Raw genomic sequence first — 57,671 nt, forward strand, 5'->3', positions numbered from 1 at the left:
AAATAGCGGTGTGATTATTAATATCTAGTTATGGGATCTGGCGCACGTTTGTGGATTCTCTCAATGGTGGTGTGAAATAACGTAATTGAGGAAAGTAAAACAGCGATTCTATATTGAGGTCAGAGATATTACCCGCCGCATCCCTGAATATGGAGTTCATTATGCAGACCTATTTCGATCAACTCGATCGCGTTCGTTATGAAGGCCCGAAAACCACTAACCCGCTGGCATTCCGTCACTACAACCCGGATGAACTGGTGTTGGGCAAACGTATGGAAGAGCATCTGCGGTTTGCCGCCTGCTACTGGCATACGTTCTGCTGGAACGGGGCCGATATGTTTGGTGTGGGCTCTTTTAACCGTCCGTGGCAGCAGCCGGGCGATGCGCTGGAAATGGCCAAACGTAAAGCCGATGTCGCCTTTGAGTTTTTCCACAAGCTGAACGTCCCCTATTACTGCTTCCACGATGTTGACGTCTCTCCGGAAGGCGCCTCGCTGAAAGAGTACCTGGAGAATTTCTCCCGGATGGTGGATGTGCTGGCGGCGAAGCAGGAACAAAGCGGCGTGAAGCTGCTGTGGGGTACAGCAAACTGCTTCACCAATCCGCGTTACGGTGCCGGGGCAGCGACTAATCCGGATCCGGAAGTCTTCAGCTGGGCGGCGACCCAGGTCGTGACCGCTATGGATGCGACCCACAAACTGGGCGGGGAAAACTATGTCCTGTGGGGCGGTCGTGAAGGTTACGAAACCCTGCTGAATACCGACCTGCGTCAGGAACGTGAGCAAATTGGTCGTTTCATGCAGCTGGTGGTTGAACACAAACATAAAATCGGTTTCCAGGGCACGCTGCTGATTGAACCTAAACCGCAGGAGCCAACCAAGCATCAGTACGATTACGATGCCTCTACCGTCTACGGCTTCCTCAAGCAGTTCGGCCTCGAAAAAGAGATCAAACTGAATATCGAAGCCAACCACGCGACCCTGGCCGGCCACTCGTTCCACCACGAAATTGCCACCGCCATTGCGCTGGGGCTGTTCGGGTCCGTCGATGCCAACCGCGGCGACCCGCAGCTGGGCTGGGACACCGACCAGTTCCCGAACAGCGTGGAAGAGAATGCGCTGGTGATGTATGAAATCCTAAAAGCGGGTGGCTTTACCACCGGCGGGCTGAACTTTGATGCCAAAGTGCGTCGCCAGAGCACCGACAAATACGATCTGTTCTATGGTCATATTGGGGCGATGGATACCATGGCACTGTCGCTGAAAGTGGCGGCACGTATGATTGAAGAGGGCGAGCTGGATAAGCGCGTCGCGAAACGCTACGCCGGCTGGAACGGCGATCTGGGCCAGCAAATCCTGTCCGGGAAAATGACTCTGACGGAGATCGCCCAGTACGCGGCACAGCATAATCTGGCGCCGCAGCACCAGAGCGGCCATCAGGAACAGCTGGAGAATCTGGTTAACTATTATCTCTTTGATAAGTAATGATGACGCCCGGCACTGCCGGGCGTTGCAATAGCATGCATTCTCGCGCCACGCTTAGCCGTGGCGCGCGGTTAAGGAGAGTCCGTATGTACATCGGGATTGATTTAGGCACTTCGGGCGTGAAGGCCATTCTGCTCAATGAGCAGGGTGAGCTCCTGGCGTCGCACACCGCGCCCCTCAACGTATCGCGCCCACACCCGCTGTGGTCTGAACAAGACCCCGAGCACTGGTGGCAGGCGACAGACCGCGCCATGCAGGCGTTGGGTGCACAGCACGCGCTGCGCGACGTCAAAGCCATCGGTATCGCCGGGCAGATGCACGGCGCCACGTTGCTGGATAAACAACAGCGGGTCCTGCGTCCGGCGATTTTGTGGAATGACGGCCGTAGCGGAGACGAGTGTGCCGAGCTGGAACAGGCCGTGAGGCGCTCGCGACAGATTACCGGCAACCTGATGATGCCGGGCTTCACCGCGCCGAAATTACTCTGGGTTCAGCACCATGAGCCTGAGATCTTCCGCCAGGTCGATAAAGTCCTGCTGCCGAAAGATTATCTCCGTCTGCGGATGACCGGTGATTATGCCAGCGATATGTCAGATGCCGCCGGCACCCTGTGGATGGATGTCGAAAAACGCGACTGGAACGATGAGATGCTCGCCGCCTGCGGCCTGAGCCGCGATAACATGCCCGCGCTGTTTGAGGGCTGTGAGGTGACGGGAACGCTGCGTGCCGGGGTCGCTCAGGCCTGGAATATGCCGCAGGCGCTGGTGGTGGCTGGTGGCGGTGATAACGCTGCCGGCGCGGTCGGCGTGGGGATGGCGGATGCGGGCCAGGCCATGCTCTCTCTGGGAACTTCCGGGGTCTATTTTGCGGTCAGCAACGGTTTCCTCAGCAAGCCGGAAAGTGCGGTACACAGTTTTTGCCACGCCCTGCCGGGTCGCTGGCATTTGATGTCGGTGATGCTGAGCGCCGCTTCCTGCCTGGATTGGGCTGCAAAACTGACCGGCCTTGGCACCGTGCCTGCGCTGATCGCCGCGGCGGAATCGGCGAATGAGCATAGCGATGCGGTCTGGTTTTTACCCTATCTCTCCGGCGAACGTACCCCGCACAACAACCCGCACGCCAAAGGTGTTTTTTTCGGCCTGACCCATCAGCACGGTCCGGCGGAGCTGGCGCGCGCGGTGCTGGAAGGCGTGGGTTATGCCCTGGCGGACGGCATGGACGTGGTGCATGCCTGCGGCGTGAAACCGGAAAGTATCACTCTGATCGGCGGCGGGGCGCGCAGTCCATGGTGGCGGCAGATGTTGGCGGATATCAGCGGTCAGCAGCTTGATTTCCGCACCGGCGGTGACGTCGGGCCAGCCCTTGGGGCCGCTCGCCTGGCGCAGCTGGCGCTGCATAAAGGCGTGGCGTTCTCCGATCTGCTGCCGCAATTGCCGCTGGAACAGGCGCACCGACCCGACGCCGAACGTTTTGCCCGCTATGCGCCGCGCCGGGAAACCTTCCGGCAGATTTATCAGCAGCTGCTGCCGCTGATGTCGTCATAAATCCGGGGGGATTAGCTGACCAGACGTCGGGTATCCAGACGCTGTAGCAGTATCGACAGCAGCAGGCTGCCTGACAACGCCGCACCAAATACCCACAATATATCCAGCAGCGGCCAGCGGGTCAGCACCAGGCCGCTGGCCCGCAGTGCATGAATGAGCAGGGCATGAAAGCCGTAGATCCCCAGCGAATGACGGGCAATCAGCATCAGGAAGGGGATCTGGCGCTGATTCAGCGTGTTTTTCACCAGCGTGAACAGGGCTATCGCGCAGATAAATACCGCCGGTCCGCAGTATAAATACCAGGTATCGCCGAAGTCGCCCCGCCAGGCCAGCTCGTGCAGCGTCCCGCGTGAAATCACCCAGATCGCCGTGGCAACAAGCCCGGCGCACAGCAGCGTGAGCCATTTTTTCTCCGTCTCCATCATGCCTATCGCCCGGCCCAGCACGCCATACAGGACGTAGTAAAACGTATCGCCGTTGATGTAGAGGTTGAGCGGCAGCCATTCGATGCCGCCGGCTTTGAGCGACACCATGTTGGGGTTCGCCAGCAGGCCGATGACCAGCATCAGGACCAGCAGCATTTTGGGCGCTACCTGTTTCACCTGCAGCAGCGGAGAGAGCAGGTAAATGACGATGATGGCGAAGAAAAACCACAGGTGATAGAACACCGGCTTTTGCAGCAGATTCTTCAGCGACAGCAGCACGTTGATGTGGGTGAACAAGGTGATGTAGAGCAGCGACAGCGCGCTATAGAACAGCACACACAGGACGATACGCAGGAAATGCCGCGGCTGGGCGCTACGTTCGCCGAAAAACAGATAGCCTGACATCATGAAAAACAGCGGGACGCTGGCCCGGGACGCGGAGTTAAGCAGGTTGGCAATATCCCAGTCCAGCAGGTTAATCGTGTGGGGATGGGTGATGTACCAGGTGGTGCTGTGAATCATCACCACCATCAGGCATGCGATACCGCGCAAATGTGTAATCCAGCGTATTTTTTCCTGCATCAGTGCCTCAGTTGCTCCTGCTTAAAGAGAGTCTGACTTCCCTTATCGGAGGGTGTCGCAATGGAATATTCCGAGTTTCCCGCAATACTCTTGTCGGGATGTGGAGAGATTCGCACAATGGTCCGGTGATTTCACGTAGCCTGCAAGATAACAATTTGCTAACAAAACGGTTGGGAAAAATGGTGATGAAATATTTATTTTCTGGTCTGTTAGTGCTCCTGCTCGCGGGCTGCAGCCAGTCGCCAGCTCAGCCGGTGCAAAAAGCGCAGCGTGCGCGTATTACGCCGCAAATTACCCTTAATATGGAGCAACTGTGCAAGGATCAGGCGGCGAAACGCTATAGTACCGGAACCCGATTGGTGGACGTCAGCCGTTTCGAACAGTTTCAGGGGAGCTATGAGCTCTCTGGCCTGACCTCGAAGAATGAGCACTTTATCTGTTCTTTTGACCCAGACGGGCAGTTTTTACATCTTTCTATGCGATGAATCGGGCTCTGATGCCCCATGATGGCGCTAATTTCCGCAATTTTGTTTAAACAACACCGTTTCGTACTGTATATCTCGCATCCAGCGGGTATACTGATCCCTTCCTTTAAATCCACACGTATCCAGCACGAAATAATATGCAAAAGTTTGATACCAGGACCTTCCAGGGCCTGATCCTGACCTTACAGGATTACTGGGCTCGTCAGGGCTGCACCATTGTTCAACCACTGGACATGGAAGTCGGCGCCGGCACCTCTCACCCGATGACCTGCCTGCGTGCGCTGGGGCCAGAGCCGATGGCGACCGCCTATGTGCAGCCTTCCCGCCGTCCGACCGACGGTCGCTATGGCGAAAACCCGAACCGCTTACAGCACTATTACCAGTTCCAGGTGGTCATTAAGCCATCGCCGGACAACATTCAGGAGCTGTACCTTGGGTCTCTGAAAGAGCTGGGTATGGATCCGACCATTCACGATATTCGCTTCGTGGAAGACAACTGGGAAAACCCGACGCTGGGTGCCTGGGGTCTGGGCTGGGAAGTGTGGCTGAACGGCATGGAAGTGACGCAGTTCACTTACTTCCAGCAGGTGGGTGGCCTGGAATGCAAACCGGTTACCGGTGAGATCACCTACGGTCTGGAACGTCTGGCAATGTACATTCAGGGCGTAGACAGCGTTTACGACCTGGTCTGGAGCGACGGCCCGCTGGGTAAAACCACCTACGGCGACGTGTTCCATCAGAACGAAGTCGAGCAATCGACCTACAACTTTGAATACGCGGATGTCGACTTCCTGTTCTCCTGCTTCGAGCAGTATGAGAAAGAAGCACAGCAGCTGCTGGCGCTGGAAAACCCGCTGCCGCTGCCTGCCTACGAGCGTATTCTGAAGGCCGCCCATAGCTTCAACCTGCTGGATGCACGTAAAGCCATTTCCGTCACCGAGCGTCAGCGCTATATCCTGCGCATTCGCACCCTGACCAAAGCAGTGGCGGAAGCCTACTACGCTTCCCGTGAAGCCCTCGGCTTCCCGATGTGCAACAAAAACAAATAAGAGGCGGCCATGTCTGATAAAACTTTCCTGGTGGAAATCGGCACCGAAGAGCTGCCACCAAAAGCCCTGCGTAGCCTGGCTGAATCCTTTGCTGCGAATGTTACCGCGGAACTGGATGCTGCTGGCCTCGCCCACGGCGCCGTTGAATGGTTTGCTGCACCGCGTCGTCTGGCGCTGAAAGTCGCTAACCTGGCGGCATCTCAGCCGGATCGCGAAGTCGAAAAACGCGGCCCGGCGGTCTCTGCGGCGTTTGATGCAGAAGGCAAACCGAGCAAGGCGGCCGAAGGCTGGGCGCGTGGCTGCGGAATCACCGTCGACCAGGCCGAGCGTCTGGCTACCGATAAAGGTGAATGGCTGCTGTATCGTGCGCATGTGACGGGCGAAAGCGCCGAAGCGCTGCTGCCAAACATGGTAGCAACCTCTCTCGCGAAACTGCCGATCCCGAAACTGATGCGTTGGGGCGATTCTGACGTCCACTTCGTCCGTCCGGTCCACACCGTGACGCTGCTGCTGGGTGATAAAGTGATCCCGGCAACGATTCTGGGTATCGCTTCCGACCGCGTGATTCGTGGTCACCGCTTTATGGGCGAACCGGAATTCACCATCGACAATGCCGATCAGTATCCGCAGATTCTGCTGGAGCGCGGCAAAGTGGTGGCGGATTACGCAACGCGTAAAGCGATGATTAAAGCCGATGCAGAAGCTGCGGCGCAGAAGATTGGCGGTAAAGCCGATCTCAGTGAAAGCCTGCTGGAAGAGGTCACCTCGCTGGTCGAGTGGCCGGTAGTCCTGACAGCGAAATTCGAAGAAAAATTCCTCGCGGTACCGTCTGAAGCGCTGGTTTACACCATGAAAGGTGACCAGAAGTACTTCCCGGTGTATTCCGCGGACGGCAAACTGCTGCCGAACTTTATCTTCGTGGCTAACATCGAATCTAAAGACCCGCAGCAGATCATCTCCGGTAACGAGAAGGTGGTTCGTCCGCGCCTGGCGGATGCGGAGTTCTTCTTCAATACCGACCGTAAAAAGCGTCTGGAAGATCATCTGCCGCGTCTGCAGACCGTGCTGTTCCAGCAGCAGCTGGGCACGCTGCGCGACAAAACCGACCGTATTCAGGCCCTGGCTGGCTGGATTGCCGGTCAGATCGGCGCCGACGTTAACCACGCGACCCGTGCGGGCCTGCTGTCGAAGTGCGACCTGATGACCAATATGGTCTTCGAGTTCACCGATACTCAGGGCGTCATGGGGATGCACTACGCGCGCCATGATGGCGAAGCCGAAGACGTTGCCGTCGCGCTGAACGAGCAGTATCAGCCGCGCTTTGCCGGTGATGACCTGCCGTCCAACCCGGTAGCCTGTGCCGTGGCGATTGCCGATAAGATGGACACCCTGGCGGGTATCTTTGGCATCGGTCAGCATCCGAAAGGTGATAAAGACCCGTTTGCGCTGCGTCGTGCCGCGCTGGGCGTGCTGCGCATCATCGTCGAGAAGAACCTGAATCTGGATCTGCAGACGCTGACTGAAGAAGCGGTGCATCTGTACGGCGACAAGCTGACCAACGCGAAGGTTGTCGATGACGTTATCGACTTCATGCTCGGTCGTTTCCGCGCCTGGTATCAGGACGAAGGCTACACCGTTGACACCATTCAGGCGGTACTGGCGCGTCGTCCGACCCGTCCGGCAGATTTCGATGCCCGCATGAAGGCGGTATCGCACTTCCGTACTCTGGAAGCGTCATCTACACTGGCCGCGGCCAACAAGCGTGTTTCCAACATCCTGGCGAAGTCCGATGAAGTTCTGAACGACATCGTTCACGCCTCGGTGCTGAAGGAAGATGCTGAGATGAACCTCGCCAGAAACCTGGTCGTACTGCGCGATAAGCTGCAGCCGTACTTTGCCGAAGGTCGTTATCAGGAAGCGCTAATCGAGCTGGCCGCCCTGCGTGAGCCGGTGGATGAGTTCTTTGAGAACGTGATGGTGAATGCCGAAGATAAAGACGTGCGTATCAACCGTCTGACGCTGCTGTCGAAGCTGCGCGAGCTGTTCCTGCAGGTTGCGGATATCTCTCTGCTGCAGTAACGGTTCGTCTGCAAAACAAAAAACCTGCCCGATGGCAGGTTTTTTTATGCGCTAAGCGATGGATTAGCTCATCTACGGGCCGTTCGGCCCTTCTGATTTACTGCAGAGTCCCTGCAGTCAGGTTCTCTTTATCAAACGCGTGGCTGACGTTGATACGATTCTGATGCACTGAGGTATCAATGTTCGAACCGGCTTCCGGCTGTGCAGGCTGACGCTCTGCGGCCATCGTGCCAGAGGAGAGTGAAGCAGCCAGCAACAGGGCGGTGATCACGCTGATATTTTTCATTCTGTATTCCTTCTTCATCGTGTTGTCGTTGTCGCCTGTCTGGTTCACGTCCGGCGGCCCGGCAAAAACGGGGACGACTTATTTGGTCAGTTCGGCAGTCATATGCACACGGTTGTTAAACTGGGCGCTGGTGATTTTGTATGACGCACCCTGTTCGGCTGCCTGAGCGGCAATTTTCGCTTCTGCGCGGTCCAGCGTGGAGGCGGTGGTGCTGATACTCTGGGCAAACGCACCGAAAGACATCAGGGAGAGAGCGGAAACTACAGCTAAAGTTTTGATAGATTTCATGGTCATATTCCTTAAGTGGTTTTGTGTGGTAGAGCGCGTTGTTGCTCTGATGTGATAAATAATAGGACTATTGACGACTGATTAAAATCAGAACAATTTGCTCATATCTGTCAAAAAATTAGAATGAAAATTGAGCGGTGAAAATTAAGCGATATCGATAGTGTTCTGCATCTGCTAGCGGGGAGAGTCGATTAGCCTGATAGCGGTTGTTGGAAAATTAACCTTGTCATAAGGGCGGGGGTATGGCTATTCTATGCCCCGACGAATCCCTCGTCTCACTGAGAGCACACTGAAATGGACAAACACGCCTGCTGAATTCGGATCCTTGCTAGCGCACTGCGTCAGCAGGGGATGTAATGATTTCATTCAGGAGTGCTTATGGCCCATTGCGCCCAATCCCCCTCTTTTATTTTGCATCAGGTCACCTGTCAGTTTGCGACGGGAGAAATGCTTTTTGGTCCGCTGAATATCGCGCTGGAGAGTTCACTCTGCGGTCTGGTCGGGCGAAATGGCGTCGGGAAAACCCGGCTGCTGCGCCTGCTGGCGGGCATAGATTCTCCCTCTGGTGGACATATCGAACGCGGTACCTCACTGGCCTATGTTGCCCAGCAGCCGGCTATCACTTCCCGCACATCGCTGGCTGCCCTGTTGGGCTATGAGCCCATATTTTCTGCTTTGCGGCGGCTTGAGTGCGGTGAAGGGCTGCCTGATGACGTCGATAGCCTGGAAGGTTTCTGGGATCTGCGCGATCGCCTGAGTACGGCGTTTGAATATGCTGATCTTCCAGCGTTTTCCCCCGATCGACTCGCATCGTCACTGAGTGGCGGGGAGCGGGTGAAAGCGTTGCTGTGCGGGGCCTTTCTGTCAGGCGCGGACTATTTATTGCTGGACGAGCCAACTAACCATCTGGACAGACAAGGACGAGATTGGTTGTATCAACAGCTTGAACGCTGGCCCGGAGGGGCGCTGATAGCGAGTCACGATCGTGCGCTGTTGGCTAACATGCCGCGCATACTTGAACTCACGCCCGGCGCGCTGCGCAGCTACGGAGGCAACTACGCCGATTATCAGCAGCAGCGTGATGTGGAGCAACAAGCGGCACGTTCGGCGTTGGAACATGCTGCAACCGAGCGCCGTCGTACGCGTATACGGATGCAAAAGGAACATGATGCCAGCCAGCGACGCTCTGCTCAGACACTGCGAGTGGTTGATACGCTGAATATCGCCTCCTTTGAGCGGGTGAAATACAAAGGGGCGGCGAAGGAGCGTCCAGGTACAGTGCATCGCCAGCACCGGGAACAAAATAGCGCACTAAACGCTGCGGTTGTTCAGGCGCGTGAGCGGGTTGAAGAAGAGGCGGCGGTGATGTTTACCCTGCCGGGAAGTCAGATTTCCGCCGGCAAACAGGTATTAGCCCTCGACGCTTTACAGCTGGCATTTTCTGACACTCTGCCTCTTGACTGGCGGCTTGACGGACCGCTGCGCGTGGCCCTAACGGTTGCGGGAAAACCACGCTTCTGAAAACGCTGATGGGTCTGGTGGCACCTTTATCCGGCGACTGTCGGGTATCGGTGCATGCGGCCTGGTTGGATCAGAACTTGTCGCAGCTGGATTTGTCGCTGTCGGTCATGGCGCACCTTAATCTTGATGATACGCCGCTGGAGGCGGGCGCATTACGCAGCCGCCTTGCCCAACTGCAACTGGGGGCGGATAAAATTAATCTGCCGCTGTCGGCATTGAGCGGTGGCGAGCGATTAAAAGCCGCGCTGGCCTGTGTGCTGTGGCGGCGTGAAGCGGCGCAGCTTCTGTTGTTAGATGAGCCAACTAACCATCTTGATTTAGTGTCCACCCGGGCTATTGAGTCGGCATTAGCGACGTTTCCTGGGGCGATGATTGTCGTGTCGCATGACGATGATTTTCTCCAGGGATTGCGGCTGACCCACTCGCTGGAGTGGCGCATGGAAGGCTGGCATTTTTCAGCGCTGTGAAGACAAAAAAACCGCCCTCTGTGAAGACGGCGGTTGTTGATCTACAGATAAAAAAAATCCCCGCCGTGAGGCAGGGATCTTGAATTCTGAGCTTAATTTAAGCTTACAGGCTGGTTACGTTACCAGCTGCCGGGCCTTTAGCGCCGCTTTCGATGGTGAAGGAAACTTTCTGACCTTCATCCAGAGATTTGTAGCCATCGTTCATGATAGCGGAGAAGTGTACGAACACGTCTTTAGAACCGTCATCAGGAGTGATGAAGCCGAAGCCTTTGTCAGCGTTGAACCATTTTACGATACCAGTCATTTTACCGGACATAGCGAAATACCTTTAAATAATAAATGAACCTTTCGGCGATAAGGTCTGGACTACAGATTTGAAGCTATAAAGGGAAAGTTCACTACCGGGGTATCTATGATAACCGCTCAAGGACTACTCTATACCAATGCTCTGTGGTCTGTACATCAAACCTGCGAGCATTAACTCATTTTTGCGTAGCGATAGCAAACCTTTTTTTCACACAAATAAAAACGGTCCCGTATCAGGACCGTAGTCAGACCCTCACTTCATTATAGAACTTTAGTCGAGAAGTTGCCTTGAAAGCTGAGGGTTTGCCTGAATCAGGCGCATTAATTTGAGCTCGGTGGAAGAGGGTTTCACCCGTCTTGATTCCCACTCCTGTACCATCGCCACGCTGACGCCCATGGCATTGGCAAAATCATCAATTTGCAGGCCGCTGCCTTGACGAAGCCGCTCAAACTCGCTGAATGCGGTCTGCTTCCTGGGCTGGGCGTTAGTCGGAGAAATATCTTTAAAAACAATTTGTTCCAGGCTGCTAAGCAGTTCAAACACGGGATCTTTATATTCCATTGAGAACTCCTTTTATCACACAGCAAAAGGGTAGATTTATTTAGCCTATTAAGAATAGTCAGAAAAAAGGCAAATAATGATCACGTGGGTGATTATGTGCATGCAGGCTATCGTTTGAGCGGCGATACGCAGAGGAAAACGGCAGGTAAGGTGATGATTAATCATCAGTCGATCGGCAATGGAAAATTTTTGTAAACGCTGATGAAAACGGTCAGGCCAGCGGCTTCCCGCTGGCCTGAGGATCAGGCTTTTTGCATGCTTTTTGCCTGGGTCTGAGGCGATGTCTGTTGCTGCTTGCTCATCTTATATTTCACCAGCAGCGCACCGGCAGATAAGAACGCCGGAATCGACAGCAGGGTGAAAATGGTCTCGAAGGAGAGCTGAGCTTGCATCAGGAACGCACCGCTGAAGGCGCCAAGGATGCCGCCAAATCGGCCGATGCCCAGCATCCAGGCCACGCCGGTCGCCCGACCTTGGGTCGGATAAAATCCGGCGGCCAGGGCGGGCATCGAGGATTGCGCGCCGTTCATGATGCTGCCGGCAATAAACACCATCACCCCCATCAAGACCAGGCTGCTGGTGGAGAAGCCCACGAGGCAGACGAAAATACCGGTCAACAGCCAACCCACAGCCACCACTTTATTGGGGTTGATCTTGTCCATCAGCGCGCCGAGGATCAGCACCCCGATACCGCCGCCCAGCGGGAACAACGCGGTGATGATGGATGCCTGGCTCATCGATGCGCCGGTTTCGCGAATCAGCAGCGGCAGCCAGCTGGTCAGTAAATAGAAGATGAGCAGCCCCATAAAGTAGGTCATGCACAGCATCACGGTACCGACGATGTAGCGCGGCGAGAAAATCACCGCCAGCGCCGATTTCTCTTTCACCTGATCGGCTTCATGCAGCGTAAAGTCAACCTGCTCCGGCAGCGGCGCGATACGCCGGAGAATCGCCGCAATACGCGGTGCTGGCTGGCGTTTGACGACCATATAGCGCGCCGACTCTGGTAACAAGAACACCAGCGCCACCGCCAGCAGCAGCGGCATGACGCCGCCGAGGATCAGCACGCTTTGCCAGCCGTAATGGGGGATCATCCAGGCCGAGAGAAAGCCGCCCAGCGATGAGCCCATCGGGAAGCCGACGAACATCAGGTTCACCAGCAACGCGCGACGGCGTTCAGGAGCATATTCGCTCATCAGCGTGGCCGCGTTAGGCATCGCGGCGCCAAGTCCCAGGCCGGTCAAAAAGCGCAGCAGCGCCAGCTGGTTGAGGCTGGCGGCGAAGGCGGTCAACAGACTAAAGCTGCCGAAAACCACAATCGACATGAGCAGGACTTTCTTGCGACCAATGCGGTCAGCCAGCGGGCCGGCGGTCAGCGCACCAACTGCCAGACCGACCAGCGCGGCGCTCATCACCGGGCCTAAGGCGGATTTCTCCACGCCCCATTCCTGCACCAGGTCAGAGGCAATAAAGCCGATAATAGCGGTATCGAACCCGTCCAGCGCGACGGTGATAAAGCATAAGGCCAGAATCATCCACTGATATCTGGTAAACGGATGTTCATTAATAAAAGCCTGAATATCGATGGTTGTCTTATTCATACGGCATTCCTGGCAGCCAGAGCGGGGCAGGGTGATGACTCACTCCCTCGCTGTCGTTGAGATAATTTGTGCGATAATCGAACGAGTTGCCGTTAATCGCTCGTTTATCAAATCACCGAACGTCTACCCAGGCAACGCAGGCACGCCAGGAAGCGTGCGATTATCGTTCGCTTTCGCCGTTGGGTAGAAAGCGTGTTTTTTAAATATTAATTAAATCATGACGTTGCTGTTTTTTAACGACCGATGAATGATGGCGGTAATTGTGATGGGCTTAACACACGGCAGCCTCTGGCGATAAAACGCCGGGAACCGTGCTTTTCCTGCGGAGATTGTCAGGAAAGAGTATCCTGCCGGGCCGACCTGGACTATCCTTGTCAGCGTCTGGCACGTGTGTGTCTGTGTGCGCTTTTTTTGGCTGAAAGGAGTAAAAAAATGGCGACAGGAAAGTCCTGCTCTCGCTGGTTTGCGGCTATTGCGGCCTTATTGATGGTGGTTAGCCTGAGTGGGTGTTTTGATAAAGAAGGCGATCAGCGCAAAGCGTTTATCGATTTCCTGCAAAATACGGCAATGCGTAGCGGTGAACGTCTGCCGACGCTGACTGCCGATCAGAAAAAACAGTTCGGTCCTTTTGTCTCCGATTACGCGGTGATTTACGGCTATTCGCAGCAGGTAAGTCAGGCGATGGATGCAGGTCTGCGTCCGGTCGTAGATAGCGTGGGCGCGATTCGCGTTCCCCAGGATTATGTAACTCAGCGTGAACCGCTGCGCCAGGCAAACGGTGCGCTGGGCGTGCTGAGCCAGCAGCTGGAAAACGCAAAAATGCAGGCCGATGGCGCACATAGCGCGCTGAAGCAGGGTGACGATCTGAAGCCGGTCTTTGACCAGGTTTACAATAAAGTCGTGACCACCCCGGCCAATGCATTGCAGCCGCTGATCCCTGCCGCGCAGGTCTTCACGCAGCAGCTGGTACAGGTGGGTGATTTTATCGCTCAGCAAAATACTCAGGTGAGCTTCGTGGCGAACGGGATCCAGTTCCCGACGTCGCAGCAGGCCAGCCAGTACAACACCCTGATTGGCCCGCTGGCTGCCCAGCATCAGGCTTTCAACCAGGCGTGGACGGCGGCAGTTAACGCAACGCGTTAATCGCCACCCCGGGTCTGGCTCTGACGCCGACCCGGAAGACTGCCCGGCCGTATGCTGCCGGGTAGTATTAGCTTATCCCTTCACTTCACCTGCGGGTTAACGCAGTTTTTATCCACCTGACCATTCAGCGCATCAATCAGATTATCCACCGCACAGGCCGCCATATTGTAGCGGGTCTCATGGGTGGCGGAACCGATATGCGGCAGCGCGACGACATTCGGCAGACTCAGTAACGGAGAGTCTTTCGCCAGCGGTTCCTGCTCGAAAACGTCAAGCCCCGCCGCGTGGATTTCGCCCTGCTGTAATGCGGCGATCAGCGCCTGTTCATCAACGACCGGACCGCGTCCGGCATTGATAAAGATGGCGGAGGACTTCATTAGGGCAAATTTGTCGGCGTTGAACAGATGATGCGTTTCCGCGGTCAACGGCAGGATCAGACAGACCACATCGGCTTCCTGCAGCAGCGTATCCAGATCGCAGTAACGCGCGTTGAAGCGCTCCTCCGCCTGCGGATGTCGGCTGCGGGCATTGTACAGAATCGGCATGCCGAAACCGGCGTGCGCCCGCTGTGCCAGGGCCATCCCAATGCGGCCCATACCGACGATCCCCAGCGTCTTGTGGTGCACATCGGTGCCGAACCAGTCCGGACCAATGCTTTTGGTCCATTCCCCGGCTTTCACGCGATTCGCCACTTCGACGACGCGACGCGACGTGCTTAACACCAGCGCCATCACCGTATCGGCCACCGTTTCGGTGAGTACGGTCGGCGTATGCATCAAGAGCACCTTACGCGCGTTCAGCGCCTCAACATCGAAGTTGTCGTAGCCGACGGAGATGGTTGAGGTAGCACGAAGCCTGGGCATTTTCTCCAGTAACGCGGCATCAACTTTTTCGCTCGATCCCAGCAGCCCTACCGCGTTGGCAAAGGCATCGGCGTGCTGCTGGATAGTGTCGTGGCTCAGATTCTTAACCTGAGTCACGGTAAAGTGTTTTTCCAGACGTTGTAGCAGGTCGTCGGGAAGCGTTTTGTAGAGAATAACGGACGGCTTCATGCGGATCTCCCTGGTGATAAAGGTCAGGCGTGTCGAGCGCCAAGCGGAAGTTTTTGATGATTAGCAGGCTTAACAATTAAAGTAAGCCATACCGAGACGAAAAGCGCCACCCCCATGAAAATGTATGAGGCGGACGGGCTGCCGGTGCTGCCGTTCAGGTAACCCACGAACCACGAGCCAAAGAACGAGCCTAACGCACCCATGCTGTTAATCAGCGCCATCGCGCCGCCGGCGACGTTACGTGGCAGCATTTCCGGGATAATGGCGAAGAACGGGCCATAAGGGGCATACATCGCCGCACCGGCAATCACCAGCAGGGTATATGAAGCCCAGAAATGGTTGGCGCCGACCGCCCAGGAACCCATAAAGGCCAGCCCGCCAATCAGCAGCAGCGGCCAGACGAACAGTTTACGGTTTTGCATTTTATCGGACGCCCATGACACTACGATCATCGCGACAGTTGCGGCCAGATACGGTACGGAAGAGAGCCAGCCCACTTCCACCATGCCCATATTGACGCCACCGCTGCGGATAATCGACGGCAGCCACAGGACGAAACCGTACACCCCGATGCTCCATGCAAAATACTGCATGCACAGCAGAATAACGTTACGTGAACGGAAGGCTTCGCCGTAGTTACGCACGGCTTTGATACCCTGCTGTTCGCTTTCCAGCTGCGCCTGCAGCGCCGCTTTTTCGCTTTCAGCAAGCCAGTTGACCTGTGACGGTTTGTCTTTTACCAGCACCCACCAGCAGAAGGCCCAAAGCACCGCCGGAACGCCTTCAATAATGAACATTTCACGCCAGCCGAAGGACTGAATCAGGTAGCCGGATACCACCGACATCCACAGTACCGTGACCGGGTTACCCAGAATTAAGAAGGTATTGGCCCGCGAGCGTTCAGATTTGGTAAACCAGTTACTGATGTAAATCAGCATGGCCGGCATCACTGCCGCTTCGACGATGCCCAGAATAAAGCGGATGGCCGCCAGCGCCGGAATATTGTGTACCATGCCGGTCAGCGAGGCGCAGGCACCCCACAGAATCAGACAGATAAAAATCAGTTTGCGCACGCTGCGGCGCTCGGCGTAAATCGCCCCCGGGATCTGGAAGAAGAAATAGCCGAGGAAGAAAAGCGCGCCCAGGAGCGAGGACACCCCTTTGGTAATGCCTAAATCTTCAGTAATACCCGCTGCCGAAGCAAAACTGAAGTTTGCGCGATCGAGGTACGCCAGGCTGTACGTGATAAACACGATAGGCATGATGTACCACCAACGTTTTGCTGCATTGGTTGAGCTGTTCATAGGCTTGCCTCTAAAGAGTTGAGGTTTATGATGCCGCCGCTGTATGTAGGGTACAGAAGAGGCTGTTATGGTTCGCCAGCCCGGGTTATTCGCCCAGCGCCTCGCGAGTCGGTAATCCTTCGCTATCGCCCTGGACCTGAATTGCCAGCGCGCCGATGCGGTTCCCGCGTTGCACTGCATGATGCAGCGCGTGACCTTCCAGCAGGGCGCTGATCACCCCGACGGCAAAACCGTCGCCAGCGCCCACGGTATCAACCACGTTGTCGACGGTGACGGCGGCGACCGCCCCTTGCTCACCCGCGGCGGTTTTAAACCAGGCGCCGTCGGAGCCGGTTTTAATAATCACCGCCTGCACGCCGCGCGTCAGATAGAAATCTGCGATACCTTCCGGGGTCTGCTGGCCGGTGAGGATCATCCCTTCCTTCAGGCCCGGCAGAACCCAATCGGCCTGGAAGGCCAGCTGGTTGAGCTTCTCGACCATGTCGGCCTCACTCTTCCACAGCACCGGGCGCAGGTTAGGATCGAAAGAGATCGTTTTCCCCTGGGCTTTCATGGTGCTGGCCGCATGATCCAGCAGGGCATATGAGCTTTCTGACAGCGCCGCCGCCACGCCGCTGAGGTGTAGATGGCGGGCGCTGGCGAAGTAATCGGCGTGGAAATCATCCGTCGAGAGGTGGCTGGCGGCGGAGCCTTTACGGAAGTACTCCACAATGGGATCGGTTCCATTTTCGACTTTTGATTTCAGCTGGAAGCCGGTTGCGTAACGGCTGTCTTCGCTAACGCCGCGCGCATCAATGCCTTCTTTAGCCAGCGAACGCAGGACAAACCGGCCGAAGCTGTCCTTGCCGACGCGGCTGACCCAGCCCACCTTCAGCCCCAGACGAGCCAGACCGGTGGCGACGTTTAATTCCGCCCCTGCCACGCGTTTGATAAAGTGCTCGACGTCGGCCAGATCGCCAGTTTGCGTGGCGACGAACATGGCCATCGCTTCGCCAATGGTGATGACATCTAATGGGGTTTGCGTGATCGAGCTTTCTATCACCTTGTTTTCCATCGCTTAATCCTCGCGTAGCAAATTGACGTAGCGGCGGGTCACGGCCGTCAGATCGTGGCCAACCAGCGGAAATTCGATACCGCGCGGGGCATCGGCGGGCAGGTTATCGAGCAGGGCCAGCCAGCGTGTCGGCGCTTCATCAGGGGGAACGGCGCGATAGTTTTCCAGGTGGGGCTCTGCGGCTTTGACATGGATGTAGCTGACGGTGGGCGCCAGATGGCGGGCCGCCTCTTCGGGCGAATCGCCGACCCACAGCCAGTTCCCCATATCGAAAGTCAGGGTCACCGGCAGCTGCTTCACCCGGCAGGCGGACTGAAAGCGCAGCATCGGTGCCAGCTGGCCGCAGTCGGTCTGGTCGTTTTCCACCACCAGCGCCATGCCGCTCTCCTGCAGAGTGTGGCGCAGCGTTTCCAGATCCTGGTGATGGGTGAAGTTGCCCAGCGACAGTTTCAACCACAGGGCGTTGAGGGTTTGCGCCTCCTGCAGCAGCGCCGGCAGGCGCGGGTTGAGGGCGCCATTGGCTTCAAACAGGGCTTCCGGCGCGGAATAGCAGGCTAACAGGCTATGGCGCTCGATGTCTGCCGCCAGCGCGGGCAGCTGATTGAGCTCGTCAGCGCTAAATAATTCACGGCGGATTTCCACGCCGTCGGCGCCGGATCCGGCGATAAACGGCAGTACGGCGGATTGCCCACCCAGTTCCTTAATGCGATCGTGGCCATAGGCGGCGGTCACGACAATAATCTTTCTGGCCATCTGACAAACTCCCGGTAGCACTGTAGCGAATCTTTCTATAACGCTAGATGGTACCGGTTCCAAAGGAAAGCGAAGGATGTCTGATTTATGATCACCATCACGAAGGATGATTAGCGGGAGGTGGAGCCGCGCACGATCAGCTCGCCAGAAAATACCCGCTCGCAGATGGGATCGTTGCTGCCTTCAATGCGCCGAACCACCTGTTCAACGGCGGCATAGCCAATCTGCCACGTGGGCTGTTTCAGGGTGGTGATGCCCACGCCAGCCAGCTCCGCCCACTCCAGCTCATCGAAACCGAGCAGGCCAATATCGCTGCCCCAAATCAGGTCGACCCGTTTGAGCGCGCGCGCAATCTGCAGCGTCAGCGCGCCGTTGGCGGAAATCAGCGCCTTGCGCATTCCGCGATGCCGGGAGTGGAACTGGCGCAGCACCGTATCCAGCATCGCGCCGTCGTTAAGCTGGACTTCGGCGTTCTCCGCGACGATGCCGGTGTGGCGCTGGATCGTGGCGCGAAACGCGCTCAGGCGCTCGCGGCGGGTGTTCACCGATCCCAGCGGTTCGCTCAGGAACAGCAGGGCCTCGAAGCCTTTCTCCACCAGATGCTCCGTCGCCGTCGTCGCGGCCTGGGTGTTGTCCAGACCTACGACGTCACAGGCGAAATCAGGAATTTTGCGGTCGATAAGCACCATCGGCAGCGCCGACTGTTGCAGGCGATTCAGCCCCTCTTCACGCATCCCCACCGCATTGACGACGATACCTTCAACCTGATAGCTGCGCAGCAGGTCGAGATAGTGCAGCTCCTGGTCGAGCTGGTTGTTGGTATTACACACCAGCAGGGTAAAGCCTTTCTCCCGGCAGGCGGCTTCGATACCGCTGAGGACATTGACGGAGTAGGGGTTGGTGATGTCGGCGATAATCAGGCCAATCAGCCGGGTCCGGCCATGCTTCAGCCCGCGCGCCATCAGGCTGGGGTGATAGTTGAGTTCAGCAATTGCGGCTTCAATTCTGGCCAGCAGGTCATCGGAAAGCAGGTGTTTTTCGCCATTGAGATAGCGTGAAATACTGGTTTTTCCGGTCTTTGCGGCTTTCGCCACATCGCTAATAGTTGCTCGCGCCGCTTTCGCCATGATGGCATCCTTTGCTGAAATCTGGAGAACACCTTAGCGCGAAAATCGGCTATATCAAGCATTTTGCCCGGCAGGTGAGCGTTGCCGGGCGGAGGAAACCGCAATCGGTGCAATGACCGGCGGGATTACTGGAGCGGGCTGAGGGTGATTTCCACGCGACGGTTCTGCGCTTTGCCTTCTGCCGTACTGTTGCTGGCAATCGGGTTTGCCGGGCCCAGTCCGCTGGTGCGGATGCGGTTTGCGGCAACGCCCTGGGTGATCAACGCGCTGGCGACGCTGTCGGCACGTTGCTGTGACAGACGCATATTCAGATCCTGACCGCCGGTGCTGTCGGTATAGCCCACGACGTTCACCGCGGTTTTTTCATACTCTTTCAGAACCATTGCCACGCCGGTCAGGGTGTTGGCGCCGGCAGGTTTCAGGTTGGCGCTGCTGCTGTCGAAGGTGACGTTATTCGGCATGTTTAGCACGATGTTATCGCCATTTCGCGTCACGCTGACCCCGGTTCCCTGCATTTTCTCGCGCAGTTTTGCTTCCTGCACATCCATGTAATAACCGATACCGCCGCCCAGCGCCGCACCGGCTGCTGCGCCAATCAACGCACCTTTTCCGCGATCTTTTTTCGACGAGGAGAGGGCGCCTACGCCGGCGCCGACCAGTGAGCCGATGCCGGCACCGATCCCGGATTTGCCCGCTTCGCGTTCGCCGGTGTAGGGGTTAGTGGTACAGCCAGAAATGGCCAGGGTGCCGCTAACTACCGCCGCAATCATGAGTACGCTTTTTTTCATGTTATTTCCTTAATCCTTTTTATTCTTTGTCACAGCGCGCGTGACGGTTGATTATGACGCCCAAAAGCGTAGAAAATTCCCCGGATAACATCTCTTTTTGTAAATAACATTGAACGGTCGCGTAACAGACCGTCACCACACCTGCATTCGCTGACCAGGAGCCTGCTTTGCCAACCTCATCTGCAACCGAAACTATCTTAACCGCAGCCCACTGGGGGCCAATGCTGGTTGAAACGGATGGAGAAAATGTCCTCTCGTCTCGCGGCGCGCTGGAGACCTCTTTCGCCAACTCTCTGCAAACCGCCGTGCGCGAGCAAGTGCATAGCAAAACCCGCGTGCGCTATCCGATGGTACGGAAAGGTTTTCTGGACTCGCCGGAGCGCCCGCAGGGAGTACGCGGCCAGGATGAGTTTGTCCGGGTGAGCTGGCAGCAGGCGCTGGATCTTATCCATACCCAGCATCGACGGATCCGGGAAAGTTACGGGCCCGCATCGATTTTTGCCGGTTCCTACGGCTGGCGTTCTAACGGCGTCCTGCACAAAGCGGCGACGTTATTGCAACGCTATATGAGCCTGGCTGGGGGATACACCGGCCACCTGGGTGACTACTCCACCGGGGCGGCGCAGGCGATTATGCCGTATGTCGTGGGCGGCAATGAGGTGTATCAGCAGCAAACCAGCTGGCCGATGGTGCTGGAGCACAGCGATGTGGTGGTGCTGTGGAGCGCCAACCCGCTGAATACGCTAAAAATTGCCTGGAACGCTTCCGATGAGCAGGGGATCGAATGGTTTGACCGACTGCGCAAAAGCGGCAAGCGGGTGATCTGTATCGATCCGATGCGATCGGAAACCGTGGATTTCTTCGGCCAGGACGGAGAGTGGATCGCGCCCCATATGGGCACGGACGTGGCAATGATGCTGGGGATCGCCCATACGCTGGTGGAAAACGGCTGGCAGGACACGGCGTTTCTTACGCGCTACACCAGCGGCTATGACATTTTCGCCCGCTACCTGACCGGTGAGAGCGACGGCACGCCGAAAAGTGCCGAGTGGGCCGCCGATATCTGCGGCGTTAGCGCAGCTAAGATCCGCGAACTGGCGGAGTTATTCCACGAAAATACCACCATGCTGATGTCCGGCTGGGGAATGCAGCGCCAGCAGTACGGTGAGCAAAAACACTGGATGCTGGTGACTCTCGCCGCGATGCTGGGGCATATTGGTACCCCTGGCGGTGGCTTCGGGCTTTCTTACCATTTTTCCAATGGCGGCAACCCCACCCGACGGGCGGCGGTGCTGGCATCGATGCAGGGCAGCGTGGCGGGCGGCACTGATGCGGTCGATAAAATCCCGGTAGCACGTATTGTCGAGGCGTTGGAAAACCCCGGCGCCGCGTATCAACATAACGGGATGAACCGCCACTTCCCGGATATTCGCTTCGTCTGGTGGTGCGGTGGGGCAAACTTTACCCATCACCAGGATACCAACCGCTTGATTCAGGCGTGGCAGAAGCCGGAGCTTATTGTGATCTCCGAATGTTTCTGGACCGCTGCCGCTCGTCATGCCGATATCGTTTTGCCGGCGACCACCTCATTTGAACGTCACGATCTGACGATGACCGGGGATTACAGCAACCAGCATCTGGTACCGATGAAGCGCGTGGTGGCGCCGCGCGATGAGGCGCGGGATGATTTTGACGTCTTTGCCGATCTCAGTGAACGGTGGGAAACCGGGGGCCGTGAACGCTTTACGGAAGGGAAAAGCGATCTACAGTGGCTGGAAAGTTTCTACCAGATAGCGGCGCAACGCGGGGCGAGCCAGCAGGTCACCCTGCCGCCGTTTGAGCAGTTCTGGCAGGCTAACCAGCTGATAGAGATGCCGGAGAACCCGGAGAATGCGCGCTTTGCCCGCTTCGCCGACTTCCGCACCGACCCGCAGGCTCATCCGTTGAAAACCGCCAGCGGAAAAATTGAGATCCACTCCCCGACGATCGCCGGTTTTGCCTATCCTGACTGTCCGCCACACCCGATGTGGCTGGCGCCGGATGAGTGGCACGGTAACGCGCAGGCCGGGCAGCTGCAGGTTCTCTCCGCGCACCCGGCGCATCGCTTGCACAGCCAGCTTAACCACACGTCGCTGCGTGAAAGTTACGCCGTTGCTGGCCGTGAACCGCTGACCATTCACCCGCAGGATGCGCAGGCGCGCAATATTGCCGACGGTGACGTGGTGCGGGTCTGGAACGCGCGGGGCCAGGTGCTGGCCGGCGCGGTGGTAACCGACGGCATTCGTCCGGGCGTTATCTGCCTGCACGAAGGCGCCTGGCCTGATATTGACCCGCAGGCGGGCATCTGTAAAAACGGCGCGGTGAATATGCTGACCAAAGATATCCCGACCTCGCGGCTGGGCAACGGCTGCGCCGGAAATACGGCGCTGGCGTGGCTGGAGAAATATGATGGTCCCGCGCTGACGCTTACAGCGTTTGATCCGCCGGCCAATGCATAATCCAGGTCGGCTGTAAGGTATCATCCTGCCATGCGCAGTCTTCTATCCGGAAGCCTTGCGCATGGTAGAAATTCACCGCCTCAACGTTTTTCTGATACACCTCCAGACTTAGCCAGAGGTAATGCTGTTTGACCTCCTCCAGCAGCGCGCTGCCGATACCCTGGCGAATGGCATCCGGGGCGACGAACAGCGCACCGATAAAGCGGGCTTGCATGACGCTGACAAACCCTTTGACCATGCCATGCTCTTCCCACACCCAGCTGTTGGCGGCGGGCAGATAGACATCGCGTACCACCGCGAGACTCTCATGCCAGTAAGCTTCACGGATAAACGGGTGCGCATGAATGGTGCTTTCCAGCCACAGGGTGAGCAGCGGAGCGGTATCGTTAGCGTCCCACTTGCGGATCATCATCGCCTCCCGGGTGGCAGAAGCAGCTCGTCACGTGATCGTTGACCAGACCGCAGGCTTGCATGAAGGAGTAGCAGATCGTGGAGCCGACAAACTTAAAGCCGCGCTTTTTCAGAGCCTTTGAGAGCGCATCGGAAGCCGGGGTAGTGGTCGGGATTTCCGCCAGGGTGGCGGCATGGGTAATTTGTGGCTGATTATCGACGAAAGACCAGACAAAATCGTTGAAAGGCTCGCCACTTTGCTCCATTTCCAGGAAGGCACGCGCGTTGCCAATAATGGCCTGAATTTTCCCACGATGGCGAATAATACCGGCATCCAGCACCAGCCGTTCGATATCGGCTTCGTCCATGGCAGCGACGCGAACGGGGTCGAAATGATGAAAGGCCTGGCGATAATTTTCGCGTTTTTTCAGGACCGTTATCCACGACAGCCCGGCCTGCTGGCCCTCAAGGCAGATCATTTCAAACAGTTTATGGGCATCTCTTTGCGCAACGCCCCACTCGGTATCATGATAATCGATATAAAGCGGGTCCTGGCTTACCCATCCGCAACGTTGCATGTCTCTCTCCCTTTAGCAATAAAACTTACGCGTTCACCTTGACGGCTGAAAGATAAAGATAATAGTTAATACAGGGATACCACTCTCAAATATACCCGCCATTATTCAGGTTGCATGTGCATTGGCAGCATTCGCTCGTCCAGTCACATTATTCCGGGTATTCACGGGAAGCAGATCCCATAAAAACACAGCAATAATACTGGTTTGGCTCTTCTCTGGAGTCGCATTAATGATAATAAAGAAAAGCTATGGCATTCGGGGGCGCTTGCTTCCGGCGTGTGTGGCCGTCTGGGCCTCATTGGTTACTGGTGCGTATGCCTGGCAACAGGAATATATCGCTAACGATACTAAAAGTAATACCTCTGAGCGCTATACGTGGGATAGCGATCACCAACCACGTTATGAAGATATTCTGGCTGAGCGGATGAATGCCTCCGGCGATCTTCCCGGCATGGCATTGAATCAGGCCGTCGCCCCTCCGGACAGCAGTCACGGGATGAGCGTGGGCTGGAATTTTACTCTGGCCAGCGGCGTGACCTCCGGGCCGGTGGCGAGCCTGCGTAGCGATGTGGTATCGACCCCGCCGGCGCGTCGGGCGACCGACAATCCATGGGTTAATACGCTCGGCTGGCGTATGGACTACCAGGAGCTGTGGGGCGTGCACCCGTGGGCGCAGGTGAGCTATAACCAACCGCTGTCGTCGGAACAGATTGGGCCAAACCGCGGGCAGGATGGCGCCTGGCGCGATGTGACCTTTGGGGCAGACATGTCGCTTAATTCACACCTTGCGGCATGGGCGGCATTATCCCAGGCGGAAAATCCGACGACGGGCGCAAATTATCTCTACGTGATGGGTGTCAGCGCTAATTTTTAGCGTTTTTGTAGCATACTGGAAACGTAGTTGTTACCTAATAAATACAGTAATGGCGCAGGGTTGTAAGATAGTAATTACTAACTTATTGCCGATATTTTCATGCGCCATCGCTTTTCCAATGTCATTCATTCCTGCCTGCATGCATTTCATTCCATGCTGATGGCATTTCATGCCTTTTTTAACCTGGCGGTCAGGGGACTTCGCTATTGTGGCGGCAGTTAATTCTTCAGGATATCTGCTATGAACGCTGCAAACAGTCAATATACCCGCTGGCTTACGCTAGCCGGCACGATCGTTACACAATTCGCGCTGGGATCGGTTTATACATGGAGTTTGTTCAACAGTTCCCTTTCCGCAAAACTGGATGAACCGGTCAGCCAGGTGGCTTTCTCCTTCGGTCTGTTAAGTCTCGGTCTGGCGCTATCCTCTTCCGTTGCCGGTAAATTACAGGAACGTTTTGGCGTCAAACGCGTCACGATGGCATCCGGGATTTTGCTGGGCCTCGGCTTTTTCCTCACTGCCCACTCCAATAGCCTGTTAATGCTGTGGCTGAGCGCGGGTCTGCTGGTGGGGCTGGCGGACGGCGCGGGCTACCTGCTGACGCTCTCCAACTGCGTGAAATGGTTCCCGGAACGTAAGGGGCTGATTTCTGCCTTCTCCATTGGTTCTTACGGTCTCGGCAGCCTTGGGTTTAAGTTTATTGATACCCATCTGCTGGCTACCGTCGGGCTGGAGAAAACCTTCATTATCTGGGGTGCCATCGTCCTGGTGATGATTGTCTTCGGTGCGACATTAATGAAAGATGCGCCAGAACATACCGCGACTTCCCACAACGGCGTGGTGGAAAATGACTTTACGCTGGCTGAGTCGATGCGTAAACCGCAGTACTGGATGTTAGCCGTGATGTTCCTGACCGCCTGCATGAGTGGGCTGTATGTGATTGGCGTAGCGAAAGATATTGCTCAAGGGATGGTACATCTGGATGTCGCTACGGCGGCGAATGCGGTGACCGTTATCTCTATCGCCAACCTGAGCGGACGTCTGGTTCTGGGTATCCTGTCGGATAAAATCTCCCGCATCCGCGTTATTACGATTGGGCAGGTGGTATCCCTGATCGGGATGGCGGCGCTGCTGTTCGCCCCGTTGAACGCGATGACCTTCTTTGCCGCTATCGCCTGTGTGGCCTTTAACTTCGGCGGCACTATTACCGTGTTCCCGTCGTTGATTAGCGAATTTTTTGGTCTGAACAATCTGGCGAAAAACTACGGTGTGATTTACCTCGGCTTCGGTATCGGCAGTATCTGCGGGTCGCTGATTGCCTCGCTGTTCGGCGGGTTCTATGTCACCTTCTGCGTTATCTTCGCGCTACTGATTATTTCGCTGGCGCTGTCCACCACAATTCGCCAACCGAAAGGCGAGGTTTATAGCGAAGCGCACGCCTGAAAGCACGGCTATCCCGGCTTGAAGCGCTAGCCTCCTCAGCAAATTGTGGCAGTCCAACCAAATGTTTTGTAAATGTTTGGTTGGATCACATTCCCTCCCGGTACTTTTTCCTCTCTCTGTGGTCTACTTAGCGCGCTTTAAAGAGGTTTCTTATACTCTCCGTCCTTCAAATGACCTTATTGTTGACTGCGCTCGCTTGTTTCAGTCACTGACTTAAGTCAGTTCCGGAGGATTCGCGAGCCCGTCGCCGCAAGGCATCTCGAATGGGTTTGAGTAGTTAAACAACCTGAACGCACCCCATTAACCTGCCCACTTATATTGCGTAAGTAAGGCGGTTTTATCTCTTCTTTTTCCAGGTTTCATGCATGAAATATATTAGAACGATGACACAGCAGAAGCTCAGTTTTTGGCTGGCGCTGTACATCGGCTGGTTTATGAACGTCGCTGTGCTTTACCGTCGGCTCGATGGTTATGCGCAGGAGTTTACCCTCTGGAAAGGGCTTTCCGGGATTGTGGAATTGGTTGCTACCGTACTGGTGACGTTTTTCCTGCTGCGTCTGCTGTCGCTGCTGGGCAGACGTGTCTGGCGAATATTAGCCACACTGGTCGTGATTTTCTCTGCCGCCGCCAGCTATTACATGACCTTCCTGAACGTGGTCATTGGTTACGGCATTATTGCGTCGGTCATGACGACAGATATCGACCTTTCTCAGGAAGTGGTGGGCTGGTATCTGATTCTATGGATGGTGCTGGTCAGCGCGCCTCCGCTCCTGCTGATCTGGAATAACCGCTGTCGCCATACGCTGCTGCGGCAAATTCGCACGCCGGGCCAGCGGCTGAAAAATATTACTATCGTGGTGCTGGCCGGGTTAATGGTCTGGGGCCCGATTCGTCTTCTGGAAGTGCGGCAGAAGAACGTTGAGCGCAGCTCTGAGGTTGATATGCCAAGCTACGGCGGGGTCATTGCCAACTCGTATCTGCCGTCGAACTGGCTTTCTGCACTGGGGCTGTATGCCTGGGCGCAGGTGGATGAATCCTCCGACAACAAGTCGCTAATCAATCCGGCAAAAAAATTCACCTATGTGGCACCTGAAGGGCTGGATGATACCTACGTGGTGTTCATTATCGGCGAGACGACCCGCTGGGATCATATGGGGATTTTAGGCTACAACCGGGATACCACGCCGAAGCTGGCGCAGGAGAAAAACCTGGTCGCCTTCCGCGGTTATTCCTGTGATACGGCTACCAAACTCTCTCTGCGCTGTATGTTCGTGCGGGAAGGCGGGGCGGATGATAACCCACAGCGGACGCTGAAAGAGCAAAACGTGTTCTCGGTTCTGCATCAGATGGGCTTTAGCGGCGATCTGTTCGCGATGCAGAGCGAGATGTGGTTCTACAGTAATACCATGGTGAAAAACATTGCTTATCGCGAGCAGATTGGCGCCGAGCCGCGTAACCGTGGCAAGAGCGTGGATGACATGCTGCTGGTGGATGAGGTTCAGCGCTCGCTGGCGAAGAATACCCGTGGTAAGCATCTGATTATTCTGCACACGAAAGGGTCGCACTTTAACTACACCCAGCGTTATCCGCGCAGTTTTGCCAAATGGCAGCCGGAGTGCGTGGGCGTGGATAACAAGTGCTCTAAGGCCGAGCTGATTAACTCGTATGATAATACCGTGACCTATGTCGATCACTTTATCGTGAGCGTGCTGGACCAGCTGCGGGATAAGAAGGCGATTGTGTTCTATGCCGCCGATCACGGTGAGTCGATCAACGAGCGCGAGCACCTGCACGGTACGCCGCGTAAGATGGCGCCGCCGGAGCAGTTCCGCGTGCCGATGATGGTATGGATGTCGGATAAGTATCTGGAATCGCCTGACCATGCAGCCTCTTTCGCCCACCTTAAAGAGCAGGCGGCGATGAAGGTACCGCGTCGTCATGTGGAGCTGTATGACACTATTATGGGATGCCTTGGTTATACTTCGCCGGACGGCGGGATTAACCAGCATAACAACTGGTGCCACGTTCCTGATGCCGCAGCAGCGCCGAAGAAATAGCCGGGTGGCGAGTTTCTCGCCGCTTGAGTGATTTTTTCATAATAAGCCATTGACGGGTGTGTATCTCAGCAGTAAGATGCGCCCCGCATTCGGTGATTGGCGCAGCCTGGTAGCGCACTTCGTTCGGGACGAAGGGGTCGGAGGTTCGAATCCTCTATCACCGACCAAATTTAAAAGCCTGCTCAACGAGCAGGCTTTTTTGCATCTGTAGCCGACAAGGATGAGAACCTCCGGGGGTAAGAGGTTCGACCCGAGCGTAGCGAGGGAACGTTGCTTCAGCAACGGCCCGAAGGGTGAGCCACAACGTGGCGAGTCATCCTCTATCACCGACCAAATTTAAAAGCCTGCTCAACGAGCAGGTTTTTTTGCATCTGTAGCCGACAAGGATGAGAACCTCCGGGGGTAAGAGGTTCGACCCGAGCGCAGCGAGGGAACGTTGCTTTAGCAACGGCCCGAAGGGTGAGCCACAACGTGGCGAATCATCCTCTATCACCGACCAAATTTAAAAGCCTGCTCAACGAGCAGGCTTTTTTGCATCTGTAGCCTGGCACCAGCATCTGGCTTCAGCGCGCTCCCGGTAGCCCGGCCGAGCAGCGCGGCGCCGGGAATGCCTCACAGCCCGTTAACCAAAGTTACCAAAAAACCATTAATCCCCGTTTTCAAGCGCCTGTTAACCATTTTGTGACATCTTCCATTGTATTTTTTTATCTCTGGTTAGTTCTTATTTCGCGAAGCTTATGGATAACTTCAGCATTTTCCGCTGTGCGTTTTAACGTTCGCGCTATTAATCGCTCACATATTGGCCACATCGCAATAAATTTTCACCATTTACCAGAATTGCTTATCACTAGATGTTGCAAGGTATTAAGACGGTTGTGCTGCCAAATTGCCGGTAGCATAAATTTCTCTGCTGAAAATACCGGCATGAAGTTTTTTTAATCTTTGCCTGCGGATTCTCACCCCGGATGTAAAACCAGGTTGGCTGTATTGACGTTTACGCATTCTGTTGACAGATTGTAGGGCATGAGGGGCATTTCATGGAGAATCCGCACTGCAACTCAGTCGTTTTTGTGAAAGGAATCCCCATCTCTCTCTACGCCTTCGGGCACCACCGACCGGACCGGGTATATTCTAAATAGTTCGAGCTGCGGGAACGCGGCAAGCTTGAGAATCTCCAGACGCACAGATAATGATGTGATTGAGGTTAGCAAGCGTAGCCAACGCATTCGTAGCCCGAAATATGACGAATAAAAATAAATAAAGGCCTGGCGGATATATGCAAAACAACATCATCACATTTGGAGCAGAAGAATGAGTATTTCCTTGAAAAAGTCAGGGATGCTGAAGCTTGGTCTGAGCCTGGTCGCCCTGACTGTTGCAGCAAGCGTTCAGGCGAAAACCCTGGTTTATTGTTCTGAAGGTTCGCCGGAAGGATTTAACCCACAGCTTTTCACCTCTGGTACCACCTATGACGCCAGCTCGGTGCCAATCTACAACCGCCTGGTCGAATTCAAAACCGGTACCACCGAAGTTATTCCAGGCCTGGCCGAAAAGTGGGAAGTCAGCGCTGACGGTAAAACCTATACCTTCCACCTGCGTCAGGGCGTGAAGTGGCAGGACAACAAAGACTTTAAACCGACCCGTGACCTGAACGCCGATGACATCGTGTTCTCGTTCGATCGCCAGAAAAATGCCCAAAACCCGTACCATAAAGTATCTGGCGGTAGCTACGAATACTTCGAAGGCATGGGCCTGCCGGACCTGATTAGCGAAGTGAAGAAGGTGGACGATAAGACCGTCCAGTTCGTTCTGACTCGCCCGGAAGCGCCGTTCCTCGCAGACCTGGCGATGGACTTCGCCTCTATTCTGTCCAAAGAATATGCTGACAACATGCTGAAAGCCGGCACGCCGGAAAAAGTGGATCTGAACCCAATCGGTACCGGTCCGTTCCAGCTGCTGCAGTACCAGAAAGACTCCCGTATTCTCTATAAAGCCTTCCCGGGCTACTGGGGCACCAAGCCGCAGATCGATCGTCTGGTCTTCTCTATCACGCCTGATGCTTCCGTGCGCTACGCCAAACTGCAGAAAAATGAATGCCAGGTGATGCCGTACCCGAACCCGGCCGACATTGCGCGCATGAAGGAAGATAAGAGCATTAACCTGATGGAGCAGCCGGGCCTGAACGTCGGTTACCTGTCGTTCAACACCGAGAAAAAACCGCTGGATAACGTGAAGATCCGCCAGGCGCTGACCTACGCGGTGAACAAAGAAGCGATTATCAAAGCCGTTTATCAGGGCGCCGGTCAGTCCGCGAAAAACCTGATTCCGCCGACCATGTGGGGCTATAACGACGACGTTAAAGACTACACTTACGATCCGGAAAAAGCGAAAGCGCTGCTGAAAGAAGCCGGAATGGAAAAAGGGTTCTCGATCGACCTGTGGGCCATGCCGGTACAGCGTCCGTACAACCCGAACGCACGCCGTATGGCTGAGATGATCCAGGCCGACTGGGCCAAAGTTGGCGTCCAGGCGAAGATCGTGACCTACGAGTGGGGCGAATACCTCAAGCGTGCGAAAGCCGGTGAACACCAGACCGTCATGATGGGCTGGACCGGTGATAACGGGGATCCGGATAACTTCTTCGCGACCCTGTTCAGCTGCGCGGCGGCAAAAGATGGCTCTAACTACTCTCGCTGGTGCTACAAGCCGTTTGAAGATCAGATTCAGCCGGCACGTGCTACCGACGACCACAACAAGCGTATCGAGCTGTACAAACAGGCGCAGGTAGTGATGCATGACCAGGCTCCGGCTCTGATCATCGCGCACTCCACGGTGTATGAGCCGGTGCGTAAAGAAGTCAAAGGCTACGTGGTCGATCCATTAGGTAAACACCACTTCGATAACGTCTCTATCGAATAATAACAGCGTGTTTCCCCTCTCCCCGCCTTGGGGAGAGGGAACTGACATTTGTGAGCAATACAGACGCCCCGTCACCAGGCGGGTCGTCACTAGAGAGAATCCGGGTTATGTTGCAGTTCATTCTCCGACGTTTGGGACTTGTCATCCCGACATTTATCGGTATTACCCTTCTCACCTTTGCTTTCGTCCATATGATCCCCGGTGACCCGGTGATGATTATGGCGGGCGAACGTGGTATTTCCCCTGAACGTCATGCTCAGCTGCTGGCTGAAATGGGCCTTGATAAGCCGATGTGGCAGCAGTATGTCCACTATATCTGGGGCGTCCTGCATGGCGATTTAGGCATTTCGCTGAAAAGCCGTATTCCCGTGTGGCAGGAGTTCGTGCCGCGCTTTAAAGCGACGATGGAACTGGGCGTCTGTGCGATGATTTTCGCCGTCGCCGTCGGCATCCCGGTAGGGGTACTGGCTGCGGTAAAACGCGGTTCTATCTTCGATCACACCTCCGTGGGCCTCGCGCTGACCGGCTATTCCATGCCTATCTTCTGGTGGGGCATGATGCTGATTATGTTGGTCTCGGTGCAGCTGAATCTGACGCCGGTTTCCGGGCGAATCAGCGACACGGTATTCCTCGACGACACGCTGCCACTCACCGGTTTTATGCTGATCGACACCGCAATTTGGGGTGAGCCCGGCGACTTTATCGACGCGGTGATGCACATGATCCTGCCTGCCGTGGTGCTGGGCACCATCCCGCTGGCGGTGATCGTCCGTATGACGCGTTCGTCGATGCTGGAAGTGCTGGGCGAGGATTACATTCGTACCGCGCGCGCCAAGGGGCTGACCCGCATGCGCGTGATTGTGGTCCATGCGCTGCGCAACGCCATGCTGCCGGTGGTGACGGTGATCGGTTTACAGGTGGGAACGCTGCTGGCGGGCGCCATCCTGACCGAGACTATCTTCTCCTGGCCGGGCTTAGGGCGCTGGTTGATCGATGCGCTGCAACGCCGTGATTACCCGGTGGTGCAGAGTGGGGTACTGCTGGTCGCGACGATGATTATCCTCGTCAATTTGCTGGTCGACCTGCTGTACGGCGTGGTGAACCCGCGTATTCGGCATAAGAAGTAAGGGGCCATCATGTCACAAGTTACTGAAAATAAAGTTGTCGCCGCACCGGTGCCAATGACCCCGATGAAGGAGTTCTGGCACTATTTCAAACGCAATAAAGGGGCGGTCGTTGGCCTGGTCTACGTGGCGATCATGATTATTATCGCCGTGTTTGCGAACGTGCTGGCACCCTACAACCCGGCGGATCAGTTCCGCGACGTGCTGCTGGCTCCGCCAGCCTGGCAGGAAGGGGGAAGCTTTGCGCACCTGCTGGGCACCGATGACGTTGGCCGCGATATTCTGTCGCGACTGATGTACGGCGCCCGTTTATCGCTGCTGGTGGGCTGTCTGGTGGTGGTGCTGTCGCTGATCCTCGGCGTGGTGCTTGGCCTGGTGGCCGGCTACTTCGGCGGCGTCATTGACTCCATCATTATGCGTATCGTCGATATTATGCTGGCGCTGCCAAGCCTGTTGCTGGCGCTGGTACTGGTGGCCATCTTCGGCCCGTCGATTGTGAACGCCTCAATAGCGCTGACCTTTGTCGCCTTGCCGCACTACGTGCGTCTGACGCGCGCGGCGGTGCTGGTGGAAGTGAACCGTGATTACGTGACGGCTTCGCGGGTTGCGGGCGCGGGCGCCATGCGTCAGATGTTCATCAATATTCTGCCTAACTGTCTGGCACCGCTGATCGTTCAGGCGTCGCTGGGCTTTTCTAACGCCATTCTCGATATGGCCGCTCTTGGCTTCCTTGGCATGGGTGCGCAGCCGCCGACACCGGAGTGGGGCACGATGCTCTCCGACGTGTTGCAGTTCGCGCAGAGTGCCTGGTGGGTGGTCACCTTCCCGGGGGTAGCCATTCTGCTCACGGTGCTGGCATTTAACCTGATGGGTGACGGTCTGCGTGACGCGCTCGATCCCAAACTGAAGCAGTAAGAGGTTCGAGATGGCGTTATTGAATGTAGATAAATTATCGGTGCACTTCGGTGACGAAGGCACCCCGTTTCGCGCGGTAGACCGCGTGAGCTACAGCGTTAACCAAGGCGAAGTCGTCGGGATTGTCGGCGAGTCGGGTTCCGGTAAATCGGTCAGCTCGCTGGCGATTATGGGCCTGATTGATTACCCCGGTCGCGTAATGGCGGATAAGCTGGAATTTAATGGCCGCGATCTGAAACGTATTTCAGAAAAAGAGCGCCGCCAGCTGGTGGGCGCAGAAGTGGCGATGATCTTCCAGGACCCGATGACCAGCCTTAACCCGTGCTACACCGTCGGCTTCCAGATCATGGAAGCCATTAAGGTGCACCAGGGCGGCAATAAGAAAACCCGCATTCAACGGGCGATAGACCTGCTGACGCTGGTGGGCATTCCGGACCCGGCATCGCGGCTTGATGTCTATCCGCACCAGCTCTCCGGTGGGATGAGCCAGCGCGTGATGATTGCCATGGCGATTGCCTGTCGGCCGAAGCTGTTGATTGCCGATGAGCCGACCACGGCGCTGGACGTGACGATTCAGGCGCAGATCATTGAGCTGCTGCTGGAGCTGCAGCAAAAAGAGAATATGGCGCTGGTGCTGATCACGCACGATCTGGCACTGGTGGCTGAGGCCGCACACAAGATTATTGTGATGTATGCCGGTCAGGTCGTCGAAGCGGGCGATGCGAAAGATATCTTCCGCGCCCCGCGGCATCCGTATACCCAGGCATTGCTGCGTGCGCTGCCGGAGTTTGCTCAGGATAAAGCGCGGCTGGCCTCTCTGCCTGGTGTGGTCCCTGGGAAATATGACCGTCCTGACGGCTGTCTGTTAAACCCGCGCTGCCCGTATGCCACTGACCGGTGCCGCAGCGAGGAGCCGACGCTGAACCACGTTGACGGCGGCCGTCAGTCGAAATGTCACTACCCACTGGATGATGCCGGGAGGCCTACGCTATGAGTACCCATGAGGCCACCACGCAACAGCTTTTGTTGCAGGCCATCGACCTGAAAAAATATTACCCGGTGAAGAAGGGGCTGTTCGCGCCTGAGCGCCTGGTGAAAGCGCTGGACGGCGTCTCATTTACCCTCGAACGCGGGAAAACGCTGGCGGTGGTGGGGGAATCCGGCTGCGGTAAATCGACGCTGGGCCGCCTGCTGACGATGATTGAAATCCCGACCGGGGGTGAGCTTTACTACCAGGGACAAGACCTGCTTAAGCACGATCCGCATGCGCAAAAGCTGCGTCGTCAGAAAATCCAGATTGTCTTCCAGAACCCCTACGGGTCGTTAAACCCGCGTAAGAAAGTGGGGCAGATTCTGGAAGAACCGCTGCAGATTAATACCGCGCTGAACAAAGAGCAGCGCCGGGAGAAAGCGTTGGCAATGATGGCGAAAGTGGGGCTCAAAACCGAGCACTACGATCGCTATCCGCATATGTTCTCTGGCGGTCAGCGCCAGCGTATCGCCATTGCCCGTGGGCTGATGCTGGACCCGGACGTGGTGATTGCTGACGAACCGGTTTCCGCGCTGGATGTCTCGGTGCGTGCGCAGGTGTTAAACCTAATGATGGACCTGCAGCAGGATATGGGGCTGTCCTATGTGTTCATCTCCCATGACCTGTCGGTGGTTGAGCACATTGCCGATGAAGTGATGGTGATGTACCTCGGACGCTGCGTGGAGAAGGGCACCAAGGATCAGATCTTCAACAACCCTCAGCACCCGTACACTCAGGCGCTGCTGTCGGCGACACCGCGTCTGAACCCGGACGATCGTCGCGAGCGTATTAAGCTGACCGGCGAGCTGCCGAGCCCGCTGAACCCGCCGCCGGGTTGTGCATTCAACGCCCGCTGCCGTCGTCGCTTTGGCCCCTGCACCCAGCTGCAGCCGCAGTTGAAGAGCTATGGTGGCCAACTGGTGGCCTGTTTTGCCGTTGACCAGGACGAAAACCCGGAAAAACACCCCGCTTGATCGTTTGCGCCGCTGTCGATGAGACAGCGGCCGCAATTGCACAACCCGCCTGGTGTTTTGTCACTTAAATAAGCAGTTTGACCTATTTATATAACGATGAAAAAAGATATAAAATCTATTCCAGTCGCGATAATAGTTATTTTTTTACTTCATTGTTATTAATAATAACCAGATAAAATGCTGGTTTTTTTTGGTAATCAGGTGGTTTCAGGTTTTGCCTACAGATACCTCCTAAAAAATGGAGCTATCATTTAGTATAAGAAATGGTAGGGTAATCCCAAAGCTATCAATAAATTACACCGCCTTGACCAATATCCCTATACAAAGTCATTGTATTGTTGGTTATGCTGATCAACTTAAGCTAATGAAAACAATAAAATAAACTATGCTCTAAAGACGTAGTGTCAAAATAAAAACAGATTAAATATTATGTATTTAAAATCATGAGGTTATCCATGAACCATTATGATGATTTGCAGCGCTTCAAGGAAAAGACTCGTACGCAAAGTCTACATTTCAAGGACCTCTCATCACAGGCACCCACCCGGGAACAGGGCGATTGGATTATTCTCAATCAGCTAACTCCTGGGGAAGAGAAAGAAACGTCTCTGGCGATGGGTGGATCGGTATCACTACCCATACCACAACCCGTGCCAGCGGATATGTTCCATTGGGTGGAAGCAGAACCAGTGCCATCTCCTGCGCCGATAGCGGCGCCGACGCCTGTGGTAGAGCAGGCGGCTACGCTCCCGACGCCCCAACCGCTTGTATCCCCGGTGATTGTTGCTGCGCCTGTTGAACCGCCACCGCTGGTGACGCCAACGGCACCACCGGTCATGGCGGAACCCGCTCCGGCCATCGCCGCCGCACCGGCACCTGCACCGCGAATTGCGCCGCGTCCGGCGGCAACACCGACGCAGACCCACGACGGCTTTGCACATTTATTTGCGGCAAAAGCCGCTGAACCGGCGGTAAAAAATAAAGATCAGCCGCTGAAATCACTTTTAGAAAGGATTGCGACATGCCGTTGATCTGCGTGTGTTCTCCAAAAGGCGGCGTAGGAAAAACGACCCTCGCGGCTAATCTTGCCTATTCACTGGCGCGCGCGGGTAGCAAAGTTCTGGTGGTCGATTTTGACGTTCAGAATGCGTTGCGCCTGCATTTTGGCGTCCCGTTGAGTGATGAACGCGGCTATGTCGCGAAAGCGCTGGAGCTTCATGACTGGAGCCAGTGCGTACTCAGTGCTGGCAGCAATATTTTTGTCCTGCCATATGGCGATGTCAGCGAGGCGCAGCATCAGGCGTTTGATCAACACCTGGCCACTGACCCTCACTTTCTGACCCGGGGCCTGGCGGCGTTATTGAATTATCCCGGGCTGATTATCATCGCCGACCTGCCGCCTGGTCCGTCGCCAGCGCTCACGGCGCTGACGTCACTGGCGGATCTCCACCTGGTGCCGCTGCTGGCGGATACCGCGTCGATGTCGACCCTGTCGCACGTGGAAAAACAGCGTCTGACGGGCAGTAAGTTAAACAACAAACTCGGGCATTATTTTGTGCTGAATCAGAGTGATAATCGTCGCCAGGTCAGCCGCGATGTGACCGCGCTGATGGAGGACAAGCTGGGTGACCGGCTGCTGGGCATCATCCACCGTGATGAAAGCGTGGTGGAGGCGAATGCGTCCCAGAAGTCGGTTCTCGACTTTAGCTCCTCCTCTGCAGCCGCCTTTGATATTGAAATCATTGCAAAAAAAATCTCTGCGCTGTTGGGTATCAATATTGGCGACGGCACGGTGCACAGCCAGCCTCGCATGTCAGGGCTTTAACTTATTGCAGGGCTGCTGAATGAAAAAGTCTCTTTTCTGGTTGCTGGTACTGGTGCTATCGCCCGTTGCCGTTCTGGTGGTTATTACGCCGATGGACAGCCAAAAGCAGTATCTTTTTGGTCTGTTGAGTATCGGTATTCTGTTTTTAATGGGGTTTAGCAAAAAACGCAGCATCTCGGTCATTATGGTCGTGACTTCGCTGCTGATGTCGACCCGTTATATGTATTTCCGCTTGACGCAAACCCTGCATTTTAACTCCGGTATCGAGACGGTTCTGGGGATGGGACTGTTTCTGGCGGAAGTCTATATCTGGGTGATGCTGCTGCTGAACTACCTGCAAACGGTCTGGCCGCTTAAGCGCGAGATAGTCCCGCTGCCGGATGATATGAGCACCTGGCCGACGGTCGATATCTATATTCCTAGCTATAACGAACCGCTGGACGTGGTCCGTGATACCGTGCTGGCTGCGCAGTGTATTGATTACCCTGCGGATAAAATGAAAATTTATCTCCTGGATGATGGTAAACGCAACGAGTTTGCGGTGTTCGCCGCCGATGTCGGGGTGGGATATATCACCCGAAACGACAATAAGCACGCCAAAGCGGGCAACCTGAACCATGCGATGACCCTCACCAAGGGTGAGCTGATTTGCGTCTTCGACTGCGATCACGTGGCTACCCGCGTGTTCCTGCAGGCGACAGTCGGCGGTTTCCTCAAGGATCCGATGCTCGCTTTGGTCCAGACGCCGCACTACTTTTACTCGCCGGACCCGTTTGAACGTAACCTCTCGGTGGGACGCAATATTCCCAACGAAGGGATGTTGTTCTACGGCCCGATTCAGCAGGGCAACGACAACTGGAACGCGACCTTTTTCTGTGGCTCCTGCGCGGTGATCCGCCGGAAAGCGCTGGAAGATATCGGTGGGTTTGCGGTTGAAACCGTCACCGAAGATGCGCACACCGCGCTGAAATTCCAGCGTCTGGGTTGGAAATCGTCGTTTCTCGATATCCCGCTGGCGGCAGGTTTAGCGACCGAACGTCTGGTGGTACACGTGATTCAGCGAACCCGTTGGGCGCGCGGCATGACCCAGATTTTCCGCCTCGATAACCCGCTATTGGGGCGGGGGCTGACTATCCAGCAACGCTTGTGCTACCTCAGCGCCATGCTCTACTACCAGTTTGCGTTACCGAGGGTGGTGTTCGTCACCGCGCCGTTAGCCTACCTGTTGTTTAACCTGAATATTATCTACTCCTCGGCGAGCCTGATCGTGTCCTATGCCTTGCCGCACCTGTTCCTCGCGATCTACGTCGGTTCGCGGATGAACGGCCGCTATCGCTATAGCTTCTGGGGTGAAATCTACGACATCGTGCTGGCCTTCCACCTGGTGCTGCCGACGCTGGTGACGATGATTTTCCCGAAACGCGGCAAGTTCAACGTAACCGATAAAGGCGGGCTGCTGGATGTCGGTTACTTCGACTTTACCGTCGTCAGGCCGCATCTGGTGGTGGCCTGTTTGCTGGGCGTCGGCGTGATTGTCGGTATCGTTCGCGCCATTGGGCATGACTACTTTGGCTCTGACCCTAACGTTATCGCCCTGAACGTAGGCTGGGGACTCTACAGCCTGATCTTCCTGCTGGCAGCGATTGCCGTGGCGCGCGAAACCCGGCAGGTACGTAAGACTATCCGTATCGATGTGGATATTCCGGTGCTGATTCACTACGCCAGCGGCGTGGTGTCACGTAGCCACACCGCTGACCTGTCGATGGGCGGCTGTCGTATTGCGGTACCGGATGACCGCCATCTGCAGGACGACATCGAAGAGATCGAACTGATTTTGCAATCCGGGGCCATTTGTATTCCGGCAGAGCAGGTGACCGCCGACCAGCAGTTTATTCGTCTCAAGTTTGATGAAAATATCCCGCTGTCGCTGCGCCGCGAGCTGGTACGTGTGGTGCTGGCGCGTGCGGATGCCTGGATCAACCCGCCGCGTCCGCAGGACAACCCGTTCCGCTCGTTCGTGACCATCTTGCGCTGCGTCTTTGAACTGTTCTGGCTGTCCTGGAAAACCCGCGGCGCCCGCCGTCGGCAGAAACCTGTTGCGAGCCCCGCGCAGGAGGATGGCCAACTATGAAGCGATTGACCACACTTGCGCTGCTGGCCGGGATCTTTTCCGTGCCTGCGCTGCACGGTGAAGAGACGCCTGCCGAACCGACGGCGACGCTGAACTTCCCGCTGCCGGGCGCCGCTGTCGACGGAACGACCGCCGACAATGCCGCGACGACCCCGGACCCAACGGCAACGCCAGAATCGACCTCTGCAGACGCACCTGCGTCAGCAACTGACGCGACGACGGCCGACGACTCCACAGCCGTAGCGGATCCGGCGGCGGCCTCGCTGCCTGATTTACCGCCGCCGGTTAACACGCCGGCGCCGGTGGCTGTACCGTTAACACCGGTCGTTAGCGGAACGCTTAATCTGGCGCAAATGGGGATGCCGGACGGCATTATCCTCAGCGGCGGGCAACGTCAGGGGGGGGCTGATTTTACGCTGCCTTCTGACCAGGTCGTGACCCATGCTGAACTGATGCTGGATGTGCGGGTGTCACCAGAAATGGCGACCCGTAACGCCACCCTGCAGCTGATGCTTAACGGCCAGCCGTTGGGCACGGTACCGCTGGGTACCGACGGGGCCGATATTTCCCACTACCAGCTGGATATTCCGGCGGCGCTGATGGTTTCCAGCAATAACCTGAGTTTTAAGGTGAATGATGGCGACAACATGCAGTGCCTGCTCAATAGCCAGGATACATCGGGCGTCACTATTTTAGCGGCATCACGCTTCAGCTGGGAAAGCCAGCCGTTGAATCTGAGCAATGATTTAAGCCATTTCCCGCGGCCGTTCTTTGACAACATGCAGATGACCCCTGCAGATATCGCCGTGGCCTTCCCGGAAAACGCCGGCGCGGATGTCTATAGTGCCGCGGCGTTAATCTCCTCCTGGCTGGGAATTCAGGCGGACTATCGCGGTATATCCTTCAATGCGTTGCGCGATCGTTTACCGGAGCGCCACGGCATTATTATCGGTCATCCGGGCGACCAGGTGGGCGGGATCACCCTGCCGCAAACCGACAAACCGTTGCTGAGGATTATCGATAACCCGGGGAATCCGACCTACAAACTGCTATTGATCGTCGGGCAAAACGATGCGGCATTGCGCGCCGCGGCCTGGCGTCTGACCCGTGGCAACATTGCCCCGCAGACCGCCAGCCTGAGCGTGGATCCACAGGCGATCCCGGTCGGCAAACCGTATGACGCGCCGCGCTGGATCCCAACCGATCGGCCGGTAAAAATCAGCGAGCTGCTGCGTAAAGACCAAAGTATGACGGTCAACGGCGTCTGGCACGAGCCGCTGCGGGTGGCATTCCGCGCGGCACCGGACCTGTACCTCTGGGATGGCGAAACTATTCCGCTGCAGATTGGCTACCGCTTCCCGTCGGAAAACTGGATCAACGAAGATAAGTCGTTGTTGAGCGTTACGCTCAACAACACCTTCCTGCACAATTTACCGCTGAACAAGCAGGGGCCGCTGGAGAAACTGTGGCGCCGCCTGGGGGGCGATGCTCGTCAGGAGCAGTTTACCATCCCGCTGGCGCCGTACCTGATCTACGGGGATAACCAGCTGTCGCTCTATTTTAACGTGGTGCCGAAAGACAACGCGCCCTGCGCGGTGGTGATGAATAACAACATCAAGAGCCGCATTACCGATGATTCATGGATTGACTTAAGCAATACGCGCCATTTCTCGCTGTTGCCAAACCTCTCCTATTTCGTCGGGGCGTCGTTCCCCTTCTCACGCCTCGCGGATTACTCGCAAACCGTGTTGCTGATGGCAGAAAAACCGTCAGAAACCCAGGTGGCAACGCTGCTTAACCTGGCGGCACGTTCGGGGAATGCGACCGGAACGGCGCTGGCGAACAACCGGGTGGTGCTGGGCGTCCCGAGCGGTGGGGCGGGCCTGCAGTATCTGCGCGATCGCGATGTTCTCGCGGTCAGCGGCCTCGATCAGAAAACATTTAACCAAAGCCTGCTGGCGGACTCGCCCTATTATCAGGCGGATAGCCAACTGGGTGTGCGCGAGTCGGGGCTGGGAGAAAAAGTGCAGCGTTGGCTGAGCGGTGACTGGACGTCCGCCAGCGTCGACGCCGATCGCTATCTTTCTTCCAGCAACGCCTGGCGCGGCTTTATTAGCTACCGCTCGCCGTGGAGTTCTCAGCGCACGGTGGTGGTGGCAATGGCCAGCAACGATGACCAACTGGCAAGACTGAAAGTCGACCTCGATTCACCGCGCATCAACGCCGGTATCCGGGGCGATACGGCAATCATCACCAGCGACAATGGCGTGCGCAGCTTCCAGGTCAACACGCCGTTCCCGAGCGGTCAGATGCCGTGGTACATGATCGCGGTGTGGTATGCCAGCCAGCACTCTGGACTGCTGGCATTGCTGGGACTGTTCGCCACCTCGATGATCGGTCTGGCGCTCACCGCAATGTTTAAACGCCATGCTCGCAAGCGTCTGAATTCGGGGGAAAGCCAATGAAACGAGTGATTAAAATGAATCGCCGGTCGACCCGTAAATTATCCACCCTTTGCCTGTCAGGCGCGCTGACATTTGGCGCACTCGGTGATGCCCTCGCCGCCGGCAATGATGCCGCGCTGCAGGCGCTGTTTGCCCAGGCAAACTACTGGCATGAAAAATCGCACGATGAGCTGGCGAAGGAGTCGCTGCAAAAAGTGCTGCTGGTCGATGCCAATAACACTCAGGCCATGTATCTGATGGCGCTATGGTCGCAGCAGGGCGGGAATCTTCAGGAGGCAGCGCAGTGGCGCGCCCGGCTGGCGAAGGTCTCGCCCAATAGCCCCAATCTGCAGGAGCTGGATAACGCCAAGAAAATGGCCCAGGTTCCGCAGGGGCAGCTCAGCCTGGCAAGACAGCAGGCGCGCAGCGGCAATATTCCGGCGGCATTAACGACCTGGCGGGGCATGTTTAATGGCAATACCCCGCCATCGAGCCTGGCTGCCGAATATTACATGACCATGGCCAGCGACAAATCGCTCTACCCGCAGGCGGTCGGCGAACTGCGTCAGTACGTGGCGCAGCATCCGCAGGAGAACGCCGCGCGCGTGGCGTTAGGCAAAGCGCTGACCTGGCGGGAAGACACCCGTCGGGAAGGGATCTCGATGCTGGAATCGATGGCCAGCGGCAGTAAAGAGGCTGACAGCGGCCTGCGTCAGGCGCTGCTGTGGCTGGGGCCGCAGGCTGGCGATGAGGCGATGTACGATACCTGGATGCAGCGTCACCCGCAGGATACTGAAGTCCAGAATTACTACCGTCAGCGGATCAGCGGTCAGGCGCGCGGTCAGGGGTTTGTTAACCTCAATAGTGGCAATACCACCGCTGCGAAAGAGCAGTTTGAACAGGTGCTCCAGACCAACCCGCAGGATGCCGATGCGCTGGCGGGGATGGGCTACATCGCGCAACGTAACGGGGACTTTCAGGCTGCGTCGCAATATTTAAGTCGGGCCGCGGATCTTGGCGGCGCTGACTCCGCCGCCCGCCGCGAGCAGGCGGCAGATGCTTTATTCTACGGCCAACTGGCGCAGGCACAGCAGGCCTACAAACAGGGCAACATCAGCCAGGCGCTGGCGCTGTCCGCGCCGCTGGCACAGCAGAGCGGCACGCGTGGCGCGTCGGCAAAACTGTTCCGTGCCGATGTGTTACGTCATAACAAAGACCTTCCTCAGGCGGAGCAAACCCTGCGCTCGCTGCTGAACGATCAGCCGCAAAACGCCCCGGCGCGCGAGAACCTGTACTACGTCCTGCGGGAGCAGAATAAATCGGCGGAGGCGCAGGAGATGCTGCGCACGTTGCCAGCCAGCATGCAGCAGAAGCTGCAGCCTCGCGTGGTGACCGGGATGCCGGGAGATTCACTGCGTCGTCAGGCACAAGAGCAGGCCAACAGCGGCAACGTCACGGCGGCAATCGCGACTTTGCGTCAGGGGGTGTCCCGTTACCCGGACGATGCCTGGATGCGTCTGGATCTCGCCCGGCTGTTGCAAAAATCGGGCAATGAGAGCGAAGCCGCATCGACCATGGCAGCTGCCTATCGGCCTGGCGCCAGCAGCAATTCGCTGTACGCCGCCGCGCTGTTTGCCAGCGAAAACGGCGCCTGGCAGCAGGCGCAGACGCTGCTGGGGCGGATCCCCGCCGCCAGTCAGACCAGCCAGATGCGCGATCTACGCCAGCGGGTGAGCTACAACCTGCAGCTGGTGACCGCGCAGAACTACCTGGCGCAAGGGAATAGGGTTGCGGCATCGAATACCCTGAGAGCGATGGCCGCGACGCCGCCAAAATCGCCGGCGGATGTCGGCAAGCTGGCGCGCATGCTGGCCCAGAGCGGCGATGTCGCCGGGGCCGTCACGCTGGTGCGCAACAATATCAGCGGCGGCATCACCGGCAATGCCGGCGATTATGCCGATCAGGTCTCAGTGCTTAATCAGGCGGGGCTGACCAATGAAGCCCAGGCGCTGTTGACCAACCCGCAGCTGCAGGCCACCAGTACGCCGACGCAGCTGGCGAGCATCCGCAACGGTTACGTGATCAACGAAGCGGACCGGCTGCGCGAACAGGGCAACTATGCCGGGGCTTACGACAAACTAATGGGGGCGATGCAAAGCGACCCGCAAAATACCGACCTGATGTTCGCCATGGCGCGACTCTATCAGAGCGGAAAAATGAACAAAGAAGCGGGCGTGGTGTACGACTATCTGATGACCCGCGACACGCCGGACCAGGCGGCGCGTACCGGCGCGATTGACGTTGCGCTATCGGAAGGCAACAACGACCGGGCCGAACAGCTGGCTGGCGGACTGCGTCCGGATAACTCGCCGGATCGCCTGGTACTGCTGGCGCGCGTGGCGGAATCGCAGGGACATCACCAGCAGGCGATGACCTATCTGCGCAGCGCACGCGGCAAGCTGCTGGGGCTGCAGAGCAGCAACAGCGCCCAGACGCCAACCGTTGGCGGCGTGCTGGCGGCGGATAACCCCTTTGTGGGCGTCTCCCGCACCACCACCCCGACGCGGACGGCATCGGCTTATGGACAGTATATGCCGTGGCAGGTCGCCCAGGTGTCGACCGGACCCGGCACGACCCTGCCGGGGATCCAGCGTCCTGACCTGCCGGTAGAGACCGCGCAAACCCGTACGCTGCGTCAGGTAGACAGCATGATGGAGGCGCTACAGGAAAAAACCGGCACCTGGCTGCAGGGCGGTATGGAAGTGCGTGGGCGTGATGGCGAATCCGGTACCAGTAAGCTGACGGAGATGAAAACTCCGCTGACGTGGTCCTCTTCGCCGTTTGGCGACTCGCGCTTTGACTTTACCGTCACGCCGATCACGCTGAATGCCGGCACCGCCACCGGCGATGCCTGGCGGCGATACGGTGCGAACCCGCTCTCTAATGCGGTTTCCAATATGATCTCCACCGCCACCAGCGAGCAGGCGGCGATTGCCGCGATGACAGATACGCAAAGGGAAACCTATTTTGCCAGCAATCCTGGGGCAGAGGCATTAAGTACTCTGGGGACGCTGAACGCCTCCGACTTTAACGCCACCACCAGCAGCGGGATGGAGAATCTGGCGAAACTCGGTACCTACGACTCCGGCCAGGTGGCCAGCTATCTGGCGTCATCCAGCCTGAAACCGAACGTCGATCAGGCCAGCGGCTCAACGGATTCCCAGAAGGCCAATGGCGTTGAGCTGGCCATGGCCCTGAGCGGCGATAATTACCGTGTCGATATCGGCAGCACCCCGCTGGGCCAGGATCTTAATACCGTAGTCGGGGGCGTGAAATGGTCGCCGAAGCTGACCAACTACCTGTCGCTGATCTTCACCGGCGAGCGCCGCTCATTGACCGATAGCCTGCTCTCCTACGTCGGCCTGAAAGACTCCTACTCCGGAAAAAACTGGGGGCAGGTGACCAAAAACGGCGGCACCCTGCAGCTGAGCTATGACGATGGCGATGCCGGTTTCTACGTGGGTGGCGGCGGCTACAGCTACATTGGCTCAAACGTCGCCAGCAACACCAGCGTTAACGCTAACGCCGGGGTCTATCTGCGGCCTTATCATGATGATTATCGCCAGCTGCAGGCCGGGTTGAGTATGAGCTACATGGACTACTCGAAAAACCTCAGCTACTTCACCTATGGTCAGGGTGGCTACTTCAGCCCGCAGAACTACGTGAGCGTCTCGCTGCCGGTTAACCTGACCGAGAAGTATGACAACTGGACGATGAAGCTGGGCGGATCAGTGGGTTATCAATCCTACAGCCAGGATAAGAGCGCCTACTTCCCGACCAACTCTGAATGGCAGCAAACTCTGGAGACCGCGGTCAGCAACGGCTTTGCCAAGGAAGCTTACTATTCAGCGACCTCGAAGAACGGCATTGGCTATACGCTGCGCGCCGGGGCCGATTACAAAGTGAACAAGCAGATGACGCTGGGCGGCCAGATTGGCTACGACACCTTCGGTGACTATAACGAGAGCACCGCGGGTCTCTATATCCGCTATATGTTGGGAGACAACTGATCATGACAGAGAATAACAACGCGGAAGTCATGACCTGGTTTCAACAGCAGCAGACGCCAGCCGGATGGTTTGACCTGCTGCTGATCATGGTTGATGGCATGTTGAACAACGCCGGGGAGCTGGAAAGTCAGCCGTTCTTACGCCAGATGGGGGAGATGCTGGCGGATCGCTACCCGCTGCCCGAGTCGGAAACCGTGGGCCAGTTGGAAGCCAATATCAACCAATGGCTGAGCCGCTTCAAGTGGGGTGTGGTCAGCGTCGATGTGGGTGACGACGGGTTACGACTGCGCCATCGCGCGCTGCCGGTAAGTCGCGATGACGCGCACCGGGTGCGCTGGTGTAATGCATTTTGTGCCATACTCGAGGGGCTTTATTCTCGCTGGCTACAGGGGCAGGGCGGTAGTACGCACGTGGTGTTGCAACGTGAAAGACTGTTCTCGGTCTCGGATGTTCAGTTCCTCTACTTCCATCCATAACGGGTGACCTTATGTCTTTGCGTGCAGTAATAGCGGTCATAGTGACGATGATGGTGCTTCCTCGCGCGTGGGCTGACGACGCGTGGCAAAGCTATAAATCACGTTTTATGATGGCCGACGGGCGAATCGTTGATACCGGCAACGGGAGTATTTCTCATACCGAAGGACAGGGGTTCGCGATGCTGCTGGCGGTGGCGAAAAACGATCGTCCCGCCTTCGACAAGCTGTGGCAATGGACCGATAAAACGCTGCGCAATAAAGACAATGGCCTGTTTTACTGGCGCTATAACCCCGTCGCGCCGAACCCGATTGCGGATAAGAACGACGCCACCGATGGCGATACTATGATTGCCTGGGCGCTGCTGCGCGCCCAGAAGCAGTGGGGCGACAAGTCTTACGGTGCGGCCTCCGACGCCATTACCGCGGCACTGCTGAAAAATACGGTGGTGACCTTCGCCGGTTATCAGGTGATGCTGCCTGGTGCGAAAGGCTTCAACCTCAACGATCATCTCAATATTAACCCGTCCTACTTTATCTTCCCGGCCTGGCAGGCGTTTGCCGAGCACACTCATCTGGCCGCCTGGCGCAAGCTGCAAAGCGATGGTCTGACGCTGCTGGGGAAAATGGGCTGGGGTAAATCAAAACTGCCTACCGACTGGGTCGCACTGAAAGCGGACGGCAAGATGGAGCCGGCGAAAGAGTGGCCACCGCGCATGAGCTATGACGCGATTCGCATTCCGCTGTATCTCTCCTGGGCCGATCCGCACAGCGCCTTGCTGACGCCATGGAAAAACTGGTTCAACAGCTATCCGCGCCTGCAGACGCCGGCCTGGATCAACGTCAGCAACGACAACGTCCCGTCGTGGTTTATGACCGGCGGCCTGCTGGCGGTGCGCGACCTGACCATGGGGGAGCCGCAGAGTGACCCGCAAATCACCGCGCAGGATGATTACTACTCCGCCAGCCTGAAACTGCTGGTCTGGCTGGCCAACCACGACCAGTCGCGTTAGCTGTCGGACGCCTCGCCAGGATCAGTGCGGAATGATTTCGCCCTGGCGTAGCGTCAGGACCTCAACGCCGTCGGCGGTGACGGCCACGGTGTGCTCCCACTGCGCGGACAATTTCTTATCGCGGGTCACCACGGTCCAGCCGTCCTTTTTGACCTTGATCCGGCTGTCGCCCTGGTTGACCATCGGCTCGATGGTAAAGACCATCCCTTCTTTCAGAACGGTGCCTTCGCCCGGTTTTCCGTAGTGCAGTACCTGGGGGTCTTCATGCATCTCCTGCCCGATCCCGTGGCCACAATACTCTCGCACCACGCTGTAGCCATGGCTTTCAACATGGCTCTGAATCGCATGGCCGATATCCCCCAGGGTCGCACCGGGTTTGACGGCGTGAATGCCTTTCCACATCGCCTCGTAGGTTTTCTTCACCAGCCGACGGGCCAGCGGGGAGACTTCGCCAATCAGATACATTTTGCTGGAGTCAGCGATCATCCCCTCTTTTTCCAGCGTGATATCGACGTTAACAATGGCCCCGGATTTCAGGTGCTCCGTCTCTTTCGGTATCCCGTGACAGACCACCTCATTGATGGAGGTGTTTAGCACATAGGGGAAATCGTACTGCCCTTTGCTGGCGGGGCGGGAGTGCAGCTGATTAACGATAAAATCTTCCACCCGATCGTTAATCGCCATGGTGGTGACGCCGGGCTGGATAAAGGAGTCCAGCATGTCAAATACCGAGGCTAACAGCTCCCCGGCGTGGCGCTGCCTGGCGAGCTCATCGGCGGTTTTAATGCGAATTGATGGCATTGATCACCTCCAGCAAACGGTCGGAACCGGATTTCAGCATCATCATCTTAATTTGTTGATGGTTCAGCTCCGGATAGAGCTCGCTCATCATGCCCAGACGGATCCAGTATTCCGCCTGCGCGTTCACCGAACGTGACATGGCCTTGCTGGCATCGCGGATGTCGTCGTGCAGCAGGTCAGTGATTTTTACAATGCCCATATATATGTTCCGTAATGATTCATATATATATCGTATATTTTGAAACGATGGCTGTCACGGTGTTTTTGCCCGCATCAACGGTGAAGGGAACCACGGAGAAGACCGTAAAACCGCGGCCACAGGGTTTCCCCTGCGGCCGCGAGTCAGGTTATTGCGGGTACGGTACCCAACTTCCGCCGTTCAGCTGAACGTATGGTTTACCCTGGTACTGCATGACAATGGCGTTGGCGTTTTCGGACACCGGCGCGCTTTGCGGCAGGCCGGCGGTGTACTGCTGCCAGTCAACGTTATCTTCGGTGAACATCTTGCCATCCAGCGCGCGCACCACCAGTTCAGACACTGCCAGGTAGCTGCTCGGCTGGTCAATAACCACCGGCGCGCCTTGGTGCGGTGCCTTCATGCCGAAGAATTTCACGGCGGTTGGCACGTTGGTGATCGACGGGCTTGGGATGTCGCGCAGGCCAGACACCTGCATTTTGTCACCCTTCAACGCACCGCCGTGTTCCGGAACCACTACAACCATGACTTTACGGCCCGATTTTTCCAGCTCGGTAAAGAAGTTATCCAGCTCGTCGAACAGCTTCTGCGCACGTACTTTGTAGTCCGCCGTCTTACTCTGACCCGGGAAGTGGTTGCCGTCGTGGAGCGGCAGAATGTTGTAGAAGGTGGCGCTTCGGGCCGCGTCGCCCTCTTTGTTCTCTTTTTCCAGCCAGCGGTTCAGGGTGGCTAAGTCGTCATACACCGGCGAACCGTCGAAGGCCTGCAGGCTCACCGGCAGCCCGGTTTGATCCATCAGCGGGCTTTGCATGCCGCCTAAGCTGCGCAGCTCTTTCAGGAAGTCGCCGAACAGACCGTTATGGCCGAGCATCAGCTGCTGGGTAAAGCCAAGTTTTGCCAGGTTTTCGAACAGGTAGCAGTCGCTGCCCGACGGTTGATACAGGTTCGAGTGTGACAGCTGACCGCAGCTGGCGCGCAGCAGACGTACCGCCGCCGGGCCGCTGTAGGAGGTTGCCGAGTTGAAGTTTTTAAACACAATATCAAAGTGCTTCCACAGCGGATGGTCCATCAGCCCCGCCGCTTCAATATCCGACCACGACAGCGAACAAATATTGATCACCAGCAGGTCAAACGGTTGGGCATCCGCTGGCAGCTGTTCCGGGAACGGCGTTTTGCGTTTCTGTTCCGCAGCATAGAAGGTGTTCAGCCAGTTGGTTAAATTGGCTGAGGTTGGCGGTTCGGTCTGCGCCGGAATATCGCCGTTGGCAGCCGTCGTGCTGGCGGCCGAAGCGGCGGTATTGTTGGTTCGCGCGGTGGTGGCGGCCGCAGTTGTCGGCTGGCCGGCAGGCCACAGCGTAAAGGCCGGGAGCAGCGGACTGATGGTCAGCCAGATCATAATGGCGGAGACCAGGACCGTGACGCGCAGCCACTGCCTGATGAACAGCCACAGCACCAGCAGCAGGAAGAAGGCGCCGACCATATTCCAGTTAATAAAGCGGGTCACCAGGTCCCAGATGTAATCGGCGCTGAAGCCTGCCAGCTGTGAACCCTGACTAAAGATACTTTCCGGTCCCGGCAGCCAGGTATCATGCCAGAACAGCCCAATGCCGAGGGGTATGGCAATCCAGTGGCGCAGACGGTGGAGCTTGTACTTTGGCAGGGGAACCAGCAAAAAGGCGAGGAACACCAGGTTTAACATCGGGTGAAAGTTAAGATACCCCGCCCAAAGCAGCGCAAACTTTACCAGAAAGTAAAAATTCCAACCGGCCAGGCCGCGCCAGTACTGCCAAAGCGGAAGCGGCGTAGCGTTAGTTTTTTCATTCGTCATTTATTCAGTTTGCCTTGCTGAGTTGTTGCTTCCCGGCGTAAGACGCCAGCCGGTTTGACATAACGGGGTTTAAAGAACATCAACCGTAAAGTGGTGCGAATACGGCGTTGGTAGTGGCGCGTCAGGTATCCCAACGGGAAAAAAAGCAGGGCGCATAGTACGACCAGCTGAATAATATCACTGATGGACATCATGACGTTTTCTCCCTGTCAGTGGACAGACGATGCGGTTCAGGGAACCGTCGCCAGTGGCGTCCATCATGGGTGGCATTGATGGTGACATTTTTCTCGACCGAGATTGGCAGCGGCGTATTCCATTGAGATGGATCGATTCCGCGCATCAACAGAATTTCGGCGCTGATCTGTTTATCTTCGAACCAAACCATACGGTTAGAGAAGATATCGCCGGTGGGCAACGGGAAAATATGGTTTAACGCGGTGTCGAGGTCATTCACGCGACAAAACGACAGAAAAAGCACTAATCGGTTGTTGCCGATGGTCATGATATCGCCCATGCGATTCGGGCGACACAGCGTTAACGCCTGCTCGACCCGCAGGCCCGGCGCCGGACGTAACGCCACCATCACCCCTTTGCTGTCTTCAGGCAGCATGGTGTTAGTCATGATGTTGTGCACCGCCGTACAGAAGTCGCCCCATTTCTGGAAACCGCGCAGATTGAGCGGCTGGCTCCAGCTCAGCAGGGTGTCAAACTCTTCTGGAATATGGCGGGTGAATTTTTGCTTCTGCACGCTTTCTATTAAGGTCAGGCAGCGGGAAAGTGGGGCACTGGAAGGGATCACCATATTCGCGCCGCTGCTTAACAGCAGCCGTTCATCGGTGGTGCGCAGGCTCGGAGTCTGCTCGCGCACGACAATTTTCAGGGCGCTGCCGCGCTGCTTACGCAAGATATGGATATAGCGACCGAGCTGCTCAATCTGTTCGTTTTGGGTAACGGAAAACAGCAGGGTGGCCGCCTGTGATTTGCGTGCGGCATTAAAGACGCCATCGTTGGTATCAAACAGCGTCCAGTATTCGGAAAGCGCAGGCGCGCCTTCCAGCACCCGCAGGTTGCTTAGGACTACCTTCTCATCGCTGCGCGGTTGCACCAGCGTCTCTTCATCTTGCGCCAGATGCCAGCCGTCGTCGCCGTGTAAAACCGTCAGCTGCTGCTGCGCGCTCATTCCCTTTTCGCTGCCCCAGAAAGCAATATCAAATAAAAAACTATCGCCCTGGTAGCGCAAGCTGGCGAGCCCGGAAAGCGACCGGTATTCATTTAGCAGGGGGGAAAGTTGCTTATCAACATCCTGACCGGAATTAAGCACTAACAATGAACAATGATGATATTTGGTCCACCGGTGAGATTTTTCAGCCCAACGGCATAATTGTTCTTTTTTGATATTCTGCCAGGCATTTTCTGAAGCAAGCAGAATAAAGAGATAGTTGTCCGGATCGAGGCTACAAAGTAAATCGCGATGCAATTCTTCCAGCGCTTCTGTGCTATCCGGCATGGTGAACGCCGCAATTTTTGCCGGGCCGCGCTGAGGATCGACTGAAATGATTTTACTCGGTGTATTTCCCATCACGACGGCCGCGACTTTACAGTCTTTATCTTGTGCCGCAATTGTCTGATTAAGCAGACTTACCGCATCTTTGTAGCGATCAACGTTAAGCCACCATACGCCGCCTACGGGCATATGGCAGACTTCATCCCACAATGATGAAATACCCAAAGTATATACGTTTTCCACGGCGTCCCTCGTGAGAACTGATTTACACCAGAATAGTTTACTAGCGAAAGCGGCAGAGTAAACCTAACATTGAAATTAAAGGGTATCAGTTTTAGCATATATATAGCCTTCATCCTTCAAGCTGCCTGGGTGTTGGCTGCAAGCGATCACCCCGGTCACTTACTTGAGTAAGCTCCTGGGGATTTACGGCCTTGCCGCCTGCAAGCAACTCGAATTATTTTGGGTATAGGTGATTTGAGATTGAGCCTTTTGCCCCTGGGCTTTATTTATGTGTTATTTGTGAATGGAAAGTAAAATGCCGGGAAAAGAGCCTGTAGGACCTTCTGATGCCACACTGGGCTATACCTTTCAAAATGATTTCCTGGCGCTAAGCCGGGCATTTTCTTTGCCTGAAATTGACTACCATGACATTTCCCGGCGCGAGCAGTTAGCCGCGGCGCTGAAACGCTGGCCACTCCTGGCTGAATTCGCAGAGAAAAAGTAAGGACGCTGCCGATGGCTATTCTTGGATTACAGGGCATACGCGGTGGCGTGGGCACCACGTCGATTACCGCGGCGCTGGCCTGGGCGTTACAGCTGCTTGGTGAAACGGTTCTGGTGGTCGATGCCAGCCCGGACAACATGCTGCGGTTTCTCTTTAACGTCGAGGCATCCCATCAGGATGGCTGGGCGCGCTCGTTGCTTGACGGGCGTGACTGGCGTGATGCCGGTATTCGCTATACCTCGCATATTGATATTCTGCCCTTTGGTCAGCTCACCCCCGGCGAGAGAGAGCATGTCGATTCGCTCTATCCGACGCTGGAACCGATCGCTGAGATCGTCGAAAAACTGGTGCAGCAGGGCGACCATCGCTGGGTGCTGTTGGATTTACCCGAAGGATATTCCTCGCTGTCCAGCACGTTGATTAGCGCCTGCGACCGCACGCTGGTGGTGGTGCATCCTGATGGCAACTGCCATATTCGCCTGCATCAGCAGGCGCTCCCGGTTAACGGCGATGTGCTGATCAACGATCTGCGTGTCGGTAGCCAGCTGCAGGAAGATTTATACCAGCTGTGGCTGGAGAGCCAGCGCCGTATTCTGCCCATCACCATTCATCGTGATGAAGCGATGGCGGAGTGCCTGGCGTCGAAGCAACCGCTCGGTGAATATCGCCAGGACTCGCTGGCCGCGGAAGAAATTCTCACCCTCGCCAGCTGGTGTTTACTGCACTATGCTCGCGTGGAGGCACCATGATACGCCTGAGCACCTTGTTGCTGGCGCCTCCGGTGGCGGAACGACTGAGCGAACGTTACCGCGACTATCGTCAGCACGGCGCCTCGTGTCTGTCTGCGGCGATGGGCTGCCTGTGGGCGTCGATCGTCTGGGCGCTGATGCCGCTGGAAACCCCACGCTGGCAGGCCATTCTGAATAACCATCGCGACTATTTCCCGCATATTAATCCCCATCGCCCGCGTCTGTTGGATCCGCTGCGTTATCTGTTGCAGTCTCTGTGGCTGTTGGTGACGCGGGTGCCGGAACCTGAGAAAAAGGCTAACTGGCGGGCCTTTGTCGCCCTCGAAGGTGTTCACGGGCGCTACACGCAATGGATGGAGACGCTTCCCGAACGAGTCAACACCCGAACCAACCACCTGAATAAACAAAAAGAGCTGGCGCACCTGAACCCGAAATTGCGTAAGGCTATCCTCGGCATGGTGGTGGTCTTCTCGCTGATACTGGCTTTGCTCTGTATCACGCAGCCGTTTAACCCGCTGTCGCAGTTTATTTTCCTGCTGCTGTTGTGGGGCGTGGCGCTGCTGGTACGCCGTATTCCAGGGCGTTTCTCGGCCCTGATGCTGATTGTCCTCTCGCTGACCGTCTCCTGTCGCTATATCTGGTGGCGCTACACCTCGACGTTGAACTGGAATGACCCGGTCAGTCTGGTGTGCGGGCTGGTGCTGTTGTTTGCCGAAACCTATGCCTGGCTGGTGCTGGTGCTGGGCTATTTCCAGGTGGTCTGGCCGCTCAATCGCCAGCCGGTACCGCTGCCAAAAGATATGGCTGAATGGCCAACCGTGGATATCTTCGTGCCGACCTATAACGAAGATCTTAACGTGGTGAAAAACACCATTTATGCGTCGCAGGGTATCGACTGGCCGAAAGATAAAGTCAACATCTGGATCCTCGATGACGGCGGTCGCGAAGAGTTTCGCCAGTTCGCCAAAGATGTCGGGGTGCACTACATCGCCCGTACCACCCATGAGCATGCTAAGGCCGGGAACATCAACAATGCGCTGAAATACGCCAAAGGCGAATTCGTCTCCATTTTTGACTGTGACCACGTCCCGACGCGCTCCTTCCTGCAGATGACCATGGGCTGGTTCCTGAAAGAGAAAGAGCTGGCGATGATGCAGACGCCGCACCACTTCTTCTCTCCGGACCCGTTTGAACGTAACCTCGGTCGATTCCGCAAAACGCCCAACGAAGGGACGCTGTTTTACGGTCTGGTGCAGGATGGCAACGATATGTGGGACGCCACCTTCTTCTGCGGTTCCTGTGCGGTGATTCGTCGCGGTCCGCTGGATGAAATTGGCGGTATCGCGGTTGAAACGGTCACCGAAGATGCCCACACCTCCCTGCGTCTGCACCGTCGCGGTTACACCTCGGCCTATATGCGTATTCCGCAGGCCGCCGGGCTGGCAACCGAAAGTCTGTCGGCGCATATCGGCCAGCGTATTCGCTGGGCGCGCGGGATGGTACAGATCTTCCGTCTTGATAACCCGTTGTTTGGTAAAGGGCTGAAGTTCGCGCAGCGGATTTGTTATGTCAATGCGATGATGCACTTCCTGTCCGGTATACCGCGGCTGATCTTCCTGGTAGCCCCGCTGGCATTTCTTCTGCTGCACGCCTACATCATCTATGCTCCGGCACTGATGATCGCGCTGTTCGTTCTGCCGCATATGATTCACGCCAGCCTGACGAACTCGAAGATCCAGGGTAAATATCGCCACTCTTTCTGGAGTGAAATCTACGAAACCACGCTGGCCTGGTACATTGCGCCACCGACTTTTGTCGCGCTGATTAACCCGCATAAAGGCAAGTTCAACGTGACGGCGAAGGGTGGCCTGGTTGAAGACGAATATGTCGACTGGGTGATTTCACGGCCCTATATCTACCTGGTGCTGCTGAACCTGGTGGGGGTCGCCGTGGGGGTCTGGCGTCATTTCTACGGCCCGGAAAACGAAGTCCTCACCGTCTGGGTCAGTATTGTCTGGGTGTTCTACAACCTGATTATCCTCGGTGGCGCGGTGGCGGTATCGGTGGAGAGTAAGCAGGTTCGACGCTCGCACCGCGTGGAAATGAGCATGCCGGCAGCGATTGCCCGCGAAGATGGTCATCTGTTCTCCTGTACCGTTCATGACTATTCTGATGGCGGACTGGGGATCAAAATTCACGGTAAGGCGCAGGTGCTGGAAGGGCAGCAGGTGAAACTGCTGCTGAAACGCGGGCAACAGGAGTATGCCTTCCCGGTACGGGTCGCGCGCGTGAATGGCAGTGAGGTTGGTTTGCAGTTAATGCCGCTGACCAATCAACAACATATTGATTTTGTACAGTGTACGTTTGCCCGCGCTGATACGTGGGCGCTTTGGCAGGATAGCTTCCCGGAAGATAAACCGATGGAAAGCCTGCTGGATATCCTGAAACTGGGGTTCCGTGGATATCGTCACCTGGCGGAGTTCTCCCCGCCGTCGGTGAAGGTTATTTTCCGCTCGCTCACCATGCTGGTTGCCTGGATAGTTTCGTTTGTTCCTCGCCGGCCTGAACGCGCCGCAGCGATACTCTCTTCAGAACCAGAAATGGCTCAACAATGATGATAATGCGATGAAAAGAAAACTCTCTTTAATTTGTGCAGTAGCGGTGGGAATAGCTGGCTGGTATCCCTTAGCGACTTTATCGGAACCCACGACCGCGATTGCGGCAGCCCCGACTCCGGCGGCCTCGGCCGCTCCGGGAACGCCGGCTGCTACGGCGACAGATCCGCTGGTGATCCCCGCGCCGGTTGTCGCCGAAGGTCAACCGACGGCGACCGTGGTGGATCCCGCCGCAGCGCCGGTGGTGGTGGAAAACGTGCCGAGCCGCGACGTGAAGCTGTCATTTGCCACTATCGCCCCGGCGCCGGGCAGCATGGTACTGCGCGGCGCGCATCCTGACGGCGCGGTTGAATTTGGCATGCGCAGCGATGAAGTCGTGACTAAAGCGGTGCTTAATCTTGACTACACGCCGTCACCTTCGTTACTGCCGGTGCAGTCGCAGCTAAAGGTATACCTCAACGATGAGCTGATGGGCGTCCTGCCGGTCACCAAAGAGCAGTTGGGTAAAAAAATCAACGCGCAGATCCCTATCGACCCGCTGTATATCACCGACTTTAACCGCGTGCGGCTGGAGTTTGTTGGCCATTATCGCGATGTCTGTGAGAACCCGGCCAGCAGCACGTTGTGGCTGGACGTCGGGCGTAACAGTAATCTCGATCTGACCTATCAGGCGCTGGCGGTGCGTAACGACCTGTCCCACTTCCCGGTCCCGTTCTACGATCCGCGTGACAACCGTCCGCTGACCCTGCCAATGGTCTTTGCCTCCTCACCGGATGCACAGCAGCAGCATGCGGCGGCAATCGTGGCGTCGTGGTTTGGTAGCAAAGCCGGCTGGCGTGGCCAGACCTTCCCGGTGCTGTTCAACCAGCTGCCGGAACGCAACGCCATCGTGTTTGCGACCAACGACAAGCGCCCGGACTTCCTGCGTGAGCATCCGCCGGTGAAGGCGCCGACCATCGAAATGATCGACCACCCGAATAACCCTTACGTCAAACTGCTGGTGGTCTTCGGGCGCGATGACAAAGACCTGCTGCTGGCGGCCAAGGGCATCGCCCAGGGCAATATTCTGTTCCGTGGCAGCAGTGTCGAAGTCGATGGCGTCAAACAGCTGCAGGAACGTAAACCGTACGATGCGCCGAACTGGGTACGTACTGACCGTAAAGTGACCTTTGGCGAGCTGAAAACCTATGAGCAGCAGCTGCAGTCCAGCGGTCTGGTGCCGGACTCCATCAACGTGGCGTTGAACCTGCCGCCGGATCTTTATCTGCTGCGCGCCAACGGCATTGATATGAATCTGAACTATCGCTACACCATGCCGCCGATCAAAGACAGTTCGCGCATGGATGTCAGCCTCAACGACCAGTTCCTGCAATCGTTCAGCCTCAACAGTACTCAGGAAGTGAGTAAGCTGATATTGCGTCTTCCGGTGCTGCAAGGGCTGCTGGACGGCAAGTCAGAAATGACGATCCCGGCGCTGCGCCTGGGCGCGATGAACCAGTTGCGCTTTGATTTCCAGTACATGAACCCGATGCCGGGTGGGTCTATCGATAACTGTATTACCTTCCAGCCGGTGAGTAACCACGTGGTGATCGGTGATGACTCGACTATCGACTTCTCGAAGTATTACCACTTTATCGCGATGCCGGACCTGCGCGTCTTTGCCAATGCCGGTTTCCCGTATAGCCGGATGGCCGACCTCACCGACACCCTGATCGTGGTCCCGAAAGCGCCGACCGAAGGTCAGGTGGCAACGCTGCTGAGCTCTGTTGGCGGTATTGGCGCCCAGACGGGCCTCGCCGCGATCAACATGCAGGTCACCGATGATGGCAGCAAGCTTAAGGGCAAAGATGCCGACCTGCTGCTGATTGGCGCGATCCCGCCCGAGCTGAAAGACGAAAGCAAAATCAACCTGCTGGTTGAAGCGACCAAAAGCTGGGTGAAAATGCCGATGCGTCACTACGACCTGCCGAGCATTTACCCGGATGACGAAGCCAGAACGCCGAACACCCGTACGGATATCACCTCTTCCGGACCGATGGCGGCCATTATCAGCTTCCAGTCGCCGTACTATGATCAACGTAGCGTGGTCGCGCTGCTGGCGGATAGCGCCCGCGGTAACGAACTGCTGAACGGCGCCCTGAACGATACCGGTAAGCGCGCGGCGATGTTTGGTTCCGCCGCTGTGATTCGTGAATCGGGCGTCAACAGCCTGCGCGTGGGCGATATTTATTATGTCGGCCACCTGCCGTGGTTCGAACGCATCTGGTTTGCGCTGTCGAGCCATCCGGTGCTGCTGGCGATTCTGGCGGCCGTGAGTATCGTGCTGCTGGCGTGGGTGCTGTGGCGGATGCTGCGTATTGTCAGCCGTCGTCGCCTCCATCTTGATGACGAGTAAACCATGATGAAAGCGGTACGTGGAGCAATCATGTCGGTGTTAATGCTGGCGGCGGCGCAGGTGAATGCCGCGTGCCAGTGGCCGGCCTGGGATCAGTTTAAGAAGGATTTTGTGACCACCGAAGGACGGGTGGTTGACCCCAGCGATGCCCGGAAAATAACGACCTCTGAAGGGCAAAGCTATGCGCTGTTCTTTGCG

At 56.6% G+C, this 57,671-nt stretch carries 45 protein-coding genes, 1 tRNA gene, 2 other RNA genes and 2 pseudogenes (1 of these 50 cut by a window edge); 31 read left to right on the plus strand and 19 right to left on the minus strand.

What is annotated here, in order from left to right:
• The first annotated feature begins 161 nt into the window (after positions 1–161).
• Positions 162–1,484: a xylose isomerase gene (gene xylA, locus ACMYSN_RS15835; RefSeq protein WP_123757165.1), complete on the plus strand. Its 1,323-nt coding sequence runs from the start codon at positions 162–164 to the stop codon at positions 1,482–1,484.
• An 86-nt stretch (positions 1,485–1,570) separates the two neighbouring features.
• On the plus strand, positions 1,571–3,028 hold the full coding sequence (xylB, locus tag ACMYSN_RS15840; protein WP_462495440.1) for a xylulokinase: 1,458 nt from the start codon (positions 1,571–1,573) through the stop codon (positions 3,026–3,028).
• 11 nt (positions 3,029–3,039) lie between these two features.
• Here the strand turns inward: xylB and ACMYSN_RS15845 are convergent, their stop codons facing one another.
• A complete protein-coding gene (locus tag ACMYSN_RS15845) occupies positions 3,040–4,035 on the minus strand; it encodes an acyltransferase (RefSeq protein ID WP_462495441.1) in 996 nt (331 codons plus the stop codon).
• Positions 4,036–4,214: 179 nt separating this feature from the next.
• Here ACMYSN_RS15845 and ACMYSN_RS15850 point away from each other — a divergent pair, with 179 nt between their 5' ends.
• From ACMYSN_RS15850 to glyS, 3 genes are all read left to right on the plus strand, one after another.
• Entirely contained in the window at positions 4,215–4,520 is a 306-nt protein-coding gene (locus ACMYSN_RS15850; protein ID WP_462495442.1) for a YsaB family lipoprotein, read from the plus strand.
• Positions 4,521–4,657: 137 nt separating this feature from the next.
• Complete coding sequence (glyQ, locus tag ACMYSN_RS15855) at positions 4,658–5,569, plus strand: glycine--tRNA ligase subunit alpha (protein WP_004126458.1); 912 nt, start codon at positions 4,658–4,660, stop codon at positions 5,567–5,569.
• Positions 5,570–5,578: 9 nt separating this feature from the next.
• Positions 5,579–7,648 (plus strand): glycine--tRNA ligase subunit beta, encoded by a 2,070-nt coding sequence (gene glyS, locus ACMYSN_RS15860; RefSeq protein ID WP_462495443.1) that lies wholly within the window; start codon positions 5,579–5,581, stop codon positions 7,646–7,648.
• Positions 7,649–7,745: 97 nt separating this feature from the next.
• Here the strand turns inward: glyS and ACMYSN_RS15865 are convergent, their stop codons facing one another.
• Together ACMYSN_RS15865 and ACMYSN_RS15870 are read right to left on the minus strand one after the other, a co-directional pair.
• Positions 7,746–7,934 (minus strand): hypothetical protein, encoded by a 189-nt coding sequence (locus ACMYSN_RS15865; RefSeq protein WP_462495444.1) that lies wholly within the window; start codon positions 7,932–7,934, stop codon positions 7,746–7,748.
• Between the two features lie 78 nt (positions 7,935–8,012).
• Complete coding sequence (locus tag ACMYSN_RS15870; RefSeq protein ID WP_123757170.1) at positions 8,013–8,222, minus strand: YdgH/BhsA/McbA-like domain containing protein; 210 nt, start codon at positions 8,220–8,222, stop codon at positions 8,013–8,015.
• A 378-nt stretch (positions 8,223–8,600) separates the two neighbouring features.
• Here ACMYSN_RS15870 and ACMYSN_RS15875 point away from each other — a divergent pair.
• Positions 8,601–10,210: pseudogene (locus ACMYSN_RS15875) on the plus strand (ABC-F family ATP-binding cassette domain-containing protein).
• A gap of 103 nt (positions 10,211–10,313) precedes the next feature.
• Here the strand turns inward: ACMYSN_RS15875 and cspE are convergent.
• The 3 genes from cspE to ACMYSN_RS15890 form a co-directional block, all read right to left on the minus strand.
• Positions 10,314–10,526 carry a transcription antiterminator/RNA stability regulator CspE gene (gene cspE / locus ACMYSN_RS15880; protein ID WP_004868803.1) on the minus strand — a complete coding sequence of 71 codons (213 nt, stop codon included), beginning with the start codon at positions 10,524–10,526 and terminating at the stop codon, positions 10,314–10,316.
• Between the two features lie 261 nt (positions 10,527–10,787).
• The gene (locus ACMYSN_RS15885; RefSeq protein ID WP_123757172.1) at positions 10,788–11,078 is read right to left on the minus strand and encodes an HTH-type transcriptional regulator; all 291 of its coding nucleotides are present in this window, start codon (positions 11,076–11,078) and stop codon (positions 10,788–10,790) included.
• Between the two features lie 242 nt (positions 11,079–11,320).
• Positions 11,321–12,679, minus strand: a complete 1,359-nt coding sequence (locus ACMYSN_RS15890) for an MFS transporter (protein WP_462495445.1) — start codon at positions 12,677–12,679, stop codon at positions 11,321–11,323.
• Positions 12,680–13,111: 432 nt separating this feature from the next.
• Here ACMYSN_RS15890 and ACMYSN_RS15895 point away from each other — a divergent pair, with 432 nt between their 5' ends.
• The gene (locus ACMYSN_RS15895) at positions 13,112–13,822 is read left to right on the plus strand and encodes a DUF3053 domain-containing protein (RefSeq protein ID WP_123757174.1); all 711 of its coding nucleotides are present in this window, start codon (positions 13,112–13,114) and stop codon (positions 13,820–13,822) included.
• An 80-nt stretch (positions 13,823–13,902) separates the two neighbouring features.
• On the opposite strand, the gene ghrB is transcribed toward ACMYSN_RS15895, so the two are convergent.
• From ghrB to ACMYSN_RS15925, 6 genes are all read right to left on the minus strand, one after another.
• Positions 13,903–14,874: a D-glycerate dehydrogenase gene (ghrB, locus tag ACMYSN_RS15900; RefSeq protein WP_462495446.1), complete on the minus strand. Its 972-nt coding sequence runs from the start codon at positions 14,872–14,874 to the stop codon at positions 13,903–13,905.
• A 23-nt stretch (positions 14,875–14,897) separates the two neighbouring features.
• On the minus strand, positions 14,898–16,178 hold the full coding sequence (locus ACMYSN_RS15905; RefSeq protein ID WP_462495447.1) for an MFS transporter: 1,281 nt from the start codon (positions 16,176–16,178) through the stop codon (positions 14,898–14,900).
• An 85-nt stretch (positions 16,179–16,263) separates the two neighbouring features.
• Positions 16,264–17,232, minus strand: coding sequence for a sugar kinase (locus ACMYSN_RS15910; protein ID WP_462495448.1), 969 nt, complete (start codon positions 17,230–17,232; stop codon positions 16,264–16,266).
• Between the two features lie 3 nt (positions 17,233–17,235).
• Entirely contained in the window at positions 17,236–17,985 is a 750-nt protein-coding gene (locus tag ACMYSN_RS15915; RefSeq protein ID WP_462495449.1) for a sugar phosphate isomerase/epimerase family protein, read from the minus strand.
• 110 nt (positions 17,986–18,095) lie between these two features.
• On the minus strand, positions 18,096–19,112 hold the full coding sequence (locus ACMYSN_RS15920; protein ID WP_154144306.1) for a LacI family DNA-binding transcriptional regulator: 1,017 nt from the start codon (positions 19,110–19,112) through the stop codon (positions 18,096–18,098).
• A gap of 125 nt (positions 19,113–19,237) precedes the next feature.
• Complete coding sequence (locus ACMYSN_RS15925) at positions 19,238–19,900, minus strand: OmpA family lipoprotein (protein ID WP_154144305.1); 663 nt, start codon at positions 19,898–19,900, stop codon at positions 19,238–19,240.
• Positions 19,901–20,067: 167 nt separating this feature from the next.
• On the opposite strand from ACMYSN_RS15925, the gene ACMYSN_RS15930 reads away from it, so the two are divergent.
• On the plus strand, positions 20,068–22,398 hold the full coding sequence (locus ACMYSN_RS15930) for a molybdopterin guanine dinucleotide-containing S/N-oxide reductase (RefSeq protein ID WP_462495450.1): 2,331 nt from the start codon (positions 20,068–20,070) through the stop codon (positions 22,396–22,398).
• On the opposite strand, the gene ACMYSN_RS15935 is transcribed toward ACMYSN_RS15930, so the two are convergent.
• Together ACMYSN_RS15935 and tag are read right to left on the minus strand one after the other, a co-directional pair.
• The gene (locus ACMYSN_RS15935; protein WP_462498273.1) at positions 22,367–22,807 is read right to left on the minus strand and encodes a GNAT family N-acetyltransferase; all 441 of its coding nucleotides are present in this window, start codon (positions 22,805–22,807) and stop codon (positions 22,367–22,369) included. The genes ACMYSN_RS15930 and ACMYSN_RS15935 overlap by 32 nt on opposite strands.
• The gene (gene tag, locus ACMYSN_RS15940) at positions 22,785–23,366 is read right to left on the minus strand and encodes a DNA-3-methyladenine glycosylase I (RefSeq protein ID WP_462495451.1); all 582 of its coding nucleotides are present in this window, start codon (positions 23,364–23,366) and stop codon (positions 22,785–22,787) included. The genes ACMYSN_RS15935 and tag overlap by 23 nt, the downstream gene beginning before the upstream one ends.
• A gap of 229 nt (positions 23,367–23,595) precedes the next feature.
• Here tag and ACMYSN_RS15945 point away from each other — a divergent pair, with 229 nt between their 5' ends.
• The 18 genes and pseudogenes from ACMYSN_RS15945 (at position 23,596) to ACMYSN_RS16030 (ending at position 46,658) form a co-directional block, all read left to right on the plus strand.
• On the plus strand, positions 23,596–24,240 hold the full coding sequence (locus tag ACMYSN_RS15945; protein ID WP_462495452.1) for an autotransporter outer membrane beta-barrel domain-containing protein: 645 nt from the start codon (positions 23,596–23,598) through the stop codon (positions 24,238–24,240).
• 240 nt (positions 24,241–24,480) lie between these two features.
• Positions 24,481–25,683: an L-lactate MFS transporter gene (locus tag ACMYSN_RS15950; protein WP_123757185.1), complete on the plus strand. Its 1,203-nt coding sequence runs from the start codon at positions 24,481–24,483 to the stop codon at positions 25,681–25,683.
• 365 nt (positions 25,684–26,048) lie between these two features.
• Complete coding sequence (gene eptB, locus ACMYSN_RS15955) at positions 26,049–27,740, plus strand: lipid A phosphoethanolamine transferase (protein ID WP_462495453.1); 1,692 nt, start codon at positions 26,049–26,051, stop codon at positions 27,738–27,740.
• A gap of 90 nt (positions 27,741–27,830) precedes the next feature.
• Positions 27,831–27,907 (plus strand) — tRNA-Pro (locus ACMYSN_RS15960).
• A gap of 33 nt (positions 27,908–27,940) precedes the next feature.
• Positions 27,941–28,073: non-coding RNA, RtT sRNA (locus ACMYSN_RS15965), on the plus strand.
• Between the two features lie 33 nt (positions 28,074–28,106).
• Positions 28,107–28,239, plus strand: a non-coding RNA gene (locus ACMYSN_RS15970) — RtT sRNA.
• An 812-nt stretch (positions 28,240–29,051) separates the two neighbouring features.
• Positions 29,052–30,659, plus strand: a complete 1,608-nt coding sequence (gene dppA, locus ACMYSN_RS15975; protein WP_462495454.1) for an ABC transporter substrate-binding protein — start codon at positions 29,052–29,054, stop codon at positions 30,657–30,659.
• A 107-nt stretch (positions 30,660–30,766) separates the two neighbouring features.
• Complete coding sequence (dppB, locus tag ACMYSN_RS15980) at positions 30,767–31,786, plus strand: dipeptide ABC transporter permease DppB (protein WP_174510211.1); 1,020 nt, start codon at positions 30,767–30,769, stop codon at positions 31,784–31,786.
• A 9-nt stretch (positions 31,787–31,795) separates the two neighbouring features.
• Complete coding sequence (gene dppC, locus ACMYSN_RS15985) at positions 31,796–32,698, plus strand: dipeptide ABC transporter permease DppC (protein ID WP_123757189.1); 903 nt, start codon at positions 31,796–31,798, stop codon at positions 32,696–32,698.
• Between the two features lie 10 nt (positions 32,699–32,708).
• Entirely contained in the window at positions 32,709–33,692 is a 984-nt protein-coding gene (gene dppD / locus ACMYSN_RS15990; RefSeq protein ID WP_123757190.1) for a dipeptide ABC transporter ATP-binding protein, read from the plus strand.
• Entirely contained in the window at positions 33,689–34,702 is a 1,014-nt protein-coding gene (gene dppF / locus ACMYSN_RS15995) for a peptide ABC transporter ATP-binding protein (RefSeq protein ID WP_462495455.1), read from the plus strand. Before dppD ends, dppF begins: the two co-directional genes overlap by 4 nt.
• A 455-nt stretch (positions 34,703–35,157) precedes the next feature.
• Positions 35,158–35,733: a cellulose biosynthesis protein BcsO gene (bcsO, locus tag ACMYSN_RS16000; RefSeq protein ID WP_462495456.1), complete on the plus strand. Its 576-nt coding sequence runs from the start codon at positions 35,158–35,160 to the stop codon at positions 35,731–35,733.
• A 1-nt stretch (position 35,734) separates the two neighbouring features.
• Positions 35,735–36,527, plus strand: a pseudogene (locus ACMYSN_RS16005) (cellulose synthase operon protein YhjQ/BcsQ).
• 19 nt (positions 36,528–36,546) lie between these two features.
• A complete protein-coding gene (gene bcsA, locus ACMYSN_RS16010; RefSeq protein ID WP_123757194.1) occupies positions 36,547–38,658 on the plus strand; it encodes a UDP-forming cellulose synthase catalytic subunit in 2,112 nt (703 codons plus the stop codon).
• Positions 38,655–41,123, plus strand: a complete 2,469-nt coding sequence (bcsB, locus tag ACMYSN_RS16015; RefSeq protein WP_462495457.1) for a cellulose biosynthesis cyclic di-GMP-binding regulatory protein BcsB — start codon at positions 38,655–38,657, stop codon at positions 41,121–41,123. The genes bcsA (ACMYSN_RS16010) and bcsB (ACMYSN_RS16015) overlap by 4 nt, the downstream gene beginning before the upstream one ends.
• Entirely contained in the window at positions 41,120–45,172 is a 4,053-nt protein-coding gene (locus ACMYSN_RS16020; RefSeq protein ID WP_462495458.1) for a cellulose biosynthesis protein BcsC, read from the plus strand. The genes bcsB (ACMYSN_RS16015) and ACMYSN_RS16020 overlap by 4 nt, the downstream gene beginning before the upstream one ends.
• Entirely contained in the window at positions 45,172–45,648 is a 477-nt protein-coding gene (gene bcsD / locus ACMYSN_RS16025) for a cellulose biosynthesis protein BcsD (protein ID WP_174510214.1), read from the plus strand. The genes ACMYSN_RS16020 and bcsD overlap by 1 nt, the downstream gene beginning before the upstream one ends.
• Before the next feature lie 11 nt (positions 45,649–45,659).
• Complete coding sequence (locus tag ACMYSN_RS16030; protein ID WP_462495459.1) at positions 45,660–46,658, plus strand: glycosyl hydrolase family 8; 999 nt, start codon at positions 45,660–45,662, stop codon at positions 46,656–46,658.
• A gap of 21 nt (positions 46,659–46,679) precedes the next feature.
• Here the strand turns inward: ACMYSN_RS16030 and map are convergent, their stop codons facing one another.
• The 5 genes from map to bcsE all read right to left on the minus strand — a co-directional run bounded on the left by map (position 46,680) and on the right by bcsE (position 51,230).
• Positions 46,680–47,459 carry a type I methionyl aminopeptidase gene (gene map / locus ACMYSN_RS16035; protein WP_462495460.1) on the minus strand — a complete coding sequence of 260 codons (780 nt, stop codon included), beginning with the start codon at positions 47,457–47,459 and terminating at the stop codon, positions 46,680–46,682.
• Entirely contained in the window at positions 47,440–47,658 is a 219-nt protein-coding gene (locus ACMYSN_RS16040) for a ParD-like family protein (protein WP_123757200.1), read from the minus strand. The genes map and ACMYSN_RS16040 overlap by 20 nt, the downstream gene beginning before the upstream one ends.
• Before the next feature lie 148 nt (positions 47,659–47,806).
• Positions 47,807–49,483, minus strand: coding sequence for a cellulose biosynthesis protein BcsG (bcsG, locus tag ACMYSN_RS16045; RefSeq protein ID WP_462495461.1), 1,677 nt, complete (start codon positions 49,481–49,483; stop codon positions 47,807–47,809).
• Positions 49,480–49,677, minus strand: a complete 198-nt coding sequence (bcsF, locus tag ACMYSN_RS16050; RefSeq protein WP_123757202.1) for a cellulose biosynthesis protein BcsF — start codon at positions 49,675–49,677, stop codon at positions 49,480–49,482. The genes bcsG and bcsF overlap by 4 nt, the downstream gene beginning before the upstream one ends.
• Positions 49,674–51,230, minus strand: coding sequence for a cellulose biosynthesis protein BcsE (gene bcsE, locus ACMYSN_RS16055; RefSeq protein ID WP_462495462.1), 1,557 nt, complete (start codon positions 51,228–51,230; stop codon positions 49,674–49,676). Before bcsE ends, bcsF begins: the two co-directional genes overlap by 4 nt.
• 295 nt (positions 51,231–51,525) lie before the next feature.
• On the opposite strand from bcsE, the gene bcsR reads away from it, so the two are divergent.
• The 5 genes in view from bcsR to bcsZ are tightly spaced (at most 11 nt apart) and all read left to right on the plus strand, a layout consistent with a single transcriptional unit that may run on beyond the window.
• Entirely contained in the window at positions 51,526–51,714 is a 189-nt protein-coding gene (bcsR, locus tag ACMYSN_RS16060) for a cellulose biosynthesis protein BcsR (RefSeq protein WP_123757204.1), read from the plus strand.
• Positions 51,715–51,725: 11 nt separating this feature from the next.
• Positions 51,726–52,463 carry a P-loop NTPase family protein gene (bcsQ, locus tag ACMYSN_RS16065; RefSeq protein ID WP_462495463.1) on the plus strand — a complete coding sequence of 246 codons (738 nt, stop codon included), beginning with the start codon at positions 51,726–51,728 and terminating at the stop codon, positions 52,461–52,463.
• Positions 52,460–55,078 (plus strand): UDP-forming cellulose synthase catalytic subunit, encoded by a 2,619-nt coding sequence (gene bcsA, locus ACMYSN_RS16070; RefSeq protein ID WP_462495464.1) that lies wholly within the window; start codon positions 52,460–52,462, stop codon positions 55,076–55,078. Before bcsQ ends, bcsA (ACMYSN_RS16070) begins: the two co-directional genes overlap by 4 nt.
• Before the next feature lie 10 nt (positions 55,079–55,088).
• Positions 55,089–57,473: a cellulose biosynthesis cyclic di-GMP-binding regulatory protein BcsB gene (bcsB, locus tag ACMYSN_RS16075; protein WP_462495465.1), complete on the plus strand. Its 2,385-nt coding sequence runs from the start codon at positions 55,089–55,091 to the stop codon at positions 57,471–57,473.
• A gap of 3 nt (positions 57,474–57,476) precedes the next feature.
• Positions 57,477–57,671, plus strand: the 5' portion of a protein-coding gene (bcsZ, locus tag ACMYSN_RS16080; RefSeq protein ID WP_462495466.1) for an endoglucanase. Its footprint extends 915 nt past the window's final position; the window shows 195 of its 1,110 coding nt (coding positions 1–195); its start codon is at positions 57,477–57,479; its stop codon lies beyond the right edge, outside the window.

Origin of the sequence: Klebsiella sp. R445, from assembly GCF_051131755.1 — a bacterium.
Lineage (GTDB): Bacteria > Pseudomonadota > Gammaproteobacteria > Enterobacterales > Enterobacteriaceae > Klebsiella > Klebsiella lignicola.

What these genes read in the sequence shown, in the direction of transcription:
- eptB (WP_462495453.1), top strand. Translation starts at nt 26,049, where the DNA reads ATGAAATATATTAGAACGATGACACAGCAGAAGCTCAGTTTTTGGCTG.
- ACMYSN_RS15865 (WP_462495444.1), bottom strand. Translation starts at nt 7,934, where the DNA reads ATGAAAAATATCAGCGTGATCACCGCCCTGTTGCTGGCTGCTTCACTC.
- bcsG (WP_462495461.1), bottom strand. Translation starts at nt 49,483, where the DNA reads ATGACGAATGAAAAAACTAACGCTACGCCGCTTCCGCTTTGGCAGTAC.
- ACMYSN_RS15925 (WP_154144305.1), bottom strand. Translation starts at nt 19,900, where the DNA reads ATGAAAAAAAGCGTACTCATGATTGCGGCGGTAGTTAGCGGCACCCTG.
- ACMYSN_RS15850 (WP_462495442.1), top strand. Translation starts at nt 4,215, where the DNA reads ATGGTGATGAAATATTTATTTTCTGGTCTGTTAGTGCTCCTGCTCGCG.
- ACMYSN_RS15945 (WP_462495452.1), top strand. Translation starts at nt 23,596, where the DNA reads ATGATAATAAAGAAAAGCTATGGCATTCGGGGGCGCTTGCTTCCGGCG.
- dppA (WP_462495454.1), top strand. Translation starts at nt 29,052, where the DNA reads ATGAGTATTTCCTTGAAAAAGTCAGGGATGCTGAAGCTTGGTCTGAGC.
- bcsB (WP_462495465.1), top strand. Translation starts at nt 55,089, where the DNA reads ATGAAAAGAAAACTCTCTTTAATTTGTGCAGTAGCGGTGGGAATAGCT.
- ACMYSN_RS15845 (WP_462495441.1), bottom strand. Translation starts at nt 4,035, where the DNA reads ATGCAGGAAAAAATACGCTGGATTACACATTTGCGCGGTATCGCATGC.
- ACMYSN_RS15890 (WP_462495445.1), bottom strand. Translation starts at nt 12,679, where the DNA reads ATGAATAAGACAACCATCGATATTCAGGCTTTTATTAATGAACATCCG.
- bcsQ (WP_462495463.1), top strand. Translation starts at nt 51,726, where the DNA reads ATGGCTATTCTTGGATTACAGGGCATACGCGGTGGCGTGGGCACCACG.
- xylA (WP_123757165.1), top strand. Translation starts at nt 162, where the DNA reads ATGCAGACCTATTTCGATCAACTCGATCGCGTTCGTTATGAAGGCCCG.
- cspE (WP_004868803.1), bottom strand. Translation starts at nt 10,526, where the DNA reads ATGTCCGGTAAAATGACTGGTATCGTAAAATGGTTCAACGCTGACAAA.
- glyS (WP_462495443.1), top strand. Translation starts at nt 5,579, where the DNA reads ATGTCTGATAAAACTTTCCTGGTGGAAATCGGCACCGAAGAGCTGCCA.
- ACMYSN_RS15920 (WP_154144306.1), bottom strand. Translation starts at nt 19,112, where the DNA reads ATGGCGAAAGCGGCGCGAGCAACTATTAGCGATGTGGCGAAAGCCGCA.
- ACMYSN_RS15915 (WP_462495449.1), bottom strand. Translation starts at nt 17,985, where the DNA reads ATGGCCAGAAAGATTATTGTCGTGACCGCCGCCTATGGCCACGATCGC.
- dppD (WP_123757190.1), top strand. Translation starts at nt 32,709, where the DNA reads ATGGCGTTATTGAATGTAGATAAATTATCGGTGCACTTCGGTGACGAA.
- ACMYSN_RS15895 (WP_123757174.1), top strand. Translation starts at nt 13,112, where the DNA reads ATGGCGACAGGAAAGTCCTGCTCTCGCTGGTTTGCGGCTATTGCGGCC.
- dppF (WP_462495455.1), top strand. Translation starts at nt 33,689, where the DNA reads ATGAGTACCCATGAGGCCACCACGCAACAGCTTTTGTTGCAGGCCATC.
- ghrB (WP_462495446.1), bottom strand. Translation starts at nt 14,874, where the DNA reads ATGAAGCCGTCCGTTATTCTCTACAAAACGCTTCCCGACGACCTGCTA.
- bcsR (WP_123757204.1), top strand. Translation starts at nt 51,526, where the DNA reads ATGCCGGGAAAAGAGCCTGTAGGACCTTCTGATGCCACACTGGGCTAT.
- bcsA (WP_123757194.1), top strand. Translation starts at nt 36,547, where the DNA reads ATGAAAAAGTCTCTTTTCTGGTTGCTGGTACTGGTGCTATCGCCCGTT.
- dppC (WP_123757189.1), top strand. Translation starts at nt 31,796, where the DNA reads ATGTCACAAGTTACTGAAAATAAAGTTGTCGCCGCACCGGTGCCAATG.
- bcsF (WP_123757202.1), bottom strand. Translation starts at nt 49,677, where the DNA reads ATGATGTCCATCAGTGATATTATTCAGCTGGTCGTACTATGCGCCCTG.
- dppB (WP_174510211.1), top strand. Translation starts at nt 30,767, where the DNA reads ATGTTGCAGTTCATTCTCCGACGTTTGGGACTTGTCATCCCGACATTT.
- tag (WP_462495451.1), bottom strand. Translation starts at nt 23,366, where the DNA reads ATGCAACGTTGCGGATGGGTAAGCCAGGACCCGCTTTATATCGATTAT.
- ACMYSN_RS15910 (WP_462495448.1), bottom strand. Translation starts at nt 17,232, where the DNA reads ATGGAAAACAAGGTGATAGAAAGCTCGATCACGCAAACCCCATTAGAT.
- glyQ (WP_004126458.1), top strand. Translation starts at nt 4,658, where the DNA reads ATGCAAAAGTTTGATACCAGGACCTTCCAGGGCCTGATCCTGACCTTA.
- ACMYSN_RS16030 (WP_462495459.1), top strand. Translation starts at nt 45,660, where the DNA reads ATGTCTTTGCGTGCAGTAATAGCGGTCATAGTGACGATGATGGTGCTT.
- map (WP_462495460.1), bottom strand. Translation starts at nt 47,459, where the DNA reads ATGCCATCAATTCGCATTAAAACCGCCGATGAGCTCGCCAGGCAGCGC.
- ACMYSN_RS15885 (WP_123757172.1), bottom strand. Translation starts at nt 11,078, where the DNA reads ATGGAATATAAAGATCCCGTGTTTGAACTGCTTAGCAGCCTGGAACAA.
- bcsA (WP_462495464.1), top strand. Translation starts at nt 52,460, where the DNA reads ATGATACGCCTGAGCACCTTGTTGCTGGCGCCTCCGGTGGCGGAACGA.
- bcsO (WP_462495456.1), top strand. Translation starts at nt 35,158, where the DNA reads ATGAACCATTATGATGATTTGCAGCGCTTCAAGGAAAAGACTCGTACG.
- ACMYSN_RS15950 (WP_123757185.1), top strand. Translation starts at nt 24,481, where the DNA reads ATGAACGCTGCAAACAGTCAATATACCCGCTGGCTTACGCTAGCCGGC.
- ACMYSN_RS15870 (WP_123757170.1), bottom strand. Translation starts at nt 8,222, where the DNA reads ATGAAATCTATCAAAACTTTAGCTGTAGTTTCCGCTCTCTCCCTGATG.
- ACMYSN_RS15935 (WP_462498273.1), bottom strand. Translation starts at nt 22,807, where the DNA reads ATGATCCGCAAGTGGGACGCTAACGATACCGCTCCGCTGCTCACCCTG.
- ACMYSN_RS15905 (WP_462495447.1), bottom strand. Translation starts at nt 16,178, where the DNA reads ATGAACAGCTCAACCAATGCAGCAAAACGTTGGTGGTACATCATGCCT.
- ACMYSN_RS16040 (WP_123757200.1), bottom strand. Translation starts at nt 47,658, where the DNA reads ATGGGCATTGTAAAAATCACTGACCTGCTGCACGACGACATCCGCGAT.
- bcsB (WP_462495457.1), top strand. Translation starts at nt 38,655, where the DNA reads ATGAAGCGATTGACCACACTTGCGCTGCTGGCCGGGATCTTTTCCGTG.
- ACMYSN_RS16020 (WP_462495458.1), top strand. Translation starts at nt 41,120, where the DNA reads ATGAAACGAGTGATTAAAATGAATCGCCGGTCGACCCGTAAATTATCC.
- xylB (WP_462495440.1), top strand. Translation starts at nt 1,571, where the DNA reads ATGTACATCGGGATTGATTTAGGCACTTCGGGCGTGAAGGCCATTCTG.